Here is a 56,543-nt window from a genome sequence, read left to right as displayed (position 1 = left end):
CGCGACCGACAGCGCGGCGGTGAGCGCTGCCGGAGACCAGCCGGTGTCGCGGGCGATGGCCGGGACCAGCACGGGGAACGCGTAGAACAGCACGCCCCAGCTGGTGATCTCGGTGAGGCACAAGACGGCCAGCACCGCCGGCAGCTTGCACTCGGTCAACGGAGCTCGGCGAGCAGTTCCCGCACCCGCCGATCGATTTCGTCCCGGATCGGCCGGACGTCTTCGACGCCCTTGCCCGCGGGGTCCTCGAGCTGCCAGTCCAGGTACCGCTTGCCGGGGAAGACCGGGCAGGCGTCGCCGCAGCCCATCGTGATCACGACGTCGGCGGCCTCCACCGCGTCGGTCGTCAGCTTCTTGGGCACCTCGCGGGAGAGGTCGAGCCCGATCTCGGCCATCGCCTCCCGCACGGCGGGGTTGATGCTGTCGGCGGGCGCGGAGCCGGCCGAGCGGACGTCGACCGCGCCGTCGGCGTGGTGGGCGAGCAGCGCGGCGGCCATCTGGGACCGGCCGGCGTTGTGCACGCAGACGAAGAGGACTTCAGGCTTGCCGGTCACGGGTGTTCTCTCCTTCGACGTGCGGGACGGGCAGGGCAGTCGCGATGATCGCGGCGAACACGATCCCGCACACCGCCGCGACGGCCAAGCCGGTGAACGGCCACAGCACCAGCACCCAAACCACGCCGGCGAGCGCGCCGGCCGCTTGGCGGTGCCGGGTGATCCACATCCAGGCGCGTGTCATCGAGGACTCCTGGCGAAGCGGCGCCGTAGCGCGAGGGAGACGTACACGAGGGCGACGAGCACAGGGACTTCGATCAGCGGGCCGACGACCCCGGCGAGTGCCTGGCCGCTCGCGGCTCCAAAGGTCGCGATGGCCACGGCAATGGCGAGTTCGAAGTTGTTGCCCGCGGCGGTGAACGCCAGCGTGGTCGTCCGCTCGTAGTTCAGCCCCACGGCTCTGCCGAGCGCGTACGAGCCCGCCCACATTAGTCCGAAGTAGACCAACAGCGGAACTGCGATGCGCGCGACGTCCAGCGGACGGCTGGTGATCTGGTCACCCTGCAAGGCGAAGAGGATGACGATGGTGAACAGCAGCCCGTACAGCGCGACGGGCCCGACCTTCGGCAGGAAGTTCTTCTCGTACCAGTCACGGCCCTTGGCGCGTTCGCCGACACGGCGGCTCAGGTAGCCGGCGACCAGTGGGATGCCGAGGAAGATCAGCACGCTCTTGGCGATCTGCCATCCGGACACGGCGAGGTCGGCCTGCGCGAGGCCGAGCCAGCCCGGAAGGACCGAGAGGTAGAACCAGCCGAGCAGCCCGAAGGCGATCACCTGGAACACCGAGTTCAGCGCGACGAGCACGGCGGCGGCTTCGCGGTCGCCGCAGGCGAGGTCGTTCCAGATGATCACCATGGCGATGCAGCGGGCGAGCCCGACGATGATCAGCCCGGTCCGGTACTCCGGCAGGTCCGGCAGCAGCAGCCAGGCCAGCGCGAACATCAGCGCCGGGCCGACGAGCCAGTTCAGCACCAGAGATGGCCACAGCAGTCGCCGATCGCGGGTGACCGTGCCGAGCCGGTCGTAGCGCACCTTCGCCAGCACCGGATACATCATCACCAGCAGCCCGAGCGCGATCGGCAAGGAGATGCCGTCGACCTGCACCGCGGACAGCGCGGTGTTCAGGCCGGGCACCCAGCGCCCGGCCAGCAGCCCGGCGACCATCGCGGCCGCGATCCACACCGGCAGGAACTTGTCCAGGGTGGACAGGCGCGGCGGCGCCTCCGCCCGCGCGTCGATCGCGGTCACGCGGTGACCGTCTCGCCCGTGGTCGTGAGCACGGCCGACAGCCGCGCCAGCACCTCGGGGTGCACGCGGTAGTAGATCCAGGTGCCGCGCCGGTCGCCGGTGATCAGCCCGGACTCGCGCAGCACCTTCAGGTGGTGGGAGATGGTCGGGCCGGTCAGGTCGAAGGCGTCCGTCAGGTCGCAGACGCACGCTTCGCCACCGGCGTGGGAGGCGATCAGCGAGAGCAACCGCAGCCGGACGGGGTCGGCCATCGCCTTGAACAGGTGCGACAGCTCGACCGCCTGGTCCTGCGTCAGCGGTTCCCGGGCCAGGGGAGCGCAGCAGGCGTCCATCGCGACGAGCGGCAGTTGCTTCGACATGCCTCTATATTGACAGATTCACATATAGACGGCAATCTAAGTCTTGCTGCTTAGACAGTCATCTATTCAAGGAGGTAGCGGAGATGTCACGGGTACAGCTGGCCCTGCGGGTCGGGGACCTGGCCGGATCGATCGACTTCTACTCGAGGCTGTTCGGGACGGAGCCGGCGAAGCTCCGGCCGGGCTACGCGAACTTCGCGATCACCGAACCCGCGCTGAAGCTGGTGCTCCTGGAGGGCGAGCCGGGCCAGGAGACGGTGATGGACCACCTCGGCGTCGAGGTCGAGTCGACCGACCAGGTCAACGCCGCGACCCAGCGGCTGACCGGCGAAGGGCTCGAGACGCTGACCGAGGACGACACCACGTGCTGCTACGCGGTGCAGGACAAGGTGTGGGTGCACGGGCCCGGCAAGGAGCCGTGGGAGGTCTACACGGTCAAGGGCGACTCGACGACGTTCGGCACCGACAGCGCCGCACTGGTCACCCCGGCGACGTGCTGCACACCGGACGCCGAGACCAGCGCGACGACCAAGCCGGAAGGCTGCTGCAACTGAAGCCCCTGGAGCCGGTGCGCAATCGAGGGGCGCACCGGCTCCACTCTTCTAGGCGCCGATCCGCGAGCTGCGGCGTTCGATCATGACGACGTCCCACCACACACCGTGGTGCTGACCGACGCGGTCACGGACGCCGATCTCCCGGAACCCAGCTCGGCGGCGCAGTTCCCGGCTGGCGGTGTTCTCGGGGAACACGCCGCTCTGGATCGTCCAGATGCCCGCGTTCTCGGTGGAGGCGATCAGCGCGGCCAGCAGCGCCTGCCCGACTCACCGCCCCTGCGCCTCCGGATCGACGTAGACGCTGTGCTCGACGACCCCGGCGTACACGCACCGCGAGGACACCGCAGAGACCGCGGCCCAGCCGATGACCCGACCCGCCGGGTCGAGGGCGACCAGCCTGTGCTCCGGAAGGCGCGTCCCAGCTTTTCCACGTCGGCGCGCGGTCTCGAAGCTCGCCTGGCCGGTGTCCAACCCGGTCTGATAGATCGCCAGCACCTGGTCCGCGTGCTCAGCCGTCATCGCGACAACCTCGACCGGCTTGGTGGCCTGGATGATCGCGGAGTGGAGCTTGTCGCCGGTCTCGTGGGTGAGCTGGACGTCGACGCCGCTGAGCCCGGCGTCGTGCAGGAGCGCCCGGTAGCGGTCGGCGGTGAGCGCGCCGCCGAGGCATTCGACCGCACCGGCGCGGGCCGCGCGTTCGGCGTCGGTGAGGCTGTCGTCGGCGAGGATGTCGGTAATGCCGACCCGGCCGCCGGGCCGCAAGACGCGGGCGATCTCCCCGAACACGGCGGGCTTGTCCGCCGACAGGGCGATGATGCAGTTGGAGATGACGACGTCGACCGAAGCGTCCGGCAGCGGGATCTGCTCGATGGTGCCCTTGAGGAACTCGGCGTTGGTCACGCCGGCCTGCTCGGCATGACGCCGGGCGAGGGTCAGCATCTCGTCGGTCATGTCCAAGCCGATAGCCCGCCCACCTGGCCCGACGCGACGGGCGGAGAGCAGGACGTCCAGCCCGCCGCCGGAGCCGAGGTCGAGGACGGTTTCGCCGGGCTTGAGCTCGGCGACGGCGAGCGGGTTGCCGCAGCCGAGGCTGGTGGCGGTCATCTCGACCGAAAGCTCCGCGCCGGCGTAGTGCACGGCGCCGAGCCGATCGGCGTCCCCTTCGCCTGCCAGCAGGCCAGTCCCCTCACCGGCCAGAGCCCGCCGGGCGGCGGTGGCATAGCGGTCCTGGACGGCATCGCGATCGGGGTTCATCGGGCCTCCTCGTCGACGGTCTCGGCGAACGACCGGACCCCGCGCCCCATGACAACGTCCGCGGCACTCGGGAAGCAGGACACGCACTCTTCGTTCACGCGGTAGAGCCGAGCGGTCCCCCGCGGCTCGACCAGCACGAACCCGGTGTCGGCGAGGACCTTGAGGTGCGCAGAGACGGTGGACTGCCCGACGCTGACCTGCTCGACGATCTCGCCCACGTCATCGGCGCGCCAGCCTCGGCGAGCAGGTCGAGGATCTGCACCCGCGTCGGGTCGGCGAGCGTCCGGAACCACCCGGCGTACGTCTGATCGGCTCGTACGAGTTCCGTGCGGACCTAGACCCCGCCGGCTCTAGAAGAAGGGTCGGCGGGGTCGCGCCCTGTGACCCAGCAGGTGCGTGGTGGCGGGACTGGCTTGTTGAGTCTGCGCACGGCGGCAGCCAGCGCACCATGGTCATTGCTGTCGGCCAGAACCTCTTGCAGGTCCGCCAACCGCAGTATTCGGCCGACTTCGCCGCGAGCGTGACGGACTTGATAGTGGACACCGTGATCGATCGCGGAAGAATAGCCGGACAGCAAAGCGTGTATCCCAGCGCTGCTCAACGCCGTCAGCTCCGCCAAGTCGACCACCAGTCGGTCAGGGCGGGCGTCGGCGATCAGGCTCGTTATCCGAACCTGTAGCCGGAAAGGTGCGTTTCCGAGCATCTCGCCCATCAGCGCGAGCTCGAGTTGCTGGCCGGTGGTGGACCGAAGCCGCATCAGGAAAGTCATCGCCTGACTCCCGTCCGTTCGCGGCAACCCTGACCCTTCCGGAAATGGCCGCAGCACGGCAAAGCGTACGCCCACGGACCCCGCTTCACCGTGTGCATTCGGGGCAACTTCGACTGCGGACCCGGTGATAGCCGGACCAAAGCACGGCGGCGAAGTCAGTTCCTGCGTGGGTCATCCCGTGAATGGAACTGCGATGTGCTGAACCACGGCAGTAGAGCACGATCATTTCCGAGACCCGCCGGAGAAGCCGACCCGGTGACCGACAACGAGCAGCTACGCGAGGCTCGTCTGGGCGCGGGTCGAGTGCGTCGGGCCGGGCCCGGGCTACTGCGGAAGGTCGCCGCTGCTGGCGAAGTCGAGGCGCTTGGCGACCGAGACGGCTTGGTCGGCGAAACGTTCGTAGAACCGGGTGGTCAGCGCCGCGGTGACTGCGGCGCGCTGGTCGTGCTGCCACTTCCCGCCGGTGATGGTGGCCAGCAGGTCGGCGTGGAGGGCATCGACGGTCTCGTCGGCCTGCCGCAGCTCGGCGAAACCATCTGTACCCGTGCGGATCTGGGCGGCGACGCGTTCGGCCATCTCCGCGTCCAGCCGGCCCATCCGCTCGAAGGTCGGCGCAAGATCGGCCGGCACCGCTGGACCGGGGTGAGCGAATCGCGCGGTGTCGGCGATGTGCGCCGCCAGATCCCCCATGCGCTCGACCTTGTCGGCGCAGTAGACGACCGCCAGGACCCGGCGCAGATCGCCGGCGACCGGAGCCTGCAGCGCCAGCAGCGCGTAGGCGTCCTCTTCACACCGGGCGCGCTGCACATCGAGCGCGTCGTCGTCGGCGATGACCTGCTGGGCGAGCACCAGGTCCGCGTTCACCAGCGCCGCCGTGGCGTGCCGGACAGCGGACGCGGCCGCGTCGCACATCTCGGCCAGCTGCCCGGTGAGACGCTGCAAGTCGCTGCGGAAACCCTCGCGCATGGCCAACGAGCTTAGTGGGGCGCGGTCGTGTAGGCGTGGTTGCCCTCGTGGCCTGCCGGGCAGCAACAACCGCTCGGCCGGATGGCCTCGTCGAAGTCGGTCTCGCCGCACACCGGGAGGCGTTCCAGCACCCGCCGGCCCGGCCACCACCGCAGCCACCACTCATCGCCACCCACTTGGGCGGCGTGCTCGTGCCCGTGCTCGGCCGCCAGGACGCACTCCAGCACCCGATCCGCAGTACACCTGCAGAGTCCGCGGACGGCGTCCGCCTCGTGCGCGGACAACACGACCTGCTCTGAGCACAGTCCGGTACCCGTCATGGGTTCCAGCGTAGGCAGAGCACACAAAGCCGCCACTCGTCGGTGCACCCGTACGGTCGTCACGCTGACGAGGACACGGCCAGGATGGCGCTCTCCATCCTGCAGATCGCCGAGCAGGCTGGTGTGCTCGGTGAAGCGATCGCGCACCGACGTGGGAGGTACCGCCGTGGACGAGCAGTTCCCGATCGTGGTGCTGGCCTGCTCCGCCGGCGGCCTGGACGCCGTCACCCGAGTGCTCGCGCCGCTGCCCGCGGACCTGCCGGCCGCGCTCATCGTCGTCCAGCACCTGCCTCCCGACGTGCCCAGCGTGCTGCCACGGATCCTGGCCGACCGAACCGCTCTGCAGGTAGCGCCGGCCGTCGACGGCGCCCGGCTGCGGCCGGGTCAGGTCCTCGTCGTCCCGCCCGGGCAGCACCTGGTCGCCACCACCGACGGCACCGTCGCGGCCATCCTCGCCGACGGCGTGCCGCCCTACCGCCCCTCCGCCGACCTGCTGCTCGCCACCCTCGCCGTCGTCGCCGGCACCCGCGTCGTCGCGGTCGTACTCTCCGGCCGCGGCAACGACGCCGCCACCGGCGCCACCGCGGTCCGCCGCTTCGGCGGCACGGTCATCGCCGCCGACCCCGCCACCGCGACCGTCCCGGCGATGCCCGAAGCCACCATCGACCGCGACGACATCATCGACGCCGTCGTCGACGTCGACGACGACATCGCCGCCTTCCTCGTCGCTCTGGCCGCCACGCCGCTGCCTCATCACGGTTGACCGACGCCGTTTTCAACCCCGTTGTGGTCTCGCACCGCACCGACTTACCCTCGACGCATCGGTTGAGCCCCAGCCGCAGCGGTACCGGCCGCCCGGACGTGCGCGAGTGGGGGTGACGTCGATGGAACGGTGGTCCGACCAGCCGTCGAGCAACGGCAGGTTGCGGGTGTCGCGCTCGCACGGCGATCCGGTCGTCCTCGCCCTGGCCGGTGAACTGGACACAGCCACCCTGCTGTCCGCGGCGCGGCCGCTGGCCATGGTGCTCGCCGAAAGACCGCCGCCCCACGCTGTCGTCGTCGATCTCACCGAGCTGCGATTCCTGGCCGTGGCCGGCGCGCGGATGCTGCACGCCGCGGTCGACTACGCCGCCGGCAAGACCGCCGTCCGGATCGCGCTGGGCCCAAACCAGATGGTCGCCCGGGTGTTCGCTGTGACCGGTCTGGCGGCGATGCTCGACACCTACCCGGATCGGACCACCGCGCTGCAAGCCGGCCGGCGGGACCAGTTCGTGCAGTGGGCCCAACAGCTGTGGCACAGCTAGGAAAACAACTCCTGCCACGTAGCAGGGTTCACGGGCCGGCGTGCGGGTCGGCCGTCTCGTGCGACGTTGACCGCCGCTCAGCCGCGGGCGGCGGGTCGGATGACGTGACGACGCAGGCGTGATGGCCGAGTATTTCGGCGTGACGCGCAGCGAGTCGGCCGCCTCGGTCACCCCGACCTTCGCCGGCGCCCTCGACGCCGGCGCCGGTGTCCGGACGCTGTTTCGCGCCGTCGCCGCCGCGAAAGAGGCTCGCGTTCCGTCGCGCCCCTCCGAGAGAGCTGAGTCAGCCGCTCTCGACAGCCCCTTGCATCGCGTGGGTATCGTTCAGACGGAAGTTCGGACAGCCGACGCAAGGACGCTTCGTCGAACTCACGGACGGCTCCGTCAAGAAGCGGCTGAGCCTCGGCAAGGACCGGTGCAGGCGGTCGCCGATGGTGCTGCGAGCCGTAGGGGGAACCATGACGGGAGAGGCCACCCGCGCGTCGGTCGGTGTCGAGCGCACCTTGGTGCTGCGGCTCACCGGCACGCTCGACGCGAGCACCATCGCCGAGACACTCGCTCACCTGCACGACAGCACCGCGGCGGTGTCACCGCCGGCCGCCCTCGTCCTCGACCTGCGGGACGTGCGGACGCTGTCCGCCCGCGCGGCTCGCGAGCTCATCAAGTTCGTTACCGCTTACAGCCCCCATGTCCGATTGCTGATCGACCCCGACAGCGTGGCGGTCCGAGCGTTGCGGCTCATCGATCCGGCCGGAACCGTGCCGGCTTTCACCGACCCTGCCCAAGCGCTGAAGCCGTTCGGTCCGCCGTCTCCCGCAGAGACCGAAGCCGACGTGCCGTGGCTGACGGAGTTCGAATCACTGGCCCGCACCCTGCTGGGCGACACGACCGTCGCGGGTGCGCTGCGCCACGTCGTGGAAGCGGCTCAACGCGTCATCGAGGGCGCCGACCTGGTCAGCATCACCCTGCGGGCCCACGACGGCGGCTTCTCCACACCCGCGGCGACCGCCCCGGTGGGCGCCGTGCTCGATCAGGTCCAGTACCGCAGCGGCGACGGCCCGTGCGTCTCGGCCGCGCAGCCGGAGGGACCGGGGTACGTGCACAGCGACGACCTCCGGGACGAAGCCCGGTGGCCGTCGTTCACCGCCGCCTCGGCCGGCCACGGCTTCCGGGCGATCATCTCCACCGCGCTGCAACCGATCGAGGCATCGGAAAGCCTCTCGGGGGCGCTGAACGTGTACTCGCGCAAGCCGCACGGCCTCACCGCAGCCGACCGGCACGCAGCCCTGCTGCTGGCGACGCACGCGTCGTTGGCGCTGGCTCACGCGCAGACGGCCGAGCTGGCCGAACTGGAACGCGCACAGCTGCGGCAAGCGGTCAGTTCCCGCGACGTCATCGGACAAGCCAAGGGCATCCTGATGAACCGCCAGGGCATCACCGCCGACGAAGCGTTCGACCTGCTGCGCCGGACCTCCCAAGATCTGAACGTCAAGCTGGTCGACCTCGCTCGGACACTCGCCACCCGGCACACCGATCTCGACGAAAGCCGCTGAGCTACGCCGCGGAGACCCCACCGCCGGCCCGCTGAGGTGATCCGTTTCGCGGATCGCTTCCCGGGGTAGTCGCCTGGGGTCGTGGGAGGTGGACGGTGGGCATCTCGTTCGATCCGAAGCGCTTGGAGATCGTGCATTCGGAGACAAGTACCGGCATCGCGGCCTTGACGCTGTCAGGAGAACTTGACGCCGGTACGGTGCCGAAGCTCTCCAGCGCCGTAGTCCGGGTACTGGCAGAAGAGCGCGAAGTACTCATTCTGGATCTGTCCAGACTTTCGTTCATGTCCGTGGCCGGGGCACGTTCGATCCGGCTCACCCACGACGCGGCCGGAGCAACCCGCCTGCGGATCGTGACCGGCGGCAGCCGCGCGGTGGAGCGCGTGCTACAGGCGACCGGGTTCGCGGCCGTGCTGGACTGCTACCCCACCCGGTCAGCCGCACTGAGCGCGGGCAGCCGGACGTCGTTCGTGAGCCAGGCCAACGCCAGCTGGAACATCGACCACTGACCCGAACACGCACTGGAGCGGGTGCCGCCCCGGAGCAGGGCAGGGCCGGGCAGCGAGCAAGCCACCACAGGCAACACCCAGCAGAATCAGAGACAGCAGGATCCGCTTCGGCACCGAGCGGCCGACCACGACCAGGGACGGCGGGCTGAGCGCGAGCAACGTCAACAGCAACGCCTCAGCCGGCCCGCACCAGTCGAGGACTCGCGGGAATCCGAGCTGCCGGCCGACGAGCCATGAAGCCGCCGGCTCACCGCGTGACCCGTCCGTCCGGCGTTTGCCGGGCACAGCCTCGGGTAGCCGACCCCGCGTACTCGGACGAAGGGACAGGACGTGGGCCTGCTCGATGCGACGGACCGCTGGTCCGGCCGAATCTTCACCGGCGAATGGACACGCACCGGCGGCACGACCGCCGCGACCGAACCCGCCACCGGCGACGAGCTCGGCCAGGTCGGCACCGCAACCGCCGACGACCTCGCCCGCTCCGCGACCGCCGCGGCCGAAAGCGCACAGGACTGGGCACACGCCGGCTACCGGGAACGCGCCGCCGTCCTGCGCCGCGCCGCCGCCTTGTTCGAGCAGCACCGCGACGAGATCGCCGGCTGGCTCACCCGCGAAGCCGGCAAGACGGCCACCGCCGTCGAACTCGAGCTGAACCTCACCCTCGACGAGCTGCACGAGGCCGCGTCGCTGGCGAGCGCGCCGTGGGGCACGCTGCTGCCCACCACCCAGGACGGCCGCACCAGCATCGCCCGGCGCGTCCCGTTCGGCGTGGTCGCGGTGATCGCGCCGTGGAACTTCCCGCTCATCCTCGCCATGCGGTCGGTCGCGCCGGCCCTGGCGACCGGAAACGCCGTCGTGCTCAAACCCGCCAGCGACACCGCGATCTGCTGCGGCGTGGTCATCGCCCGGCTCTTCGAAGAGGCCGGCCTGCCCGCGGGCGTGCTGCACATGCTGCCCGGCAAGGGCAGCGAACTCGGCAACGCCGTCGCCGAAGACCCCCACATCGACATGATCTCCTTCACCGGCTCGACCCCGGTCGGGCGCGAACTCGCGAAGGCCGCAGCCGGCAGCTTCAAGAAGTTCGTCTCCGAACTCGGCGGCAACAACGCCTTCGTCGTCCTCGACGACGCCGACGTCCCGGCCGCCGCGGCCGCGGGCGCGTTCGGCAGCTTCGTCCACCAGGGCCAGGTCTGCATGGCCGTCGGCCGGCACCTGGTCGCCGAGAAGATCGCCGACGCCTACGTCGAAGAGCTCACCCGCATCGCCGACGGCCTGCGGGTCGGCGACCCCCGCGACGACGTCGACCTCGGCCCGGTCATCAACGCCAGTCAAGCCGACCACATCGAATCCGTCGTCCAGCGGTCGGCCGACGCGGGCGCGAAGGTCACCGCCGGCGGCCGCCACGACGGGCTGTTCTTCCGCCCGACCGTCCTCGCCGGCGTCGCCCCCGACATGCCGGCGTTCACTGAGGAAATCTTCGGGCCGGTCGCCGTCGTCACCACGGTCACCGACGACGACGAAGCCGTCCGCCTGGCCAACGCCACGCCATACGGGCTCGTCGCCGGGGTCCACAGTGGATCCGCCAGCCGCGCCCGCGCGGTCGGCGACCGCCTGCACGCCGGGATGGTGCACGTCAACGACCAGACCGTCAACGACGAAACCATCGCACCCTTCGGCGGCATCGGCGAATCCGGCGGCAGCAGCCGGTTCGGCTCGTTCGTCAACCTCGACGAGTTCACCCGCTGGCAATGGGTCACCGTCCGCGACGAACAAAGCAACCCACAACTGTGAGCCTTGGCGCTCACGAGGGAAGGAAAACCATGACGACACGCACTCCCACCAGTACCGGCCGCACCGCCACCCAGCTCACCGCGACCGTCGTCTCGGTCGTGTTCCTGCTGGTCGGCGTGCTCGGTTTCGTCCCGGGCATCACCACGAACTACGACCAGCTCAGCTTCGCCGGCCACAACTCCATGGCCATGTTGCTCGGCCTGTTCATGGTCTCGATCCTGCACAACATCGTCCACCTGCTCTTCGGAGTCGTCGGCCTGGCCGCGGCCCGCACCCCGCGCGGCGCGTTCGTGTTCCTGGTCGCCGGCGGCGTCGTCTACCTCGTGCTGTGGCTCTACGGACTGGTCATCGACCACGGCAGCTCCGCCAACTTCGTCCCGGTCAACAACGCCGACAACTGGCTGCACCTGGTTCTCGGTGTCGGCATGATCGCGCTCGGCCTGCTCACCGGCCGCGCGGCGCGCTCGGCCCCGACGACCCGCTGAGTGGTGAACCCCCATGACCGAATTCGAATGCGAACGACGTATCGCCGCCGACGCCGGCACGGTGTTCGACGCGGCGGCCAATCGATCCACTTTGGACCGATGGCTACCCGGCACCGTAACGGTGCACCCGTCGGAGCCACCCGGGGTGGACGTCGACGTGGCCGGCTCGACCGGCGAGCCCGGCCTCCTACGAGAACGCCGCGACCAGCTCCGGCTCGAATGGGGCCGGCGGGGCAGCCCGGACTACAGCGGCTGGCTCCAGGTCGCCTCCGCCGAGGGCGGTACCAGTTACGCGACCGTGCACCTGTCCTTCCTCGGCGACGACCCGCGCAACCACGGCGGAAAGCCGGCCGAAGACGTCGACCGGCAGCTGCGCGAGTCCCTCGACCGGCTGGCCGACCTGGTTGAGCATTGAGTAGTCCCGCACCACGCGGAGAGGAGCAACCCGTGACGCAGCGCCTTCCGGACCCGGACGAACACCGCGCCAGGGATGATTCACCAGACAACCGGCAGAACCCACCCCGGCGCGACGCCCCGCAAGGACCGCTCGAGGACGACCGAGCCCGCTCTCGGAAGGGGCATCCGTCCGGCAACGAGAACTTCCGCGGCGAGCCGTGACCTGCGCAGGTTTCTCCCTGGACCACCTGGGTACCGCGGAACCATGACCAAGACGGCAGCCGTGCTCGGCACGGGACTCATGGGCAGCGGCATGGCACGCAACCTCGCCAAGGCCGGATTCGACGTCATCGCCTGGAACCGCACCACCGAAAAAGCCCGCCCGCTGGCCGACGACGGCATCGCCGTCGCCGAGGAACCGGCTGAGGCCGTCGCGGGCGCCGATGTCGTGCTCACCATGCTGTTCGACGTCGACGCGGTCACCGACGTGATGAACAAGGCTCTGCCCGCGTTCGGGCCGGACACGATCTGGATCCAGTCGGGCACCGTCGGCCTGGCCGGTACTTCCCGCCTCGCCGAGCTGGCCCACGAGCACGGCACCGCGTTCGTCGACGCCCCCGTGCTGGGCACCAAGCAGCCGGCCGAAGAAGGCAAGCTCATCGTTCTTGCCGGAGGCCCCGCCGAGCTGAAGGACACCGTGGCCCCGGTCTTCGACGCCATCGGCGCCCGCACCGTGTGGGTCGGCGACCGGCCCGGCGACGGGCACCGGCTCAAGCTCGCCGCCAACGCGTGGGTCCTGTCGGTCACCGCGGCGACGGCGCAGAGCGTCGCGCTCGCCGATCGCCTCGGCATCGACCCCGGCGGGTTCCTCGACGTGATCGGCGGCGGCCCGCTGGACTGCGCGTACGCGCAGCTCAAAGGCAAGGCCATGATCTCCGACGAGCTCGAGCCGTCGTTCGGTCTCGGCGGGGCGGTCAAGGACAGCGCACTGATCCTCGACGCCATGCGCGACGCCGGCGTCGACGACCGGCTGATGGCCGCCATGCACGCCCAGTACGCCGCCGCCGAGGACGAGCACGGCGACGAGGACATGGCCGCGGTCGTCCACGTCGCCACCGGGTCGCACTGACGCGATGTGGCCGGCGATCGGCGACGCGCTCGCGATGACGGGCTCGATGGCCTGGCAAATCCTCTGGGCGCTGATCCTGGGCTTCGCGCTGTCCGCGGTCGTGCAGGCCGTCGTGCGCAAGGCGACCGTCGCGAAGCTGCTCGGCGACGACCGGCCGCGCACCCTCGCGGTCGCCGCCGGGCTGGGCGCGGCCTCGTCGTCGTGCTCCTACGCCGCGGTCGCGCTGGCCCGCTCGCTGTTCCGCAAGGGCGCGCACTTCACCGCGGCAATGGCGTTCGAGATCGGCTCGACCAACCTCGTCGCCGAACTCGGCGTCATCCTCGCGCTGCTGCTGGGCTGGCGGTTCACCGTCGCCGAGTTCCTCGGCGGGCCCATCATGATCGTGGCCCTGGCCGTGCTGTTCCGGCTGTTCGTCCGCGGCCGGCTCCTGGAGAAGGCCCGCGAACAGGCCGAACTCGGCCTGGCCGGATCGATGGAAGGCCACGCGGCCATGGACATGTCCGTCCAGCGCAAAGGGTCCTTCCTGTCCCGGCTGGGATCGGGCGAGGGCTTCACCGCGGTGGCGCACGTGTTCGTCATGGAGTGGGCGGCGATTCTGCGTGACCTGCTGGTGGGGTTGCTCATCGCCGGCGCGGTCGGGGCGTGGGTGCCGGATTCGTGGTGGCACGCCCTGTTCTTCGAAGGTCACCCCGTCCTCTCGGCGGTGTGGGGGCCGTTGATCGGACCGGTCGTGGCGATCCTGTCGTTCGTCTGCTCGGTAGGGAACGTCCCGCTGGCGGCAGTGCTGTGGAACGGCGGCATCAGCTTCGGCGGCGTGGTCTCGTTCCTGTTCGCCGACCTGCTCATCCTGCCGATCCTGAACATCTACCGGAAGTACTACGGCCTCCGCATGATGCTGGTGCTGCTCGGCACGTTCTACGCCGCGATGGTCGTCGCTGGCTACGCCGTCGAGCTGCTTTTCGGCGCCACCGGGCTCACCCCGACGGCGCGGGACGCCACCGTGCTGGAGCGCGGGATCTCCTGGAACTACACGACCTGGCTGAACATCGCCTTCCTCCTGCTCGCCGGGGCGCTGCTGGTCCGCTTCACCCGCACCGGCGGCTTGCCGATGCTCAAGATGATGAACGGCACGCCGGCCGGACAGAAGTAGTCAGAGCGCCGAGACCGCCGCCGTGGCGAGGGACAGCTCTTCCCGCGACCTAACGGCTAGCACCGGCACGCGCGCGCCGGACGAGCTGATCACCGCGTCCCGCTCCCGGTTGCGGCTCAGCCCACCGCGCAGGCCGAGCACGCCGAGGCCACCGGCGACGGCTTCGGCGACCTCGGGCTGGTCCCAGCCGATGTCACCGGTGAACACCAGCGCGTCGATCCGGTCCAAGCTCGCCGCGACCGCGGCGAGTTCGCGGCGGGCGCGGTGCTCGAACACCGCCATCGCGAACCGGGCCTTGACGCCGCCGGCGCGGCTGTCGCGGACCAGGTCGCGCGTGTCGTCCGACGTCCCGGACAGCCCCAGCAGCCCGGAGTGGTGGTACAGCCCGTCCTCCAGCTCTCCCGCTTCGAGGTGTCCCTCGCGCAGCAGCCACAGCAGCATTCCGGGATCCACCGTGCCGGAGCGTTTCGCCATCATCGTGCCCTCGAGCGGGGTGAACCCCATGGACGTGTCGACGCTGCGCCCACCCGCGACCGCGGCCACCGAGCAGCCGCCGGACAGGTGCGCCACGAGCAAGTTCAGCTCGCCGGCCGGGCGGTCGAGCAGCTCGGCGGCGCGGCGCACGGCCCAGGCGAACGACAGGCCGTGGAACCCGTACCGCCGCAGGTCCCACCGGGACCGCCAACGCGCGGGCAGCGGGTAGGTGCGGGCGATCTCCGGCAGGCCGCGGTGGAACGCGGTGTCCGGGCACACGACGTGCGGGACGTCCGGCAGCAGCTCGGTCAGCTGCTCCAGCAGGGCTTCGGTGTTCGGCACGTGCTCGGGCGCGAGGGACTTCGCGGTGGTGATCGCGGCCCGCACCTGGCCGTCCACCACGGTCGGCTCGGTGAGTTCGGCACCGCCGTGGACGAGCCGGTGCGCGACCGCGTCCACTGTCATTCCGTCTACAAAGGCTTTCACGTCGTCGGCCGCTTCGGCGGGCGGGCGGCCGATCTCGGCCGAATCGAGGACCTCGTCGTCGTCGACCACGTGCAGCCGCAGGCTCCCGGAGCCCGGGTTGACGGTGAGCACCCTCATCCGCCCCACCGCCAGCCGGTGATCTCTTCCGGGTCTTCACCGTCCCGATAGGACTGCACGAGCAGCGCGTCCCGTCGCTTGACCAGCTCGCGGGCGAGGTCGCCGCCGGCCGAGGCCCAGCCCCGGGCGCGGGTGACGGCGTCGGCGGCCAGGTCGTGGCGGGTCATCCGGTTGCTCGCCAGCAGATCGAACGGCGTGGTCGTCGTACCTTCCTCGCGGTAGCCGTGCACGTGGAACCGGCCGGTGCCGGGCCGGCCGTGCAGCACTTCGTGCACGGCCGAGGGGTAGCCGTGGAACGCGAAGACCACCGGCAGGTCGGCACCGAAGCAGGCGGCGAACGCCTCCTCGGCCAGCCCGTGCGGGTGCCGGTCGGGCGGGCACAGCGACAGCAGATCCACGACGTTGACCACCCGCACCCGCAGGTCCGGCGCAACCTCGCGCAGCAGCTCGGCGGCCGCGACCGTCTCCAGGGTCGGGGTGGTGCCCGCGCAGGCCAGCACGACGTCGGCGGCACCGCCGGTGCTCGCCCACTCCCACACCGACGCGCCGGCCCGGCAGTGCGCGCGGGCCTCATCCGGCGAGAGCCACTGGGGACTCTTCTGCTTGCCGGCGACGACGACGTTGATCAGGTCGGTCGAGGCGAGGCAGCGGTGCACGACCTCCAGCAGCGTGTTCGCGTCCGGCGGGAGGTAGATGCGCGCGGTGGTGGCTTTCTTCGTCAGCATCTGGTTGATGAACCCGGGGCCCTGGTGGCTGTAGCCGTTGTGCTCCTGGCGCCAGCCGTCGCTGGAGAGCAGGTAGTTCAGGCTCGCCACCGGCGCGCGCCACGGCACCTCGGCCGACATCTTGAGGAACTTGGCGTACTGGTTCACCATGCTGTCCACAATGGACACGAACGCTTCGTAGCAGGGAAACAGGCCGTGCCGGCCGGTGAGCAGGTAGCCCTGCAGCCAGCCCTGGCACAGGTGCTCCGAAAGCACCTCCTGCACCCGGCCGCGCGGCGCGAGGTGTTCGGAGTAGCCGGGCACCTCGGCGTCGAACTGCCGCGACGTCGCCTCCAGCAACCCGCCCAGTTTGTTGGACTCCAGTTCGTCGGGGCAGACGACCCGGAACGTCTCCGGGGCGAGGTGGACGATCTCGGCCAGCCAGCCGGCGAGGACTTCGGGCGCGCTCGCGTCCACACTCCCGGGCTTCTCGACGGCGACGGCGTACTTCCCGGTGTCCGGCAAGGGCAGGTCACGGCGCAGGCGCCCGCCGTTGGCCTGCGGGACCCGGCCCAGCCGCAGCTCGGGCGCGGGCAGGACGTCGAGCAGATCGGGCGCGGGCACGCCGTCGGAACCGAACAGCTCATCCGGCCGGTAGGAGCGCAGCCAGCGTTCGAGCGCGGCGAGTTCCTTGGGATCGTCAGCCGCCGAAGGCAGCGGGACCTGGTGAGCGTGGAACGTACCTGCCAGCGGCGTCCCGTCGGGTGAGGTGGCGGGCAGGCCGAGGCCTTTGGTGCTGCGCAGGACGATCATCGGCGGCGGCCCGGTCGTCTGCGCGTGCGCCCGGGCGAGCGCCTCGGCGAGCGGGGTGTCCGGGTCGTCGGCGCCGCGGACGTCGACCAGCAGCGGCGTCCAGCCGCAGCCGGTGAAGTAGGCGGTCAGCTCGCCGTCGGACATCGCTTCGTAGATCGTCGGTGACGCGATCTTGTAGCCGTTGAGGTGCAGGATCGGCAGCACCCGCCCGTCACCCGGGCCGGTGAACTTCGGGCTGTGCCACGCGGCCGCGGTCGGACCGGTCTCGGCTTCACCGTCGCCGACCACACACGCCACCAGCAGCCCGGGGTCGTCCAGCGCCGCTCCGAAGGCGGTGGCCAGTGCGTAGCCGAGTTCGCCACCCTCGTGGATCACGCCGGGCACCTCGGGTGAGAGGTGGCTGGGGAACCCGCCCGGCCAGGAGAAGCGCCGGACGAGTTCGGCCAGGCCGTGGCCGTCGAGGGCCAGTTTGTCGTCGTGGACGGCGTGCGTGCCCTCCAGCCAGAGGTTGGCGTGGATGGCCGGGGCGCCGTGGCCGGGCCCGGTGACCAGCAGCGTCCGCTGCCCGGTCTCGGCGACCAGCCGGTTCAACCCGGCGTAGACCAGGGTGAGGCCGGGGCAGGTGCCCCAGTGCCCGAGCGGACTCGGTTTGAGGTGCTCCGGGCGCAGCGGCTCGGTGAGCAGGACGTTGTCCTTCAGGTGGATCATCGCGGCGGCGAGGTAGTCGCACGCGCGCCGGTAGCGGCGCAGCGTCTCGGCCCGTGCAGGCAACGGTCGCTCCCTTCGCGGTCGGTCCGCGCCGGGTACCCGGGCCGGTCCGGGCCAACCGGCGGTTCGGGTTTGCGCGACCCCGCGGCCGGGGTAGGAATGCCAGATGGCCGACATCACCAGCCTCATCCTCGACGACCACGACTGGTTCCGGCGCCAGTTCGCCCGGCTCGACGACCTCACCGACGCCGCCGACCTCGCGGCGGTCTGGCAGCCCCTGGCCGACCTGCTCGACGTCCACGCCCGCGCCGAAGAGGAGATCTTCTACCCCCACCTGCTGCGCCGCGGCGAAGACGCCGAGGACGAGACGCTCGACGCCATCGGCGACCACAACGACATCCGCGACGGCGTGCACGAAGCCGCGCTGCACCCCGTCGGGAGCACCGCGTGGCAGGCCGCGGTGAACAAGGCCCGCTTCGCCAACAGCGAGCACATGGCCGAGGAAGAGGACGAAGGCCTCGCCGACTTCCGCCGGCACGCCGACCCCGGGCTGCGCGAGGAGCTCGGCCGGCGGTTCCTGGAGTTCAAGCGGCAGCACGAAGGCGCCCGCGACCTCGACGTCAGCGACCTCGACCCCCAGGAGTACGTCGAGGAGAAGCTCGGCGACCGTCCCGCCGACGCTTCGCTCGGCATCGGCAGCCTCAAGGAACAGGACTGACATGAACCACCTGATGCGTGACCTGGCCCCGATCACCGACGCGGGCTGGACGGAGGTCGACGCCGAGGCCAAGGAGCGCCTGCAGACCCACCTCGCGGCCCGCCGCCTGGTCGACGTGGCCGGCCCGCACGGCTGGCGCCACTCCGCCACCGACCTCGGCCGCACCGCGACGCTGGCCGCCGGCTCGCTGGCCGGGCTCGGCGAAGGCGCGGTCGTCCGGCAGCGCCGCGTCCTGCCGCTGACCGAGGTGCGCGTGCCGTTCACGGTGTCGCGCGAGGAGCTGGACGACGCCGAGCGCGGCGCCGACGACCTCGAATTCGACGACCTCGACCGCGCGGCGAAGCAGATCGCGATGATCGAAAACCGCGCCGTCTTCCACGGCTGGGCCGCGGCGGGCATCACGGGCATCACCGAAACCTGCCCGTACGACCGGCCGTCGCTCGGCGACGCCCCCGATGCCTACCCCGGCGTCGTCGCCCGCGCGGTGGACACGCTGCGCCAGGCCGGCATCAAGGGCCCCTACGGCCTCGCCATCGCCCCGGACGGCTACACCCGCATCGTGGAGAGCACCGAACACGGCGGCCACCTGCTGTTCGACCACCTCCGGCGCGTGCTGGGCGGCGGAAAGGTGGTCCGCGCGCCCGGGCTGGACGGCGCGCTGATCGTCAGCCTCGACGGTGGCGACTTCTCCCTCGAGCTCGGCCAGGACCTCGCGGTCGGGTACAGCCACCACGACGCCGACACCGTGACGCTCTACCTCGAAGAGAGCTTCAGCTTCCGGGTCGTCGAGCCCGACGCCGCCATCACCCTGACCCACTGACCTGCCGTTTGCCGGTGCCGGTACGGGGTACCAGCCCCGGGGTGCAGCAGCCGCACCCGAACCCCGAGGAGCCTCCGTGGCCATCGCGACCGTCAACCCCGCGACCGGGGAAACCCTGCGCACCTTCGACGAGCTCACCGACGACGAGGTCGACCGCAAGCTCACCCGCGCGGTGACCGCGTTCCACGAACACCGCCGCACCTCCTTCGCCGAACGGGCCGAGCGGCTACGGCGGGCCGCGGACATCCTCGAGGCCGAGACCGACGAGCTCGCGCGCCTGGCCACCCTCGAAATGGGCAAGACGCTCGCGTCGGCGAAAGCCGAGGTCGCCAAGAGCGCCAAGGGCTGCCGCTGGTTCGCCGAGCACACCGAGGCCCTGCTGGCCGACCAGCCGCACGACGTCGGCGACGACAGCGCGAACGTCTTCACCCGCTACGAGCCGCTGGGTCCGGTGCTCGCGGTCATGCCGTGGAACTTCCCCTACTGGCAGGTGTTCCGGTTCGCCTGCCCGGCGCTGATGGCCGGCAACGTCGGCCTGCTCAAGCACGCCTCCAACGTGCCGCAGGTGGCCCTGGCCATCGAAGACGTCCTGCGCCGCGCCGGGTTCCCCGAAGGGGTCTTCCAGACCCTGCTCGTCGGCTCCGGCAAGATCGAAGCCATCGTCGACGACGACCGCGTCCGCGCGGTCACCCTCACCGGCAGCGAGCCCGCCGGACGGCAGGTCGGCGCCCGCGCCGGGCAGAACGTCAAACCCAGCGTCCTGGAACTGGGCGGCAGCGACGCCTTCATCGTCATGCCCTCGGCCGACCTCGACGAGGCGGTGGACAACGCGGTCGCGTCTCGGATGCTCAACAACGCCCAGTCCTGCATCAACGCCAAGCGCTTCATCGTGCACAAAGAGGTCGCCGAGGAGTTCACCCGCCGTCTGGTGTCCGCAATGGAGGGACTGCGCATCGGCGACCCGATGGCCGACGACACCGACCTCGGCCCGCTGTCCTCACCGGACGCCGTCGAAACCCTGGCCAAGCAGGTGTCCGACACCGTCGCCGCCGGTGGCCGCCTGCTGACCGGCGGCCACCCGATCGACCGCCCTGGCAACTACTTCGAACCCACCGTGCTGGCCGGCATCCCCGACGGCTCCCCCGGCCACCGCGAGGAGTTCTTCGGGCCGGTCGCCCTGGTCTGGACGGCCCGCGACATAGACGACGCCATCCGCATCGCCAACGATTCCACGTTCGGGCTCGGCGGCAGCGCGTGGACCCGCGACGAAACCGAACAGCGGCGGTTCGTCACCGAAGTGGAGACCGGGATGATGTACATCAACAAGTTCACCGAGTCGACCCCGGAAGTCCCGTTCGGTGGCGTCAAGAACTCGGGGTACGGGCGCGAGCTCGCCGGGTTCGGCCCGCGTGCCTTCGTCAACGCCAAGACCGTGTGGATCGCCTGAGCGGACTACTCGTGCCCGGCACGTGGCTCCGGGCCGACGGTGGGCAGAGGCTCGATCTCCGCCGCCCGGCGCCGGTCGGCTTCCGCGTCCACGCGGTGGCGCGCCGCTGCCCTCCGGTGCTCCGCGGCACCCGCTCCACCGCCGTCGGCGGCCTCCTCATGGCGGTCCGCGGCTCGCTCATGAGCTGCGGCGGACCGCAGCAGGGCGTCGTGGACTCGCAGCCGAGCCGTGTCGGCGCCGCGCGGCGAAGATCGCGTCGGCTCCGGCGGCTCCTCCGGCCGGTGGCGGCCCACCGCGCTCATCGCCCCGGGCGCCGTCGGGGTTCGAGGTCCCGGCCGCCAGATTGGAGCGCCGCCAACGGGCGGACTCCGCGCGCCGGGCAGCACGACGAGCGGCTTCCGCCGCCGCCGCGGCGGGATCCATCCGCGAGAACACATCACCACGGTGGCACAACCGCTCCACCCGCAACACCGGTACCGCGACGATGACGTCCATCCCGCACGACGGGGTTGGCAGACAGCTCACCGGGTAGCCGGGATGGCACTGCCCGGACCGGCGTCGGAGGACCAGCATGTTGCCTGAACACGAGAGCCGTGCACTGCGCGAGATCGAGGAACGTCTCCAGGCCGAGGACCCCCGCTTCGCCGCGGTTGTCGCCCGTGGCGGCCAGGTGCACGCCCTGCGTTGGCGGATGATCCTCGTACTCGCCGAAATCACCGCCGTCGCGATGATCGTGACAGGCGTGTTCAGCGGCGACGGTTGGGTGTTCTTCTGGGGAGCGGTCGGTGGGGCCGTGCTGGCCAGGCTCCACACCACACAGTTCCGGACGCCCCGGCGGATTCCCCGCCCGGGGCGGGCCGGGCAGGCCCGGTGAGCCTCCCCCGCCTTCAGCTGAGGAGGATGACGTGGTCGGCATCGAGTCGTTCGGCCTGACGCTGCTGATCGCGGCCCTGGTGGTTTCGGTGGCGCTGCTGTCCAACCGGATCAGCGCCGTCCTCAAGGTGCCCGCGCCCGCGTTCTTCCTCGTCGCCGCGGCCGCGGCGTCGGACCTGGTGCCGTCCCTGCGGGACGTGTCACTCGGTGTGGTGGAGAACGTCGTCACCGTCGCCCTGGTGGTGATCCTCTTCGACGGCGGCATGACCATCGGTGTCCGCAAGCTGCGGTCGGTCCTCGGCTCGGTGCTCTCCACCGGGGTGTTCGGCACGTTCCTCACCGCCGGTGCGCTCGCCCTCGCCGCCCACCTGTTGTTCGGCCTGCCGTGGCTGCTGTCCCTGTTGCTCGGCGCCGCCCTCGCGCCCACCGATCCGGCCGTCGTGTTCTCCGTGCTCGGCAACCGCGAGATCACCGGCCGGGCGGGCACGGTGATCCAGGGTGAGTCCGGGGCGAACGACCCGGTGGGCATCGCCCTGCTGCTGAGCCTGGCCGGCATCGCCGCCGGCACCGGGTTCGGTGAGGCCACCCTCGGTGTGGTGGGCCAGTTCGCGCTCGAAATGGGCATCGGCGCGGCCATCGGCCTGGTGGGCGGTTGGGTGCTGGTGCAAGTGGTCCGCCGGGTCGAGATGCCGGCCGAAGGGCTCTACCCACTGCGCACCCTCGCGGTTTCCTTCGTGCTCTACGGCGCGGCCACCGTCGCCCACGGCTCCGGCTTTCTCGCGGTGTTCGTCGCGGGTGTGCTCGTCGGCGACGCCGCCGCGCCGTTCAAGCGCGAGATCGAACGGTTCCACTCCTCGCTGGCCAGCCTCGCCGAAATCACCACGTTCGTGGTCCTCGGCCTCACCGTCTCGCTGTCCGCGCTGGTCACCACCGACGCGTGGTGGATCGGCCTCGTGCTGGCCGTGCTGCTCACCTTCGTGGTCCGGCCGCTCGTGGTGGCACCGCTGCTGGTGGCCACCCGGATGTCTCGCGGCGAACGGGCGTTCGTCATGTGGTCCGGGCTCAAGGGCGCCGTCCCGATCCTCCTCGGCACGTACATCCTCGCCTCCGACCAGCCGCAGGACGTCTTGGCCTACGAGATCATCTTCGTGGTCGTGCTCTTCTCGGTCGTCGTCCAGGGCGGCCTGCTGCCCGTCGTCGCCGCCCGGTGCGGGATCACCATGCGCGAACTCCCGCCGCGGCCCTGGGCACTGGGGATCCGCACCGACCAGGAACCGGAGGGAGCCCGGCGGTTCCGGATCACCGCGGGAGCACCGGCGGCCGGGCGCACCGTCGAAGAGCTCCACCTGGGTGACGACATCTGGATCAGCCTGGTCGTCCGCGAGGGCAGGCAGCTGCGGGTCCGAGCCGGCCTGACCCTGGGCGAGGGCGACGAGGTGCTGGTGCTGACCGATCCGGATGCCGAAAAGGACCCCGCACTGCTCTTCACGGGACGTACCTAACGTGCTCAGGCCGGGACCAGGGCTTCACGCCGGATGCGCACACCGACGCGGAGTGGCAGGTGAGGGATTCGAACCCCCGAAGGCTGCGCCGTCTGATTTACAGTCAGATCCCTTTGGCCACTTGGGTAACCTGCCTTGCACACCCCCAGCACCTCCATCAAACCCGGCCGTGTGCCGCGACTCTGCGGCGTGCGACCACCGTAACCGCGACAACCGAGAAGATCGCAACCAAAATGCCCACGACCATGGCGTTCGTCTTCGCCGCGTCCCGGTATCCCTCGGACGGATAGCCCAGCGCAAACGGCGAGACGATCAGCCACAACCCGAGCCCCACGTTCACCAGCTCCAGCCAGCCGGCCGCGCGCGGTGCGATTAGCCGCGCGTCCTCTACCCGCTGGCCGGCACCCTCGCCGAGCAGGTCGGCGGGATCAAGCAGCAGAAACCCCACGCAACCGTCCAGCGCCACAGCGGCGGCACGGTCCGCTTCGACGGGATCGGCGACCTGAACCTCGCCACCACAGCAGCGGACCTGCGTGCCCGCGGCTACACCGACCACGGCAACCTCTACGAGACCACCAACCCCGCGTGCGTCAGCAACCAGAAGCCCGGTCAGCCGCTGACCTACAGCGTCGACCCGAACGGACGTGTGCTGGCCATCAGAGCCGGCGCTTCCGGAACGAAGCTCTCCACCGAGATCGGCGGCATCCACGCAGGGTCCACGCTCGCTCAGCTGCGCACCGCATTCCGCGGCCACCAGATCCACGAATACCTCGACCTCGACTTCGGGCAAGGCACCAACGGCGTCGTCGTCGACGGCCCAGGAGGCGCCATCGCCTTCAGCCTCGACGAAGCTGCCCCTGCCGAATACGGGTCCGGGCAAGCCGCCATCACCTACATCGACGGGGTCGGCGTCCCCGGTCACGCACCAACCGCCATGGAGATCGGCTGCTGAGCGGCGCCCAAATCAGCAGGCTGGCGGTGTAGCTGGATCGACGTCGTCGGCAGCGTGGCTGCAAAGGCTGTCGAGGCTTAGAGCGACTCGATGCAAGTACGCTGGGCAACCGGTATTCCTCTGCCCTGGTGGGGCTTCAGTCCCAGTCGGAGGACCGAGTTGATCTATAACCCCACGCTGAAGTTCGCTACTGACCTGCAGCTTGAGTGACCGGCCTACGCACGGCAGATTCCCGCATCTGCGTGTTCGGGCAGCTCGACCGCCTCGCGTCCTGGGTCTGGTCGCTCGCGGGATCACCTCCGAGCACTCCGGCTCCGGTCCCGGATCGGGGCGAATAAGTCAACCCCACCAGGTGCAAGTAGATCAGCCGAGTACTTATTCTCGGCAGCTCATAGCCTGCACGCGGCAGTCCTGCGCCCACCACAGCTCCCAGGGCGGCTGATAGTCACGCGGTCAGTCAAGAAGAGCCCGCCCCTCACCCATCTTCCTCAGCCCCATGACCGCACCGTTGACGTCCATATGGATCACTCCGCCCCACTCCGCGAGGATGTTCTGCTCTTGTTCGTGCCACTGCGCGCTGAGGTCGGGCAGCACGTGGTGGCGGCCCGTCAGATCGGGCTCGCCGCTGAGGAGATCGTGGAGGACATGGGGAATACCCGAGAAGACCTCCATGCGCTGCGACTGCAGTCGGAACACGTGGTCGGTGCCGACCAAGCGCATGCCAGCCAACTCGACGCCGGTGTCGAAGTCGACATGGGTGGGCCCGGTGTCATGATCGCTCCCAAGCCTGGCCCGTTGTCGCCGGGTCAGCAGGCTGCCAGCCGTGTCCCGATCCCCTGCGAAGGCCAACAGCCCGGCACTCGCTGTCCTGGCGAGCACCCGAGCGAACCACTGTGATCGATCCGGAGCGATATAGAACCCCGGTCGGCGGTCACGCTCATGCTCCCCGTCGCGCACGGGAATTCCGGGGACCTCGTGATATTCCTCAACAGGCCCATTGAGCCCAGAATCGCGGCCGTCTCCATCGCCCGACAGGACGAGCGTGCCGTCGCCGGGCGGGTCGAGGATTCGCATCTGGACGCCGCCGGCGTCGTTGAGCAACGTGGCCATCAGCAGCCCGGGCGGTGTCACGTCTCCCCGGTCAGGGTCTCCGATCACCACGGCATTCACTTGTGCGGCCGCCTTCGCCAACTGCCTGTGCTGAGCGCCAGCGTTCTGATGAGATCCTTTGCACTCCACCGTTATCACGCGCGCTGGCGCGCCGTCGCGGAAACCGAACAAGAAATAGTCGGGCCGAAGTCGAGTGTTCGACTTGCCCTTCACCTCGTTGCCGCGCAGCGCCCACCCTGCCTCCAGTGCGATGTCGGCGTCGACGATCTCGAACCGATAGGCCGGGTGACGTTGCTGCGCGATCCGGAGCGCCGAAGCAAGAGCGAAGGCGATGCCGAGATCCTCGGCTTGCACCGCAAGCCGGTGATACCGAGGGTCTTTGCCGCTCTCCGAGAGTTCCATCCGACCATGAACGTTCCGCTGAAGCGACGTGATGTACTTCAGACACCCCCAGTGCTGGGCCAACGCCCGTGACGAACCATGCCCGGACAGCACCGTTGCTCGCCCGAGCAGATGCAACAACTCCCACGGCACAATGCGCATGTTTCTGCCATGCTCCCGTTCAGGCACGGGAACCAGCTGAGGTTTGATCTCATCGATTTCCTGCTCTTTGTCCCGCCGCTCATCGGCAAGCTTCGCCGCCTTGCGCGCGACCTTGCCCGCCAACTGATCGCTCGACTCGATGGCTACATCACCCAACTGGAACAGTTTCTTGATCGCCTCATCGGCATCCATCGACAGCCCACCTCCCGTAACATCAACTCACGCATATGAAGAGGACCGTGTCAGCCATCGAACGAGTGGATCTGCAACGAAACCGCGATCTTGTACCCGAACGGAGCCGTCTCAGCGACGTGTCCATGTGCTTCTACCACATAGCTGCCCTCAAGTGGATCCGACCGTATTCGTGATCAACTCGCGCTTGGCCCAACGTTTGCCACTGAACGACGCATCCGGACTCGGCTGAACGAGTGGATCTCACGAAGACGAATTTTCGCAGCTCGGTGGCTATGTAGACTAAAACGTATGCCGAAGATGACAATCCAGACAGGGATGATCCTCGAGGAGATGATCAAAAGACCCGCCGAGGCCAGGTATGGCCTCGAGCTGATGAATGTCATCCACTTGAATTCCGGCACTGTTTATCAGATCCTGGCCCGCCTGGAGCGAGCTGGATGGCTGAGAAGTGAATGGGAAGACCCGGCTGTCCACGAAGCCGAGAAGCGCCCTCGGCGCCGGATGTACCACCTTACTTCCGACGGTGTCGAACACGCACGGCGTGTAGTGTCGCAAGACACTTTCCAGGAACACAGCAAGCGGGCGCGCCGACTGCTCATCCGGAGGCAGGTTCTTACGTGACTTCGAACTTGCCTGCGACGCTGGCCGCGGCGACCTCGGCCTATCTGCCTGCCGACGCTCTACGACTCCTTGGCGACGCGTACGAACTCGCCGTCGATTGCCACCGTGATCAGCTGCGCCTGAGCGGTGATCCCTATATCACCCACCCCGTGGCGGTCGCGACGATCCTCGCAACGCAGCGCGCCACCACAGAACTTGTCTGCGCAGGAATTCTCCACGACGTGAACTGGCCAGCGGAACTCCTGTGTGAACGGTTCGGCCCAGCAGTCGCCGATCTCGTAGGGGGCTTCAGAGAACTGGAGAAGACGCACGACGCCGAGGCCGCCTCCGACGACGTGCTTCGCCTGAAACTGGCCGACCGGCTCCACAACATGCGCACCATCAGCTACGTATCTCCGGCCAAGCAAACAAGCAAGTCAGCGCAAACATTGCAGATACTGGTGCCTGTCGCTGCACGCCTGCATCTGACCGACATCGGCCTGGAACTGTCCGCCTTATCGTCCGCGGTACTGCACGCCCCCACGCCTGGATGCAGGCGCCCGCAATCCCACACCACTCTCGGGATCGCGGCGCTGCTGCTGCCTCAAACCATGCGATCTCGGTGGCTCACCGAGTGGGCTGGCGAGCTGGCCATGCTTCCCACCGCACGACGACGCGCCGGGTTCGTAGCCGGCGTGATCCTAGCCATGCCTGCGATCGCCTGGGCACTGAGGAAACAACTGCCTCGGCAGCGACGACGCGGTTCCAGTACCAGCGCCGTTCTGTCCGGCGGCGCAGTCGCCGCCGCTGCACTGAACACCGGTCTCAACTGGCCGACCGTCGTTGTCGTCGTGGCCGCCCTCGCAGTGATGGCAGCAGTGCTCTTCGCCGAAACCGACGTCGCTGCACGGCGCTTGCAGGCGCTGATCAAAACGTGGCGCAACCCGCGACACCGCCGCTGAGCATTCAGCGGCGGCAGCGGCTACGAACGCCATCACACCGGCGGGCTTCGTGCCATCACCAGGATGCACGGATCAGGTGAGGCCTGGCTCTTGCTGACCACCGTCTCGACCTGCGGACGCGCGGCCGACGTCACGGTCGCGTGCGGTGCCCTGTTGCTCGGCGCTTCGCATCCAGTTCTGCCAGTTCCAGCCGTCACTAGCCTTGTAGTCGCGCAAGATCAGCAAAGCGAGCGCGTCGATCGGCAACGCCAGCGTCTCGGCTTTGTTGCGTGTCCAGGTCATCGTGACCTCACGTGTTCGCCGAGCAGGCCGTGCGCGCGAGGCGATCGCGGTCGACCCCCGCCGGAGGAGCGACCTTCGCTGGCCTGCCGTCCGCCGAGGTGGTGGTGAACTCGTATCCATCGACAGCGGCGGTCGACGTGTCGGCGGGAATGTTATCCGCGAGGCAGGGAACCGCCATGACGGCGACAGTGCCTTGCGGGGCGGTGAGCTCTCCGGCCGCGGTCGAGTAGGCCCACGAGACCGACTTTGTCCCCGACCGGCCGGTTTCCCCTGGGTTGTCTTCCGGTTTGCTTCCCGTGGTGTAGATCTGGCGGTACTCCTCGACCTCCGAAAACCCGGCACGACCGGGCACCCACAGCGCGAACCCCATGTTCACCGCGTGCGGCGCCGTTGCCTGCAGGCGCCCCTTCGCATCGAGCGCCTCCAGCGTCGACTTTCCGGGCAGCGGATACTTGTCGAAATCCTGGCACTGGCTATCGCCGTAGGGCAGCCGGTCGTACCGGGACTGGGGTGTCACGTAGGCGTCCGAGACGTAGCGATCCTCGCCGACCTCATGCGACAGGATGCGCGCCAGGGATGCTCCCGGGTCGGTTCGTTGCCTGGCAACGACCAGCCAGCGGCTCGTGTACCAGGTCGCCTCGTCGGTGGAGCCGGTCGAGTCCTTCACCGACTGGCCGATGCAGTAAAAGGAAAAGGCGACGGAACAGCCCTTCGGGAAGCGTCCGTTCGGTGTCGACGCGGACGACGGGCCCGAGCGGCTGTTGTTCCCTTCCGGTCCTGCGGTCAAGCCGAGGTAAGGCTCGCCGGCTTGACGAACCGGCGCACCTGGGCACGCCGCGGTCGAGATCTCCGGTGGCGTGGCCGGTTCGAACAGGTTCACCAGCGTGACGACCAGGGTGATCGCGCTGGCCAGCCCCGTGGCGCAGGCCAGACCGTCCGTCCAGCGCTGCATCGGTCGCCGGTCGTCCTTCGCCGGTTCGCCATGTTCGAGTGACCAACCGAGGACGGTCCAGGCACCGCCGAACGTCAGCGAGGCAGCCAGCACCCAGTCCGCTTGAGCGACCGCCGTTCCGTACAACACCCCGGATTTGACAAGGAGCAGGCGGGCCACGAAGCCGAGCAGTCCCAAGCCGAGCCCGATGGTTCCCAAAGCCCAAGCGACCGGGACCAGTTTCGATCGCTTGGGCTTCCGCTGGTCAGTGGCTTCGGCTTCGGGCAGGGGTTCATCGGCACCGTCAGGTGCGGGCTCTTCGGCCAGCGGACCTTTGGCAGCTTGGCCGTTGTCCGGCACGCCGTCTTCCTGCTCGCGATCCACCTGTGCGTCTCCTTGCCTCCGCCGCCGGACACGACCTATGAGCAACGCAGTCGCTGGACCTGCCGCACTCGTTACGGGTTCACGGCGGATCGCTTTTGTTTGTCCCGGAAGTGTCGACTTCGTCGGACCCGCAAGGACATCGTCCGGCTTGCCGAGGCGCCGGACGGCACAAGAGATTGACGCGTAGCGTCGCTGATGTCGCGACGCACCCGCATCGTTACACGGCTCCAGTACGAGTTTGCCGCCTTGCTGAGGGCATACGTGCCTATCCGCGAAGTTGTCGTTCCCATTGGTAAGCGTGGGAGAGGCCCTCGTGGAGCTGGTCGACGGTGGCGTCTCCAACTTTCGCCCGCATGGACCGGCGAAGCTGGATGTAGACCTGCCGACGGGTGCCGCCGCCCAGTTTCACGATCAAGCCCGCGGCATAATGCAACGCTTCCCGGAGTTCGTGCCGGTCCTGGTCGTCGTCGTAAACTTCCGATTCAGAAGACCAACAGCGGCCACACCAGCTGTACATGTACTCGACCGCCGCCCAACCACACCAGCAGATCGCCTCGTCACAGGAGTCACAGATATTGTCCGCCGAATCGGAATCGGAGGTGCCAGCCCTAGCTCGCGAGACGCACCGGCGACCCGCGCACCGCTCCCGAAGCCGTTCGGCCGTTTCCCAGCCACCAGCTTCTTCCTCGCAACGTTCACACCGCGCGAACGGCTCCGCCACCGGACGGCACCCGCATTCGACGCAGACTGACCCCGGGCAGCGACCGCAGGCGACCATCGACCCACCATCGCTCCCGGCTTCTCCGGCAAGCGAAAACTCGGACTGGCACCTACCGATACACGGCTGATCGTCCGCCGGCGGCATTACGAAGTGACGGGGCACGACCCTGCTCAGCGCGGTCTGCGCCTGTTGATATGTCTCGCCGGTCTCGGCCATGCGAGCCCGGACAGCGGTTTTGGGGATACGGCGACCATGCACAATGACTCTCGCTCCAGCAGGCGCCCACGCATCACCCGCCGACTCGAGACGACGGACAGATCTCACCATGCCCGGGTGCGCGAGAGCCTTCGGATCGGATAGCCCGGTGCGCCAGTCCGAGACCTTCGCCCCTCACCGATGAGCCTCGTGGGTGACTCCGGCGTGGACCGGCGGGCGCATCCGCCGAACAACGTCAAAGTATAGATCACGCTCGGTATCCGCAAGCGGATGCTGGACGGTGAACATCGCACCGGCATACCACTTACGTCTCGACACAAATGCCAGGAACGGCATCCGTTGTAGCCTACTGGCTTCTCGGAATCGTCACGCTGCTGGTTGTTACGAGCAGCCTGCGGACGGAGACAATCGACCCTCACTGTTCAAGTCCGCGCGCGGGAGCTTGTATATGATTTCTCCACGATGGCTGTTAGCCTCCCATACCTACGGCTGGATGCTTCCAGATGTTCCATATTCCTTCTAACCAACGGCTTAGATCGATTAAATTCCCCATCTTGCGCTCTTCCGCATAGCGGAAAAACTGGAACAGCTTCCCGTTTTGCAGCAAGTAATCCCGCGAAGAGATTTCGTCAATCTCCCATAGCTCGTGAATGGCCATAGCCACCAGTGTCCAGCCAGCAAAGGCTGCATCGTCGTAAGCAACGACCAGACCGCACGCCTTCTCCACGGCCTGCCGAGAAATTTGTTGAGCTTCACCACCAATCGGAAGATCATTATCAATTAGGTTCGAACGAGGGATCTGACGCAGCAACCTGGCCGCAGTTGCAGTAGGAAGACTGGCTCGAAACGGGGCTGACAAGCAGTCAACAATCCATTCAACAGTGGAGCGCGGGCCAAAACCGGGTATTGGACTATGGCAGCCTTCAAATAGTTCGACAAAGGATTTCGGGTCGTTCACCAGAAGATCTCCCCCCGCATGCAGACGAATGCTTTTCGTCAGGATCGATCTGCGATCAGCGGAGGTTTTTAGAACACTATCACCCATCATCTTTGCGCGTGCACCACAAAGTCTATCAAAATCGACATGATGCACGAGTGGTTGGCCAGCCATATATCCAAAATGAGTCGCAATCCATGCCCTTGCTAAGACTGCGACACCAGGGTTATTGACCAAATCAGCTATCGACAAAGAAAGCGTTTCGATCAGTTTTTCATATGCAGCATCAACATACTGATAGTCGGTATTGAGCAATGCGGCCAACCCATTGCTCCTACCTAATGCAAAATGGTCAACACTGATATCCATCAGGCGTCGCAATACAGCAGAAGCCATTGGCATCGTCTCAGACACGCGGAGCAGGAACTCAACTAACGAAACATCTTCATCATTCGATGATGGGACCGAGTGAATTATCGACCGTCGACGACGGTCTACAATGCTTTCTGCGCGCGCAAGGATCTGTTCCATTATGCGCGCTGCACCAAATTTCTTACCACGAAGCCGCAGCGAGATACAGACCTGAGCAAGGATTTCCCATCGCCCTGCTGAGATTTCCGGAGCGACTAGGTGAGCAATCTCTTCGGGCGTATCCATGGTTCGATCTACATAAAGTGCCGCGAAATACTCCATAAAGCTGGCATGGGTGAAACTGAACGTTTCTTCTTGTCGCGGGCCGTCGTCGACGTTAGCGAAAATCCACGCTCTTCCTCGACAGAGTTCCAGAAGCTCTTGCGCTACAGCAAAGGCACCCCTTCGATCCGGCACACCCTCTTCCAGCAAGGGATCGACGACGAGATCGAATACATCGCGTTCAGTTACACCTTCATGGTAATCTCGATCAGTCAATACAGCATATGCGACATAACTGAGAGCCACCTCTACCAGGTCCAAATTGCGCGGACGCGCACCGAACCTACGTTTACCGTCCCAACGGTATAGAAATAGATCGACACATTGACGGAAGATCTCAGCTCGCCTATGAGGTATAGTTCCATGCTCTTGGAATAAGATGCAAATGAAGGCCAACATGAGCGGGTTTGTTCGAAGATCCGCAATTGGCCTGCTCAACTCGAGAAACTTAGATACATTCGCCGAGGTCGGCATTGGGTCGGATTCGTGTGTCAAACTAAACCAGCGTCGCGCATACTCACGAACTTGATCCTGACTGAAGCTGCTGATGACAAATTCATCGAAGACGTCTTGATTCAGCCGCGCTATCGAGTAGCCAACACGTCTCGATGTCACCAGGACTCTAGTAAATGGGAACAAATCGGCAACTGCGTCGATGGTTTGCGCCGCAGCTTCTCTTGCCGTCGAGTCAATTAGTTCGTCGAGACCATCGAATACCAGAAATGCTTTTCCATCACTCAAAAGCCTTCGTACAGCACCAGCAGGCGCGCCCATTTGATAGCGATTGCGCAATACTTCCTCGATGACAGTCTCGACAGCGAATCCGTCGAGAGTTACGTCGATATTCCGCAACCGAACTATGAATGGAATCAAGCCGAAACTAAATGATTTTCGTGCCAGCAAAGTCGACGTCGTCGACTTTCCGGCACCAGGATCTCCGAGAATGACCGTCTTATTAATTAGATTGAAGAAATCCCCAAACTCCACATGGTCGGCGGAGGCTAGGTTCCGCGCGCTAGCGTTCCACGCTTGAAATGCACTCCGCACAAACAGCTCTTCATGCGAAACTAACCGCCGCTCAAGCTGAGGAAGTTGGATGGTTGAATGGCGCGAGTCGAAGACTTTCCGATAGTTGCGCTTCCACTCACGAAAATCTTCTTCAGCTGGCACCGTGTTTCGTGAGATTACCTCGAGATAGTGCTCTATTCCTTCGAGTTGACTTCGCATAAGAGTTGTAAAAGCCCAGTCAAGCGCGCGCCCTGGAGTGCGCAACGAGCGCACAAGTGCTTCTGCCCAAGATTTGCCGCGTTCAATCAGTAGTCCGATTAAATCTGCAGCATACGTGTCCAGTAGGTCGAATCGAATTTCATGCAGTTTTACTGCTTGGGGTTGATCGGTATCATATCGAGCTAACACCTGGTTACGAATTAGACTTACAAGCGCAGATTGAACCTTTGCGGCAATGTCTGGCTTGATTGTCGCCTCTTCCGCTCCTCCGATTCTACGTCCGCTTGAAGCTTCAAGGTGCAAAGCAATGATCCTCCGGAGTATCTCTACTCCGTTCGGCGACTCAAGCACAGCTTTTACGTCTCGTTGCGTGATTCCGATTGGAATCTGCGCAAGGATACTCAGCGTCGACGGATCTAACGTTAGCCGCCCCAGGGCTGTAAATTCATCCGTGCGCCCATAACCTCGTCGCGCCAACGCATGCCGCACTCCGTACAGGACAGGCTTCACAGCCTGACTGAGGAGTCGCCCCACGATTGCTTCTTCAAATCCGGGCATACCGCAACCTGCGCGATCGACTGAGTCGCGGGCTCGAAGCCTCTGAAGTTTGGGAGCAACGTCTTCTACCCAGGCACGACACTAGACCAACTTCTGCAGCGATGCGCCACCGCAAACACTGCGGAGCGACAGTGCAGGAAGACCCGAACAGACCCATGTGTATACCGTCGGGTTTGCCCCTGGTGCTGTTACGAGCTATCCGTCCGGCGCAGCGTAGCCATCCCGAACCGTCCTGTGACCTAACGCGACAATCAGCCATGTGGAGACTTGACCTCGCAGGGGCGGAATGGTAGCGCCAAGACTCCGCCGTCTCACAACGCGAGGATTTCGCTAGCCATACCTTAGACGGCGATCTCACCGACGCCGGCGACCGCGTTGCATTCGGGGTCGACCAGCTCCAGCGCCGCGCCGAACACCGGGATAACGATCGAGCCGAGACGCGGCTCACGGTCGGACCGTTGAATGTCGTTGCTGGCGAGATCTCGGAGAGGTCTTGGTCCTCCAGGACGGTCACGCCAGGGTCAACAGGCATGGTCGGGGCAGCTTGTTTCGCCCAGGCCTGCCGCTCGAACCGATCCAGCAGCGACGGTTTGTGTGCGGGCCATCAGTAGGCCGAACACCGACCCGATGTGCGCAGGGGGCGTGGTGCACCCCGACGACACTGCCCAGTTTCACCAACGAGCTAACGTCGATCCCGGTGTGCCCCTGCGCCTCGACGAAGGTCTCACCACCGGCATCAACGCCATGCTGTCGGTATCGATCATCGTTCGAAATTAGGCATCCCCACGTCGCTGCACCTCCGGTGCCTTCAACCCCGCCGCCAGCTGACCGTCGGCATCTCGGCGGTCGACTGCGGAAAAGTCCCTTGTCCGCCTCGTCTGCTTCGACCCGCCAACTCGATAGAACGTCCAGCCGGAACGGCGACGGTCCCTTCATCTGGACCCGTCCGCCCATCGTCGATCTTGCCAGCAAGCTCACGGAGCCGTTCAGAGCCCCGCGCCGGCCAATCGTTCGCCAGCGCCCAGGTGTATACGGCGTCGCGCGGCAGGCGATAGCCTCCCTTGTGCAGGATGCGGAGCACTGCGACCGCATCCCGATGGTCGAGCGCACCCGCCAATTGGTTCGCATGGTTGACCATCGCTGACAGGTGCTCCAAGGCGACCTTGACCACGGAATCCAGCGCAGCATCGGCAGCGTTATACACCGGCTCGGCGCCGGACAACCTTTCCGGATCAGCGGCAATCTGCCACGCATCGGTCTCATCATCCGCCCAGGGGATGACGCACAACGCACGTACGCGTGGATCGTCCGCGATCTCGGCCAGCTTCTTGCGACTGGGCCACGCTGCGAGCACGGGGCCGCCGGACCACGCACCCATACTTTGCCAGGAACCCACTACGGCGCCAGGCACCTTCGAGAGTTTCTCAATGTGGTGGTCTGCTCTCTTGATGTCACTCTTTTTGGGGACGTAGAGCAGAATCTGGCCACCGACCGCGTCAAGTTGCTCCACAGCCCAGCGGATCCCTGCCACTTGAGCACGTTCTGGATACTTGGAGCCACTACAGGTGACCGCCGACGGGTAATCGTGATGGTGCCGCAGGTTCACTTTCCCACTCCTCACGGACAGGCCCGTCGATTGTGCACCAGCGTCGACTAGATTGAAGCGATGCCACTCACACCGGCGCGTCAACGCAACGCTGTATCGGAGGGGACCGCACTCGGCCTGCTCACCTCGGGCCGTGATTCCCTACCATACGACAAAGTCAGGATCGACCTGGCATTCGCCGGCGCGTGGCGGTCGTGGTCGTACCGAACCCAGTTCCCGCAGGTCAACGGTGACCTGGCCAAGGGCCTGGACGGCGTGCATGTCATGACGCGGGCTGATGTCGACAAGCAGGTATGGGCCCTATACTGGGCTCGAGAAGGGATTTGGCTGTCGCTGGCGAACGACCGCGCAGTCCGGCCTGAGCACTGCTGCCCCTGTTACGTCGGGTGTCGGTCGACCGACACCTTCAGGCCCGATCGGCCAGCCGGCGGCGTGAGCTCGTCGCGCCGCCTACATCGCCTTCCTATGACAACTTCGCGACGTCCGTCCTCCTGGCGACCCGGTCGACCTGCATTGACCCCAGCCGCCCTCATGAAGTCGGTATCGGGAAGTCCCAAACCGCGGAATTCACTCAATAGTGTTACCTTCAGTCGCGAGTGTCGAATCTCGCGACCGCGCCGTATCCGATGCAGTCGATCAAGCGGTAGGTAAGCAGTTCGCCATCTGAACACAGTTGATACTATTCTTGATGAGTGTCGGCAACACAGGAAGGCGCGGCGATTCTTCGGCGACCACAACTGGAGATATCAATGCCGAACCAACCCCTCCGGGAAGGATTCTGGGTTCACGACCTGCAGAAGTACACGTTTCACCTGGTCAAAGCTCGTGCCGCACTTCCCTGACACGGAAGAGGTCACTGGTTCAATCCCAGTATCGCGCACCACATGTTTTCGCAGGTCAGAAGCCCTGTCCCTCCCCGGAGGGGCAGGGCTTCTTGCTGTCTGTCGGCGACGATCCGGCGATGGCCCCTGAACCCGGCCCGATCATCCGCCGATAACGCAGGTGCGGGAACCACGACACCAGTTTCGCGCGCTCCCCGGGGTACAGGGACGCCAGCGATCGCAGCCAGCGTTCCTCCAGTGCGTTCAGGATCTCGTTCACCATCGCCGGGGTCACGTGGTCGTAGACGCGGGCGATGCCCTTCATCTTCTGCCCCAGCCGCGCCCTCCGGGCGACCTCCGGGATTCCGTCCTCGGTCAGCCATGTGCTGTGGGTGTGGCGACCTTCGTGAAACGTGAACGTTGGGAGGATCGGCGGGCGCCGCTCCCCCGCGCCGGCGTCGTCCAGTTCAAGCCGTCCCCATGCCGGCCGCCAGAATCTGCTCCGGAATTTCGACCGCCGCCACGGGTGCCCTTCCGGCGTGCACATCACGAACGGCTCCCGGTGGCTGTCCATAAGCTCTTCGTAGAGCACCGCGGTCCCCGGGAACCTCGTGCCCGCAGGCGTCTTCGTGCGACCCTTCTTGGGCCGGGAGCTCCCGCGCCTTGTCGGCGGACGCTTCTGACCTTCCGAGTGTTGATCGTCACTCTTCCGGCCTCCTTTGTAGACCTTCCCGCCCACCTCCTTCAGCGGCGTCCGGATCTCGATGCCGCGCTTCTCGGAGTCATACTCGTGCCGCTGCTGACCAACGAGTTCACCCCACCGGGCGCCGGTATAGAAATCCATCAGGCACAGCACGAACCCCGACATGCCGAGACCAAGCTCGTACAGGCGCACGCAGCCCGCAGGGTCTGCGCCGGCGTAGCCACCAGGCGCTCGGCGTCATATTCGCCTTTGGACACGCGGACCCCGTTGCACGGGTTGGCCGGGATCCTCCGCGCCCGCACGGCAGCGTTGAGGATGGTGGAAAACAACGCGAAGTCCGACGACTCGGCATAGTCCTCATGCAGCTCCGAGAGCCACCGCTCGATCTCGACGTACCCGTTGAAGATCGCGACCAATGGCCACGCCTTCCACTGCGGGAGCAGCTGACTGTCGAGGAACGACCGATACTTGGCGACCGTGTTCAGCTCCAGCCGCGGAGCGACCGCGGCGAGCCACTCCTCGGCAAAGTCGTCGAACCGGGTCTCGCCGTCGCGCGGGTCGAGCCACAGGTTCCGCCGGATCAGCGCCTCCTGCTCCAGCCCCAGTCCTCGGCCGCCTTCTTGGTGGGAAACCCTGACCTGCTCCCCCACGTCCCGTCGGGACGCTTGTATCGGGCACGCCACTCACCCGTGCCGGGCTCTTCCTGGCCATGGGCCATCCTTCACTCCTCTTCTTTTCTTGCTCCGCCCGCCTCACGCGGCACGGAAGTCCTGGGCAACGTCGGAAACGGACACCCGCCGCCGCGGCAGCTTCACCGGCGTCGCGCTGAGCCGCACGATCTCCGCGACATCGGCCCGAGTGAACCGGTAGTGCTTGCCGAACCGGTGATGCGGCACGGCCCCAGCGGCGGCCTGGTCCTTCAACGTCCTCGGCGACAGCTGCAGCAGTTCCCCCACCTGCTCGGCGGTAAGCAGCGCGTCTGGGTCAGCCGCCGGTTCCGGTGCGGTCGCCCGCACCGCCTCGGCGAGTTCGCGGATCGCCGCCGCAACGCCGTCAATGCGCTCCAGATCCATCTCGGTTCCCATTACGCTTCTCCTGTTCCTCTACGACACTGTTACAACTCGGATTCAAGGGAAGTGTTCGCCGCCGCACACAACCATCCATATCCATACGGGCGCAAGCAGTCAACAGTCTCTCGAAACAGACACAAAGAGCCTCGTCGACAGATACACCCACCGATTGAATGTAATCACACGACGCTACTATTCGACGGACCCAGAAAGTGAACCCATCACTCGAAGAAGGGCATTGACATGGCCAAGCGAATCTCTATCGAGATATCCGACGACACAGACGGCGGCCGCGCCGACCAGACGGTCCCGTTCGGACTCGACGCGTGTCCTACCAGATCGACCCGTCCAGCACGAACGCCGGAGCCCTGCGCGCAGCGATGGAACCCTACGTGACAGCCGCTCGACGGACCGGCGGCCGCCGCATCAAGGTCGCTGTCGGCCAGTCGACTGAGAACACGAACGAAGAGCCGGAGGCAAGTACCGACTACGCGGCGGCCCACGATATCCGCGCATGGGCTCGACAAAACGGATACGAGGTAGCCGATCAAGGTCGCATCTCCAAGTCGGTCGTCGATGCATTCCACTCATCTCGTCAGCAGAGCGCCTCGAAGTCCACCCAAGTACCTCGAATCGCAACGAAGCCAAGCAACGAATTCGGCGAAGCAAATGAGACTCGCCCGGGACGAGTACGACCTTTCATGTTGCGCCTCGGACACGCTGACGCCTCTAACTCCGCCAGTCGGCTCGGTTGGAGACAAACGACTACACGTGCGTCCGGCTCCCATGTCGACCGCGCGCCTCCGGTCGCTTCGATGTCACCCTGCTTATGCTCAGCACATGCCGAAGCGGTCTACTCCCTTCCAGGCGATGGTGCACCTGGCTCGACAGCAGCTCGCGACGCAGGGAGTGACGGTCACGGAGTCCAAGTTCCTCGTCGACAAGGTGCTGGGCATCGAGCGCGAAGTCGACGTCGTCATCGAAGGCGAGCTCGACGGGGAACCCATCGTCATCTGCATCGAAGTGATCGAGCGCAGCCGACCCGCCGACGTGACCTGGGTTCAAGGCATGCTGCAAAAGCACCTCAACCTGCCGACCAACCGGCTACTGCTCGTCTCGAAGGCAGGCTTCAGCCGGTCGGCCATTACCGCCGTCGACCGCGCAGGCGACCGTGTCCAAGCATTGACGCCCAAGCTGGTCGAGGCTGACGGCGAGGCCGCGATCACGAACTTCTACATGGACTACGCGACGTACGGTGCCAGGGGCTGCCGTGTCCAGGTGTTCGAGGGTGGCGGCTTGATCACCGTCGAAGGACAGACCGACATCGACATCTACTCCGCCGATCGCGAACTCCTCGGTTCCCTGGGAGTTCTGGCTCACGAACTGATCCATCTCCAGCCGGTGGCTGATCATCTCAATAAGTCCGCCCACAACCATCCAGAGCGCGAAGACCTCACAGGCTTCTCGCTCGGCATCGCGCTGGAGGCGCTCGGCTACCAGCTCAGGAACACCGAATCGGGCGCCTTCCACCTGCTCAAGGCCATCGAGGTCTGGGGTTCCTTCGCCTGGAAGCAGACAGAGATAGCGCTCGCGCTCACAGACCTGGGAGGACGCGTCTTCGGTGCCGCAGAAGCACCGTTCGCCGATCGACCGGCGGTCTGGGTCGGCACGACCGACGTGCTTGATCGCACAACGACACTCTCGTGGCGAACTACCGACACGGTCGGGCCTCCCCAACGACCCGCCCCATTCCAACCGACGTACTTCACCGAGCTCACCGGACTCGTTGAGACGCTGGCTCTTCCGGAGGAATAGCACGGTCGCCGACCGCCTTGAAGCGAGGGCGCAGCGCTCGCCCAAATCAGCCCCGAAACACCTGATCTTGCTAGCCGGCACTGGTTGACATGTTCGCAACGACTCATCTCTTCGATGAAGGCCGTAAGAGTGGCGTAGCCGGACGGCTCGACCAGATCGTCGCGGGACGAGGTCATGCCCACGACGGTAGCCCGGGTGTCTAAGGTGCATACGTGAGCACGTCTCAAGAACCCGTGGTGCGTCAGTCCGAGCTCCCGATGTACTTGATCGAGAACCTCCGCGACGAGGCCGGTGCCGGCTCCCGGAACACGATCGGAGGCCATCCGGTCCTCCCCGCCGGCGAGAGCTGGCCTCTCTGCTACTGCGGCGAGCGGATGGTCTTGTTCTTCCAGCTCGACATCCCCGCGGACATCCCCGCCTTCGGTGGCGACCACCTGCTGGTCTTCCAGTGCCCCACGCACAACGACGCGGCCTGCCTCAAGGAGATGCAGGAGCAGCTGCCGGAGCGGTACTGGGAGGCGCCGCAGATCTGGCAGCACCCGGGTGCGTTCTGGCGGATCCTCCTGCACCGCGACGAAACCGGCCCGGCCGACGACGTCGAGCCGCACCTGCGTCCGTACCAGCTCGCATTGCTTCCGGACGCCGAGACTCTGACGATCTGGCGCCCGGCTGAAGTGTCCGACGATGCATTCGGCGAACACGGCATCGGCCGCCAGGAGTTCAAAGTCGGCGGGGCCCCGAGCTGGGCGCAAGACCCCGAGTCGTACCAGTGCGCTTGCGGCGCCCGACTGACGTTCTTGTGTCAGATTCCCGAGAACTTCGGCTTCGAGAAGCGTCCCGATCAGCCCGAACAACCGGACACGTTCAACTCCGACCAGTACGGGCTGTTCCTCGGCAACGAGGTCTACGTCCTCGCCTGCCCGGCACGTTGCCATCCGGCCGCGGCCTGGCCGGTCAACCAGAACTGACGCCCGGCAGCGTCAGTTCGCGGTCAGCAACGCCACGGCTTCGCGAAGTCTGGCCGGGCGCACTGCTCGTCCCTTCACCTGTGGCCAGTCAGGGCCGACCAAGACGACGCGGGACTTCGGATCCGGGGCGGCGCGCCGCCGATGACGTCGTCGTACGCCGGTTGCACGCCGGCCCAGCCGGGACCGCCGTCGAGTACATACCGACGCAACCGACACCGAGCCGATCGGCCAGCGGGTGCAGGGTGCTGGACACGTCGTTGACGATCGACGCACCCAACTGCACGGCTGCCTCGGGACCTCGGCATGCCGGGTGTCGACCGACACCCGCCCTCGACGAGCCAGCGCGGAGATGATCGGGCCGCCCCGGTACGTCGCGGATGATGGTGGTCGCGAGCCAACAGGCATCCTCATTCGGGCGCCGCACCTCAGGCAACTCGGTCGGCTCGACCGATGACCACGTCCAGATCGACACAGGCCAGACCGCTACGGGTCAGGGCACGACCGCATCGAGGTTGCAAGTTCGTCACGGCGCGAAACGGTAAACATTTGGTAAGCGACTTCCCGATCACCGTGTGCAAGGGAGGAACGGGTGATGAAACCAGGCTTCGTCGAAGTCAGCAGCACCAGCAGCACCACCGCCAACGTCACGCAGGTGGTTCTGCGTGAGGGCTCACGCAAACGTCTGGTCTTCTCACCCGAGCTCGTCGAAAATACCGGCGAACCCGCTGCTTCGGTACGCGGCGAGCTGGCCTACTTCTCGAAGAACGCAGCAGACGAATGGGAGCGGGATCAACCTTTTCACTCAACAAGCTGCCCGCAGGTGAGAGCATTCGTCTCAAGCTCAGCAGTGGCGAGTTGCTGAAGATGTTCAACTGCGTCGCGGCCTTGTACGAACTCATGGCCGACAGCGGCATCGAGTACGGAACGAAACGGCTTCTGCCCGTCGACGCCGGAACCGACCTGGCGGAGATCCTCGACTCGATCGCCGCGATCGGGGAGACCGCCCCGGTGAAACGCGTTCTCGGCTGGATGTCGAGCCGAGGCGCAGCGCAGCTGGCCGACGCGCTGCAAGAAGTTTCGCCAGAAGCCAGCACCCGGATCGCGATCGCGACCGGGCTCGCGAAGCTGCGCGGCTTCATCACCGAAGCCGAAGCCGAGCTGGAGAGCTCGGATGAGAAGCACTGGCAAGGCATCCTCGAGCGAAACTCATGGGCGATCGGTCAGATCTTCTCGCACCCCTTGGTCGTGGTGAAGCGTGAGGCCTACCTCGAGGGAAAGTCCGTGCACAACACCGGCGGCAATACAGCAGACTTCCTACTGCGCAACCAGATGACCGGAAACGCGCTGATCGTCGAGCTGAAGACTCCAGCGACACCACTGACCGCTCCGGGGCTATACCGAAACAACGCCCATCCACCAAGCAAAGAGCTCGCCGGCGCCGTCCAGCAGGTTCTGCAAGACCACCATACGTTGCGTCACCACTACTCTTCACTGACGGGCGAAGGTACTCCAGAATTCCGGGTTTTCAAACCGAAGCTGCTGTTGCTGGTCGGCAACCTGGGCCGCGAGAGCGACAGCGCCCGAGTCCGCAGCTTCGAGCTCTTCCGAGGAAGCATGCCGGAGATCGAGATCGTTACGTTCGACGAGCTCGTACAAAAAGCGAAGCTCCTGCTCGATCTCTTCGAAGATGCGGTCTGAGCTCGATACACGGTTTCACCTGACGCGAACGCGTTCTTCCCGAACTCTGCTCGGAAGCGACCGTCGCGCTCGCCCCGCGCATCCGAACGGCAACGCAACTCTGGAGCTAGCGGAGCGCACGAACGCCAGTGTTCGGCACCCAGCAGGAGCCGTCGGCCTGGCCGTCATCACACCAGAGCCGACCCGGTCACCAGCGATAGGGCGAGGATAGCCCTCCACAGCCGTGTCTATCAGGAGGGGCCGCCAACAGCCCAGCATGACTTCCCCACTCTTGTCCCGAGTCACGAAATCGAACCGGACAGTCCACGAGGATTGATCAGCACGTCAAGGGGTATTGAGGTCAGCCGGGTCCGCTCCATGGTGAGCGAAAAACCGGTCGCATGCCTCTTTCAACGCCGTAAACTCCGTGTCCCGCCTGTTGAGCTGGTCGAGCAGAGCTGCCATCTGTGTCCTATCCAACTGGCGATCCTCAGCTTTATCCCGAGCGGCGTCGGTCGCCTCGACGACACCCTTCGCGAAGGAGTTGAAGACGTCAATGGCCGCGAGAACCTCGCGCTCCGGTGGTTTGTCCACCCGGATCGCGTTGACCGCCTCGTCCCACTGCCGCTCGGCATGTGAATGGACGAGCGGCGGTAGGTCAATTGCGTAGGGGCTGATGTCCCGGTCCTGGCGCTCGGCCACTTCAATCACGTTGTCCGCGATTTCGTCGCGCAGCGCCTCTGCAGCGAGGAGCGCGTTGTGCACCATCGCGACGTACTTGTCGGCCTGCGCCTGCTGGCGACGGAGTTGCTCAGCCTCAAGCTCGTCTCGGGCGAGCTTGAGCTGCTGCTCGGTGATTTGATTTTGGCGCAACGCCTCGGCAGCTTGACGCTCGGCGGCCGCAGCCGCCTGTTTGGACACGGCGAGCGCCTCCTCGGCGACATCGGCACTCCGCCGGGCCGACAGCGATTGCTCCCACGCCGAGCCGGCCTGCTGGCGGGCCAGCACGGCTTGCCAAACTGCGATGCCCATCGTGATCAACGAAATCACTGCCGCGACGATCGCGACGATCGCCGCCGTCCATGCCGCTGAATCGCCAGCGTCCAACTCCGCTTCCCCGTTCTCCGTCTTGGTCAGTCGCGAGCCTGGAGCTTGCGAGTCGCCTACGACTGGATCGGTTAGCGTCCTACCAGACTGGCAGGCTCTCTGCGCGCGCCACGCCGACCGGATCATCTGGCGAATCCAGACTGCGGGATGACGAGCGACGACTCGCGCCGCGGCCGTCACCAGCGTCCGCGGCCAGCCCATCTCCCCGACCGCGTTGAACTTGGCGGCCGGGGATCAAGGGTTCAGTTGTTCCAGCGCCAGCATCGCCAGGTAGGCGGACAGCCGGTTGTCCGGCCCGTCGAGTCCGCGCTGGAGCACCTCCGACAACCATCGCACGCGCGCGTACGCGGACGGGCGGCTGGTGCCGATCCGGCGGGCGAACTCGGTCATCGCGCCGTCCGCTTCGACGTACGCGCGCAGCGTTTCCAAGGCCCGGACTCGCTTCTCCTCGTCCAGGCGCAGCACTGGTCCGAGCTGATCGTCCACATAGGCCAGTAGGTGCCGGTCTTCGCGCAGCCGCCAGAGCAGCCCGCGCGCTCCCAGGTCACGCGGGCGCCACACGCGTCTCGCGTCTGGGTCGGACATGCCGGCGGCGACGTCGGCGGTGTGCAGGACGGCCGACAGTACCTCGGCCAAGTCGTCGAACGAGGACACCGGATCCGTCGTGGCCACCACGGCGGTGCGATCGGTGCCGAGCGCTTGCAGAACCGCAGCTTCGCCATCACCGGAAACGAGCGCACCGACCCGGCCCTCCCGCAGCCGCCCGACCAGCGCTGGGCGGCCCAAGCGCAGGGTCAGGGCTTGCACCGCTTCGGAGGTCGCCTCCTCGCTCGCGGAGGTCGCGACCACGAAGGCGGCGAAGGGCCCGTTGCCGGTCAGGCCGAGGGCGCGCGCTCGTGTCCGTAGCGAGGTCTTCCGCGACGCCGAGCCGGTGAGAATTTCGGTCAGCAAGCCACTGTGGGCCTGCAGCGCGATGTCGGGGCCGCTCCGGCCGAGCAGGCCAGTACCGTGATCGCGTCGGCCGCCTGGACCAGCACCAGGCCGATCTCTTCGGCGTTCTGCCCTCGCCGGGGCGTGACGAGCCGGCCCCAGCGTTCGGCGCGTGGACCGACCGCCGCGCCGAACCAGCCTTCCGGGCCGGTCGGTGTGTTCGGTTTGACTACCGCGGCCTGGCGCGAACGGGTCACCCAATCGCGCAAGAGCGGCTCCGGTGTCTCTCCCGCGAACGCGAGCGCCCGGTGCCCGAGGTCTTCGAGCACCACCGGCAGGCCCAGCAAACTCGCGGCTTCCCGCAGGACGGTGTCCACCTCGGCCGCGTCGACCATCAACGCCCGGAACGTCTCCGTTACCTGCTGGGTGAAGCGCATCCGCGCGGATTGCTCGTCGAGGATGCGGGCGTGCACGACCTCGGTCACGTGCACGAACCGCACCGAGCTGCGCAGCTCGACCAGCGGGAACCGCAACGCCCGCGCTGCCTGCACGAGCGACGAAGGCAGCTCGGCGAAGTGCTGGCCGAGCTCGATCACCAGCCCGACCGCGCCCGCGTCGCGCAACGACGTCAGGTATTCGCGGTGCTCCGTTGCGGGGTCGGCCGCCGCCGCGCCGATGGACAGCACCAACTCGCCACCGCTGAGCGTGCCGGCCGGCACGGGCCGCGCTGATGGTCTTCCTCTCCGACGTGAAACGGTGGAACACTGCACAGCTGGAGGAAATTCACACCACGATCCGTCGCCGGCTCAATGTACTGATCCACTCCGGGGACGACTCGCAAGACCGTCCCGGCCGACGGCTGGTCCGGTCCCGCGTCCGACACCGCGACGTCCGCGCACCGGACGTTGATGGCCCGCATCGACAAGCTCGTCAAGGTTGAGCCCTAACGGCGTTGCGGCGACGACTACGTCGGCGCGACCAGGCCGGCCGCATCCAGTTGACCGCTGACGTCGGCACCGCGCACCTGCACGCCTACCGCGCGACCGACGACATCGACACGGCGTCGGCCGGCGCTACCCCGGTGCAGAAGGCCGCGCCCGGACCCGCGCGGACACCGGCTGGCCGTCGAGAACATCACCCGCGCGTATCGACGTCCTGCCCGCGAGGGGACTCAACCGCCGGCGGGCTTCGTGCGTGAAGGGAGCAGTCAGGCCGTCACGTGTTGATTGTCTGGTGAATTCTGATCCGTTCCGTTTGTCCGTGTTCCGTGTTACGTTCGGTTGGCGGGCCCGCGGTAGTGCTCCGGGCTCGGCGTGCCCGCCCGCCCGGAGTGCTTCGCCGTCCCCGCCAGGCCGGTGCGCGGTTCCGTGCGCGTCCGAAGGGGAGTCCGATGCGCCGTCTCTTCGTCCTAGTTTTCGCACTGTTGTGCACGATCGTTCCCGTGGTGCCGGCGGCCGACGCCGCCGTTGCCCCCAAGCCACCGCCGTTGTCCACGCCGTGGACCTCGCAGGTCAGCACCACGAACCCGCTGCCCGAGTACCCGCGGCCGCAGATGACGCGGCCCGACTGGCAGTCGCTCAACGGTGAGTGGGAGTTCCTCAACCCCGCTACCGGCGCGAACGGCAGCGTCGACCGCTACGCCGCGCCGCCGTTCGGGCAGACCTTGCCCGAGCGCATCCTGGTGCCCTACCCGGTCGAGTCGGCGTTGTCGGGCATCATGCGCAACGACAACCGCGACCTGATGTTCTACCGCCGCACCTTCACCGTGCCGGCGGCCTGGGCCGGGCGGCACGTGCAGCTGCACTTCGGCGCCGTCGACTACGAAGCCACCGTGTGGGTCAACGGCGTCCAGGTCGCTTCGCACAAGGGCGGCTACGACCGGTTCGAAGCCGACATCACCGCCCGGCTGAACGGCGGCGCGAACGAGATTGTCGTGCGCGTCTACGACCCGACCAACGCCCGCGACGAGAAGCAGCCGGTCGGCAAGCAGACCACCACCCCGTCGGACATCTTCTACACACCGACTTCGGGCATCTGGCAGACCGTCTGGCTCGAGCCGACCGCGCCGACGTCGATCTTCTCCGTCGACATCCGCCCGAACCTGGCCGACAACACCGCACGCGTGCGGGTGTTCGGCCGCGGAGACGTCAGCGGCTACTCCGTGCTCGCCGAGGCGGTGACCGGCGGCGCCGTCGCCGGCAGCGCGACCGGCGGCTTCACCGAGTTCTCGGTGCCGGTGCCGAACGCGCGGCGGTGGTCACCCGACGACCCGTTCCTCTACGACCTGCGCGTGTCACTGCGCGACGCCGCGGGCACGACGGTCGACCAGGTCGTCAGCTACTTCGGCATGCGCGAGGTCGGCACGAAGAACGTCAACGGCGTGCTGCGCCCGACGCTCAACGGCGAGTTCGTGTTCCAGGTCGGCGCGCTGGACCAGGGCTTCTGGCCCGACGGCCTGTACACCGCGCCGACCGACGCCGCACTGGCATCGGACCTGCAGAAGCACAAGGACCTGGGCTTCAACATGGTCCGCAAGCACATCAAGGTCGAGCCGGCCCGCTGGTACTACTGGGCCGACAAGCTGGGACTGCTGGTGTGGCAGGACATCCCGTCGACCACGAACGCGAACGCCGACCGCACGCCAGCGCAGATCGCCGAGTTCGAGACCGAAGCACGCGAGATCGTCGACGAGCACCGCTTCTCCCCCGCCGTCATCACCTACGTGCCGTTCAACGAAGGCTGGGGCGAGTGGAACCTCGCCGAGACCAGGCGTGTCACCACGAACATCAAGAACCAGGACCCGACGCGGCTGGTCGACGCGCACAGCGGGTTCAACTGCTGCGCGTCGAAGGGCGATCCGGGCACCGGGGACATCATCGACTGGCACGTGTACACCGGGCCCGACGCGCCCCGGCCGGCCGGGGCGCGGGTGTCGGTGCTGGGCGAGTTCGGCGGGCTCGGCCTGCGCAACCCGGGGCACGAGTACAGCCCCACCGGGAAGTTCTTCGCCTACGAGCAGATGGCGAGCGCGGCGCAGCTGAACGACCGCTACACCGGCATGGTCCGGGACGCGCGTCAGCTGATGACCACCAAGGGCCTCTCGGCGTTCGTCTACACCGAGATCACCGACGTCGAAGGCGAGTACAACGGGCTGCTCACCTACGACCGGCGGGTGCAGAAGGTCGACACCGCGCTGGTCCGCGCGGCACACACCGACCTGATCAACACATCGAAAAACCTGAACGCCGCGGTGCCGCTGACACTCGGGCACATCCGGTCGTTCCGGGTGACCACACCCGGGTACACCGACCGGTACCTGCGGCACGCGGACTCGTTCGCCCGCACCGACGTGCTGACCACGGGCAGCGCCGACGGACCCCGGCAGGACGGCTCATTCCGGACCGTCGCGGGCCTCGCGAACCCGCGGTGCTTCTCGTTCGAATCGGCCAACTTTCCCGGGAAGTTCCTACGGCACGCCGACAACCGCGTCCGGATCGACAGCGACACCGGCGGCACGTTCACCGCGGACGCCACCTGGTGCGACCGGCCAGGTCTCGCCGCCGGTGGGACTTCGTTCGAGTCGCTGAACCTGCCGGGCCGGTACCTTCGGCACTACGACGAAACCGTGTACCTGGCCGTGAGCGGCGGCCCGAACCCGTGGGACACCGCGACGAGCTTCGCCGCCGACGCGACCTGGGACGTCTCGGCGCCGGCGCTGTGGCGCAGTTCGGTGCCCCTGGCGGTGAACGCCCGGCAGTCGTTGCGGGTGACGACGTGGGGCTACACCGACCGCTACCTGCGGCACGCGGGCGGCCTCGCCTACACCGAGGTGGTCACCAGCGGCAGCAGCGCGTTGCTCAAGCAGGACGCGACGTACACGGTGCGGCGCGGGCTCGGCGAGTCGTCGTGCTACTCGTTCGAGTCGGTGAACTACCCCGGGCAGTTCCTGCGACACCAAGACGGGCGCGTCCGCAACTCCGTCAACGACGGATCGGCCCTGATGCACGCGGACGCGACGTTCTGCACGCGGCCAGGGCTGAGCGGAACCGGCGTGACGTTCGAGTCGCTCAACATCCCGGGCGCGTTCCTGCGCCACTTCGATTCCGCCGTCTACATCGCTTCCGGTGGTGGAACGGGTTCCGACCGTCCCCAGACGGTCACGGCGGACAGCAGCTGGATCGTCGCGCCCCCCTGGGCCCCGTAAGCAGAGCCGGTCCGGTGTGGACACTCCCACACCGGACCGGGCTCAGAGCCGCTCGGGCACTGCTTCGACCTCGGGCTCCGCGGGCGGCGCCCCGCGGCGCAGGTCCGCTTCGGTCCGCACCTGGATGCGGTTCGGGTTCGCGACGAGCCGGGGCGTGGGGTTCTCGTTCACGTCGGTCCTTTCGACTGCTTCCAGTCTCGCGAATACCCCGGCCCCGGCGCTTTGAACAGTGGCCAAGAGCACTCACGGCGGACGCCTCAGCCGGACTCCGATGATCACGCTGGACCACGCCACCGGATCGGCCGTATGCACCAGGAGCCCGACCGGACGGGGTCCTGAGGTCGCAACTCGAAGAAGTCGGCCGTGCTCACCGGACGGACGCCAGCGCCACCAGCGCCGACATCAGCGACCTGCCGTCGTCGTCGGGCTCACGGTCGCGATCCGCTCCGTGTTCGATCCGACGAGCTGGTGGACCCCTTTCACGCCAGCAGCCCTGCCTGTCGGCAGGCGGCTGCTGAGCGCGACCAGCGCCGAGGACTTCGACGACTCACTCGCCGAGCTGGTCGCCGCGTGGACCACAGCAAGCTACGGAGCCGCAAGGCTCCCGCCAGTGCGGGAAGCTCGGCCAGCACGCTGACCGTCGCAGCCTCGCACGCCAGGGCCGCGGAACGTTCGCCGAGCGAGGCCAGGCACAGCGCCGCCGAGAAGATCGCCGGCGCGGCCGGACCAGCTTAAGGGCATCCCGCTCCCGTTCTCGTCGACCGGTGGCAGGCAGTCCGGCCGGGGCCGAGCACGCCCCCCGCAGCGAGCCCACGGCCGCAGCTGCCAGCAGAACTGCTGAGACCAGACCCGCTCACGCATATCGGGTGATCGTGACACCGCTCTCCGCAAGCCAAAACCCGATCGGGTCGCAGCCCCCGCTCGTCAGCAGGGACCGATCGAGGATGCCGCCGCCTGCGCGGCATTCGACGCGATCGATCCGCTCCGGGACGCCGGGCCGGCGCCGCGCTCGGCGAGTGCGCGCTGGACGACATCGACGAGCCCAAGCCGAGCCTGTCGTCCGTAACACCCGCTGGGCCAACACCGCGGCTTGATACGGTCGCGACGCCCTCGAATCCGAGAGCCGCCTCCGCCAGGCTTGATCTGGCGATCATCCGGCGACGGCAACCTGAAGCAACGGCACTGAGCCAGGCCCTCAGGAGAGGAACAGAAGCCTGTGACCTGCCGCTGCAAATAATTCGCCTGGTCAAGTCATGTGTCACACTTCCCTGACACGGAAGGGGTCACTGGTTCAATCCCAGTATCGCGCACCACCTGAAACTACAGGTCAGAAGCCCTGTCCCTCCCCGGAGGGGCAGGGCTTCAGTCGTCAGATGGCGATGAAATGGCGATGGGCCCCCGACCGGGTCCAGCCCCCGCCGGGACCGCAGATGCGGGAACCAGGACACCAGCTTCGCCCGCTCCCTGCCCTAGCCGCGCGCGGCGCGCGACCTCCGGGATCCGGATAGGTGGACGCTTGCTGACTTCCGAGTGATGATCGTCATCTTCCACCCTCCTTTGTAGACCTCCCCGCCGACCTCCTTCAGCGGCGTGCGGATCTCGATGCCGCGCTTCTCGGAGTCGTACTCGTGCCGCTGCTGTTCCGTCATCCGTCCGCGCTGACCGGCGGCGCGAACCAGCCATCTGCTCGCGCACGACGGCGCGCCGCGATCAGCCGATGCGCGCCACCCAATCGGCGACATCGGAGACCACCGCGGCGTCCACATGACCGGGCCGGGCGTAGTCCGCGGGGGTCGAGGGGCCGTCGCCGGGCATGAAGAGGTGGTCGAGTCGCTCGTAGACCTCGATCGTCACGTTGGTGCGCCCGGCCAGCCCGGCACGCCATTGGGTGAGGTCGTCGGCGACCGTCACCTGGTAGTCGCGGCCGCCTTGTCCGAGGAAGACCGGCACCGGCAGGGCCGCGGTGACCGCGACGGGGTCGTAGTCCCGCAGATCGAGCCAATAGGACGCGGGCCAGCCGAAGGGCAGCTCCGCCACCGCGGTCTCCGGCGTCAGCCGGTCGCTGTCGACCAGCGCCGCCTGCCGTTCGAACGCCTCCACTGTGGACGGTTCGAGCCCCAGGTGGCGGGCGACGCGGACGGCGGCGTGGTGCATCGGCTGGGCGTCGCCGGCCAGGATCACCAGTCCGGCCACCGCCGGGTCCGCCTCGGCGACGCGCGGCGCGACCTTGCCGCCCATGCTGTGCCCGACGACGAAAGGCCGCTCGACACCCGGTTCCCGCCGCAGGACCTCGAGCGCCGCCAAGGCGGGCGGTACGTACTCGTCGGTCATCGTCGCGGCCGAGGCGGGTTTGTCGAAGCGCACGACCGTCACCCCGCGGGTCGCCAGGCCCCAGGCGAGGTCTTTGAGCGGCTTGTTCGGACCAGCGCTCTCGTCGCGGTCGAACGGCCCGCCGCCGGCGAGCAGCACCACGCCCGCTCCCCCGGCCTCGACCGGGGACGTGACGGTGGCACCCACGCTCCCGAGCGTGGTCTCCCGTTCGGCGAACGACTGCGGGTCCACATAGGACGGTTCTGTCCACTGTGGATCGGACGCGGGTGCGAACCGGAGGCCGTGCAGGACACCCTGGTCGTCGACGGACATCACGACGGTGAAGCCACCGACCGGGACGTGCACGCGCGTCAGCCCGGCCTGTCCCGGCTCGGTCACGGCGGGACCGGTGACGGTGACCGGCGCCGCGGCCACGGTGGTCCACGCGCTCCGCAACGCGTCCGGCGGGACCGCGGCGCGCAGCTCGGGCGCGAACCGGTTCGCCACCTCGTCGAAGCGGCCGTCGACCAGCAGCTCCACGATCGTCGCCGCGTGTTCTCGGCTCATCGGGCCTACCTTTCTCATGTTTTGCGAACGATAGCAGATCATGAGAACGTTGAGCGGTGGACACTTTGCGGCTTCTCGCGCACCCCGTCCGGGTGCGGATCGTGAACGCGCTTCGCGGCGACCGGATCCTGACGACGGCCGAGCTGGCGGCGCGGCTGCCGGACGTGTCGAAGGCGACCGTCTACCGGCACGTCGACCTCCTCGCCAAGGCCGAGGTGCTCGAAGTCGCCGAGGAGCAGCGAGTCCGCGGTGCCGTCGAACGCCACTACCGCCTGCGGCAGGACCGCGCGGCGATCGCCCTCGAAGCGGCCCGGAGGATGACGACCGAGGACCACCGCCGCGCGTTCGCGAGCGCCGTCGCCGCACTGGTCGCCGAGTTCGACGCCTACCTCGGCCGCGACGCCTCGGACCCGGTGGCCGACCTCGTCGGCTACCGGCAGCACGCGGTGTGGCTCGACCCCGCCGAGCTGGAAGCGATGATCGGCGAACTGCGGGCGGCGATCGCGCCTCGGCTGGCGAACGATTCGCGTCCTGGCCGGACGCGGTACCTGCTCAGCCCGGTCCTGTTCCCGAGCGAACCACCCACCGAGGAAGGCCCCGGCCAGCCTGGCCGGTGACGGTCGACCTGCCCACCACCTGACCCGCGGGGCGTGGCGTGCTTCACACGATCGGGTCGTGACGATCTTCCGAGCCGGGTGTCTGTCCTGTGTGGAGGAAACAATCGAAGCCGGTTCCTCTGCGAACACAAGACATCCGTCCGTGCGAAGGAGACACCATGACGACCGCCGCTGCCACCAAGGTTCCCGCGCAGACCACCTCGTCCGAGCCCGCCGCGAAGAGCGACGGCGCGCTGGTGACCACCCAGGGCTCGACGTCCATCTCCGAAGTCGTCGTCCAGAAGATCGCCGGACTGGCCACGCGTGAGATCCCCGGCGTGCACGCCCTCGGCGGCGGCGCCGCGCGGGCGTTCTCGGCCATCCGCGAGCGCATCCCGGGCGCGACCGCCTCGGCCGGCCAGGGCGTGTCGGTCGAGGTCGGCGAGAAGCAGGCCGCCGTCGACCTGCAGCTGGTCGTCGAATACGGCGTCTCCATCGCCGACCTCTCGCGCTCGGTGCGCCGCAACGTCATCACCGCCGTCGAGCAGATGACCGGCCTCGAGGTCGTCGAGGTCAACATCCAGGTCGGCGACCTGCACCTGCCCTCCGACGACGAGGGCGACAGCACCGACACCGGCCGGGTGCGGTGACCGCCGAGCCCGACGCCGCCCGGATCGCCGCCGCCGTGCTCGCCGTACCCGGGGTGGCCGGCCTGCACGGCGGCCGGTTCGGGGAGATCGCCACCCTCGTCCCGCCGCGGCGGGTCGTGGGCGTCCGGGTCCGCGACGACGACATCACCATCGCCCTCACCGCGCGGTACCCCCTGGTCGCCGCCGACGTCGCCGCGCAGGTACGCGCCGCGGCCGGCGTCCGCGGCCGCCCGGTGCACGTCGTGATCGCCGACCTCACCGACCAGCCGGCGCAAGACAAGGAGAAGGTTTCGTGACTTCCACCCACCTCGGCCTGTTCACCGGCCTCGTGCTCGGCCTGGCCGTCGCCTTCGGCGGGTTCGGGGCGTTCGCCGCCGTCGCCGTCCTCGGCGCGCTCGGCTTCCTCGTGGGCCGCGTCCTCGACGGCAAGCTCGACCTGTCCCAGCTCACCGGGCGCGACCGGGGCTGAGCGCCGTGACGACCACGCTGAGCGCCCCGGACCGCGGGACGCTGACCATCGCCGGCCAGGTGGTGCAACGCCTGGCCGCCCACGCGGTGCTCGAGGTCGACGACGTCGGCGGCGCGGCCGGCCGGATCCTCGGCGTCAGCCTCGGCGCCGAGGACCTCGACCGCCCCGCTCAGGTCACCGCGCACGTCGCCGACGGCGCCGTGACGCTCGACGTCCGGATCTCCATCGCCTACCCCGCCTCGGTCACGCGGACGACCGAACGGGCCCGCGAGCACCTCGTGCGCCGCGTCGAGGAGCTGACCGGGCTCACCGTCACCCGCGTCGACTTCACCGTCACCGCCCTGCATTCGTCCGGCATCCAGCATCGGAGGGTCGAGTGAAACGCCGACCTCGCCGCAGTGTCCCGGCTTTGCTGACCGCGCTCGTCCTGCTGGCCGGGTGCGTGCTCGTCACCGTCGTCACCGTGCAGCTGATCCTCGGCGAACGCCCGTGGATCAGTTACGACGCGGTCGCCGCCACCCTGCACGACCTGCACTGGACCGACCTCCTCCCGGCCGTCGCCGGAGGCGTTCTCGCGCTGCTCGGCCTGGTTCTGCTGCTCGCCGCAGTCCTGCCCGGAGCGGCCACCGTCCTGCCGCTGGACGGACTGTTCGACTCCGGCGCCGCCCGCGGCGGCTACCGCTCGACCCTGCGGGCCGCGGCAGCCGGCGTCGACGGCGTCTCCGCCGCCCGGGTCAAGCTGCGCACGCGACGGGTGAAAGTCCGGGTCGAGACCTCGCGGACCCAGCCCGACGGCCTCACCGACGCCGTCCGCGCGGCCGTCACCGACCGGCTCGACCGGATCGGCCCGGCCACCCGGCCCGCGGTGGCGGTGCGGGTCCGGGCCCCGAGGAGGACATCGTGACGAACCTCAACCGTCCCGCGCGGCTCAACCGCGTGGTGCTGGGGCTGCTGGGGCTGGTCCTGCTGGCCGCCGGCGGGTTCGCGGTGGCGACCCACTTCGGCCGGTTGCGCGTCGTCGACCCCGCGAGCGCCCTGGTGCCCGGCACGGCCGGACCGCCGACTTGGGTGCTGTACGCCGCCGCCGCGGTGGCCGTGCTGCTCGGGTTCCTGGCGCTGCGCTGGATCCTGGCCCAGCTGGCGCGCCGGCCGCCGACGCGGACGTGGCGCTTCGACACGGACCCGGCGCGCGGCCGGACCGAACTGGCCGCCGACGCGGCGGTCGCGCCGTTCGTGGCCGAGCTGCGGGAGTACCCGGGCGTGCACCAGGCCCGCGCCACTTTGACCGGGCACCGCGAAAACCCGGCGTTGGCTCTGGTGGTTTCGGTGGACCAAGACGGCGACCCGGTCGCGGTCCGCGAGCGGCTGGCGGCCGAAGGGCTCCCCCGGCTGCGGCAGGCGCTCGACCTGGACGAGCTGCCGGTGGCCATCGAATTCCGCTTCACGACCAGCACCGCCCCGCGGATCCGGTGAGGTTCGTCGGCCGAGGCGATCGAACACCGCGCAACGCTTCCACATCGCCGGCGGCGAAGCGCCGGCTGAGGCCATCGGCCGCCTCGCTCGTCACGGCGTCGTCGAGCCGGCGACCGATTCGACCTTCGACATCGGCGTTCTCCGCGAGGCGACGACGGCACCGACGAGCACGTCCGGTTCCGCGCATCCTGGACGCGGGACGTGCGCAATCGAGATCCGTCTGGCGTGGCGCATCGGTTTGTTAGCGAATTGGCCGGGTAGTCGGACAGTCCGGCACTCGACTCCGACGCCCCCGACCAGCCACCCGAAAGGTGCCTCCGTGACCAGCACCCGCGCCACCGCGACCCGTACTCCCGCCCAGCTCACCGCCGCCGTCGTCGCCGTGGTCTTCCTGCTCGTCGGCATCGCCGGGTTCATCCCCGGCCTCACCACCGACTTCGACCAGCTCAGCTTCGCCGGCCACGACTCGATGGCCATGCTGCTCGGCGTGTTCATGGTGTCGGTCCTGCACAACGTCGTGCACCTGCTCTTCGGCGTCGCCGGGCTCGCCCTGGCCCGCACTCCGGGCGGCGCACGCGGCTTCCTGATCGGCGGCGGGATCGTCTACCTCGTGCTGTGGCTTTACGGCTTGCTCATCGACCACGGCTCCGACGCCAACTTCGTACCCGTCAACACCGCCGACAACTGGCTGCACCTCGGCCTCGGCGTCGGCATGATCGCCCTCGGCCTCATCACGTCCGCGTCCGCGCGGACCCGGGTCCCGCCGCGCCCCTGAGCCACTTCAGGCGCGCCGGCCGCGAGGTCGTGCGGGCGCGGAGCCCACGAATCCCGCGCCCGCACGGCGGCCCCGCCAGTCCCCCTGCGACATCGGCCCAGGAGACATCCCCTTGGACACCACCGCCCGGCTCGTCCCGACCCGGACCCCGCCACGCCCGGACGGCGCCGTCATCGTGCTGCACGGCGGCGGCCGCGGCGGCGCCCGGCCGGTGAGCCCCGCACAGCTGTCGGTGCTGCGCATGATCCCCATCGCCCACCGGGTCGCCCACGCCGGCCGCGGCCGGCTCGCGGTGTGGCGGCTGCTGAACTCCGTGCGCGGCTGGAACGCCGCGCTCACCCCCGTGGACGACGTCCGCTGGGCGCTCGGGCAGCTCCGCGCCCAGCTGCCACCGGCGACCCCGATCGGGCTGGTCGGGCACTCGCTCGGCGGCCGCGCGGCGATCTTGAGCGCCGGCGAGCACGACGTCCGCAGCGTCGTGGCGTTGGCGTCCTATGTGTACCCGCACGACGGTGACGTCGACGCCACGGGCCGGCAGGTGGTGTTCGTGCACGGCACCGCGGATCGCGTCGCCGACCCGGAGAAGGCCTTCGCGGCCGCCCGCCGCTTGGCCCGGACCGCGCACGTCGGCGTCGTCCAGGTCCGCGACGGCGATCACGCGATGCTGCGCCGCCACCGGGTCTTCGCCGACCTGGCCGCCTCCTTCACCACCGCGGCCCTGCTCGGCCGCCCGCCCGCCGACCCCCACGGCCCCCTGGGCCGGATCCTGGACGGAGCGTCATGCACAGTCGCCTGAAACCGGCCCCACCGCGGGTCGTGCTGATCGTCGGCGCCACCAGCGGAATCGGGCTGGCCACCGCCGTCGCGTTCGCGGCCAGGGCCGACCGGCTCGTCCTGGTCTCGCGCAGCCCCGAAGCGCTCGACGCCGCCGAGGCAGCGTGTCGAGACGCGGGCGCCGACGTGGTCGACACCCACGCCGAGGACATCGGTGACCCCGCCGCGGCCGAGCGGATCGTCACCAGGACCCTCGACCGCCACGGCCGGCTGGACGTCGTGGTGCACACCGCGGCGGTCATGGGCTACGGCGGCGTCGAGGAGATGCCGGCGGACGTGTTCACGGCTGTCGTCGACACCGCCGTGCACGGGACCCTCCACCTCGCCCGCGCCGTACTTCCGGTCCTGCGCGCCCAGCACACCGGCACGTTCATCGGGGTCAACTCGTTGCTGGGTTCGGTCACCGTTCCGCGGATGGGCGCCTACGCCGTGTCGAAGTGGGGCCAACGCGCCCTGCTGCGCACCCTGCAGCAGGAGACCCGGGACGAGCCGCGGGTGTCGGTCTGCATCGTCAGCCCCGGCAGCATCAACACCCCCATCTACTACCAAGCGGCCAACTACACCGGCCACGCCACCCGGCCGCCGTGGCCGGTCCTCGCCCCGGAACGGGTCGCCGCGGCGATCACGCGGCTGGCCGACCGGCCCCGCCGGCACGTG

General features: G+C 67.9%; 61 protein-coding genes, 1 tRNA gene and 1 pseudogene (2 of these 63 only partly in view). 34 read left to right on the top strand and 29 right to left on the bottom strand.

All coding sequences use genetic code 11. The features are described 5' to 3' along the window. The 5 genes in view from ACIQWX_RS18100 to ACIQWX_RS18080 are tightly spaced (each overlapping or abutting the next) and all read right to left on the bottom strand, a layout consistent with a single transcriptional unit that may run on beyond the window. A protein-coding gene (locus ACIQWX_RS18100; protein WP_400871797.1) for an MFS transporter crosses the window boundary here: on the bottom strand, positions 1-159 show its 5' end (the start). Its footprint begins 1,041 nt before the window's first position; only the first 159 of its 1,200 coding nucleotides appear in the window; it begins with the start codon at positions 157-159; its stop codon lies beyond the left edge, outside the window. Continuing rightward, positions 156-554 carry an arsenate reductase ArsC gene (locus ACIQWX_RS18095; protein ID WP_400871794.1) on the bottom strand — a complete coding sequence of 133 codons (399 nt, stop codon included), beginning with the start codon at positions 552-554 and terminating at the stop codon, positions 156-158. Before ACIQWX_RS18095 ends, ACIQWX_RS18100 begins: the two co-directional genes overlap by 4 nt. Beyond that, positions 538-738 (bottom strand): hypothetical protein, encoded by a 201-nt coding sequence (locus ACIQWX_RS18090; protein WP_400871791.1) that lies wholly within the window; start codon positions 736-738, stop codon positions 538-540. The genes ACIQWX_RS18095 and ACIQWX_RS18090 overlap by 17 nt, the downstream gene beginning before the upstream one ends. Further along, positions 735-1,802 (bottom strand): ACR3 family arsenite efflux transporter, encoded by a 1,068-nt coding sequence (gene arsB, locus ACIQWX_RS18085; protein ID WP_400871788.1) that lies wholly within the window; start codon positions 1,800-1,802, stop codon positions 735-737. Before arsB ends, ACIQWX_RS18090 begins: the two co-directional genes overlap by 4 nt. Then, positions 1,799-2,161, bottom strand: a complete 363-nt coding sequence (locus ACIQWX_RS18080) for a metalloregulator ArsR/SmtB family transcription factor (protein ID WP_086674875.1) — start codon at positions 2,159-2,161, stop codon at positions 1,799-1,801. Before ACIQWX_RS18080 ends, arsB begins: the two co-directional genes overlap by 4 nt. A gap of 83 nt (positions 2,162-2,244) precedes the next feature. Here ACIQWX_RS18080 and ACIQWX_RS18075 point away from each other — a divergent pair, with 83 nt between their 5' ends. Then, complete coding sequence (locus ACIQWX_RS18075; RefSeq protein ID WP_400871784.1) at positions 2,245-2,715, top strand: ArsI/CadI family heavy metal resistance metalloenzyme; 471 nt, start codon at positions 2,245-2,247, stop codon at positions 2,713-2,715. Positions 2,716-2,763: 48 nt separating this feature from the next. On the opposite strand, the gene ACIQWX_RS18070 is transcribed toward ACIQWX_RS18075, so the two are convergent. From ACIQWX_RS18070 to ACIQWX_RS18045, 6 genes are all read right to left on the bottom strand, one after another. Beyond that, positions 2,764-2,910: a GNAT family N-acetyltransferase gene (locus tag ACIQWX_RS18070; RefSeq protein WP_400871781.1), complete on the bottom strand. Its 147-nt coding sequence runs from the start codon at positions 2,908-2,910 to the stop codon at positions 2,764-2,766. Positions 2,911-2,982: 72 nt separating this feature from the next. Continuing rightward, positions 2,983-3,969, bottom strand: a complete 987-nt coding sequence (locus ACIQWX_RS18065; protein WP_400871778.1) for a methyltransferase domain-containing protein — start codon at positions 3,967-3,969, stop codon at positions 2,983-2,985. Beyond that, positions 3,966-4,187 carry an ArsR/SmtB family transcription factor gene (locus ACIQWX_RS18060; protein ID WP_400871776.1) on the bottom strand — a complete coding sequence of 74 codons (222 nt, stop codon included), beginning with the start codon at positions 4,185-4,187 and terminating at the stop codon, positions 3,966-3,968. Before ACIQWX_RS18060 ends, ACIQWX_RS18065 begins: the two co-directional genes overlap by 4 nt. A 116-nt stretch (positions 4,188-4,303) precedes the next feature. Further along, a complete protein-coding gene (locus ACIQWX_RS18055) occupies positions 4,304-4,738 on the bottom strand; it encodes an STAS domain-containing protein (RefSeq protein ID WP_400871773.1) in 435 nt (144 codons plus the stop codon). Positions 4,739-5,062: 324 nt separating this feature from the next. Beyond that, positions 5,063-5,704: a phosphate signaling complex PhoU family protein gene (locus ACIQWX_RS18050; protein WP_400871770.1), complete on the bottom strand. Its 642-nt coding sequence runs from the start codon at positions 5,702-5,704 to the stop codon at positions 5,063-5,065. A gap of 11 nt (positions 5,705-5,715) precedes the next feature. Further along, complete coding sequence (locus ACIQWX_RS18045; RefSeq protein ID WP_400871767.1) at positions 5,716-5,931, bottom strand: hypothetical protein; 216 nt, start codon at positions 5,929-5,931, stop codon at positions 5,716-5,718. Positions 5,932-6,190: 259 nt separating this feature from the next. On the opposite strand from ACIQWX_RS18045, the gene ACIQWX_RS18040 reads away from it, so the two are divergent. The 9 genes from ACIQWX_RS18040 to ACIQWX_RS18000 all read left to right on the top strand — a co-directional run bounded on the left by ACIQWX_RS18040 (position 6,191) and on the right by ACIQWX_RS18000 (position 14,338). Beyond that, entirely contained in the window at positions 6,191-6,787 is a 597-nt protein-coding gene (locus ACIQWX_RS18040) for a chemotaxis protein CheB (RefSeq protein WP_400871764.1), read from the top strand. Positions 6,788-6,908: 121 nt separating this feature from the next. Next, positions 6,909-7,328 (top strand): STAS domain-containing protein, encoded by a 420-nt coding sequence (locus ACIQWX_RS18035; RefSeq protein WP_400871761.1) that lies wholly within the window; start codon positions 6,909-6,911, stop codon positions 7,326-7,328. A gap of 458 nt (positions 7,329-7,786) precedes the next feature. Next, a complete protein-coding gene (locus tag ACIQWX_RS18030; RefSeq protein ID WP_400871759.1) occupies positions 7,787-8,881 on the top strand; it encodes an ANTAR domain-containing protein in 1,095 nt (364 codons plus the stop codon). Positions 8,882-8,976: 95 nt separating this feature from the next. Then, entirely contained in the window at positions 8,977-9,387 is a 411-nt protein-coding gene (locus tag ACIQWX_RS18025; protein ID WP_400871756.1) for an STAS domain-containing protein, read from the top strand. 330 nt (positions 9,388-9,717) lie between these two features. After that, a complete protein-coding gene (locus tag ACIQWX_RS18020) occupies positions 9,718-11,178 on the top strand; it encodes an aldehyde dehydrogenase family protein (RefSeq protein ID WP_400871753.1) in 1,461 nt (486 codons plus the stop codon). Between the two features lie 29 nt (positions 11,179-11,207). Beyond that, the gene (locus ACIQWX_RS18015; protein ID WP_400871751.1) at positions 11,208-11,663 is read left to right on the top strand and encodes a DUF4383 domain-containing protein; all 456 of its coding nucleotides are present in this window, start codon (positions 11,208-11,210) and stop codon (positions 11,661-11,663) included. A gap of 13 nt (positions 11,664-11,676) precedes the next feature. Next, a complete protein-coding gene (locus tag ACIQWX_RS18010; protein ID WP_400871748.1) occupies positions 11,677-12,078 on the top strand; it encodes an SRPBCC family protein in 402 nt (133 codons plus the stop codon). Positions 12,079-12,324: 246 nt separating this feature from the next. Further along, positions 12,325-13,188, top strand: a complete 864-nt coding sequence (locus ACIQWX_RS18005; RefSeq protein ID WP_400871745.1) for an NAD(P)-dependent oxidoreductase — start codon at positions 12,325-12,327, stop codon at positions 13,186-13,188. A 4-nt stretch (positions 13,189-13,192) separates the two neighbouring features. Further along, positions 13,193-14,338: a permease gene (locus tag ACIQWX_RS18000; RefSeq protein ID WP_400871742.1), complete on the top strand. Its 1,146-nt coding sequence runs from the start codon at positions 13,193-13,195 to the stop codon at positions 14,336-14,338. On the opposite strand, the gene ACIQWX_RS17995 is transcribed toward ACIQWX_RS18000, so the two are convergent. After that, the gene (locus ACIQWX_RS17995; protein ID WP_400871739.1) at positions 14,339-15,424 is read right to left on the bottom strand and encodes an acetate/propionate family kinase; all 1,086 of its coding nucleotides are present in this window, start codon (positions 15,422-15,424) and stop codon (positions 14,339-14,341) included. Further along, positions 15,412-17,703 (bottom strand): phosphoketolase family protein, encoded by a 2,292-nt coding sequence (locus ACIQWX_RS17990; protein WP_400871736.1) that lies wholly within the window; start codon positions 17,701-17,703, stop codon positions 15,412-15,414. The genes ACIQWX_RS17995 and ACIQWX_RS17990 overlap by 13 nt, the downstream gene beginning before the upstream one ends. Before the next feature lie 103 nt (positions 17,704-17,806). Here ACIQWX_RS17990 and ACIQWX_RS17985 point away from each other — a divergent pair, with 103 nt between their 5' ends. The 5 genes from ACIQWX_RS17985 (at position 17,807) to ACIQWX_RS17965 (ending at position 23,000) form a co-directional block, all read left to right on the top strand. Continuing rightward, positions 17,807-18,358, top strand: coding sequence for a hemerythrin domain-containing protein (locus ACIQWX_RS17985; RefSeq protein WP_400871734.1), 552 nt, complete (start codon positions 17,807-17,809; stop codon positions 18,356-18,358). 1 nt (position 18,359) lies between these two features. Continuing rightward, entirely contained in the window at positions 18,360-19,178 is an 819-nt protein-coding gene (locus tag ACIQWX_RS17980) for a family 1 encapsulin nanocompartment shell protein (RefSeq protein WP_400871731.1), read from the top strand. A gap of 76 nt (positions 19,179-19,254) precedes the next feature. After that, entirely contained in the window at positions 19,255-20,625 is a 1,371-nt protein-coding gene (locus ACIQWX_RS17975) for an NAD-dependent succinate-semialdehyde dehydrogenase (RefSeq protein ID WP_400871728.1), read from the top strand. Between the two features lie 571 nt (positions 20,626-21,196). Further along, positions 21,197-21,499, top strand: a complete 303-nt coding sequence (locus tag ACIQWX_RS17970; RefSeq protein WP_400871725.1) for a DUF3040 domain-containing protein — start codon at positions 21,197-21,199, stop codon at positions 21,497-21,499. A gap of 31 nt (positions 21,500-21,530) precedes the next feature. Continuing rightward, on the top strand, positions 21,531-23,000 hold the full coding sequence (locus ACIQWX_RS17965; RefSeq protein ID WP_400871722.1) for a cation:proton antiporter: 1,470 nt from the start codon (positions 21,531-21,533) through the stop codon (positions 22,998-23,000). 53 nt (positions 23,001-23,053) lie between these two features. On the opposite strand, the gene ACIQWX_RS17960 is transcribed toward ACIQWX_RS17965, so the two are convergent. The 3 genes from ACIQWX_RS17960 to ACIQWX_RS17950 form a co-directional block, all read right to left on the bottom strand. Further along, a tRNA-Tyr gene (locus ACIQWX_RS17960) sits at positions 23,054-23,135 on the bottom strand. A gap of 22 nt (positions 23,136-23,157) precedes the next feature. Beyond that, the gene (locus ACIQWX_RS17955; RefSeq protein ID WP_400871719.1) at positions 23,158-23,922 is read right to left on the bottom strand and encodes an SPW repeat protein; all 765 of its coding nucleotides are present in this window, start codon (positions 23,920-23,922) and stop codon (positions 23,158-23,160) included. Between the two features lie 483 nt (positions 23,923-24,405). After that, on the bottom strand, positions 24,406-25,797 hold the full coding sequence (locus ACIQWX_RS17950) for a hypothetical protein (RefSeq protein WP_400871716.1): 1,392 nt from the start codon (positions 25,795-25,797) through the stop codon (positions 24,406-24,408). A 291-nt stretch (positions 25,798-26,088) separates the two neighbouring features. On the opposite strand from ACIQWX_RS17950, the gene ACIQWX_RS17945 reads away from it, so the two are divergent. After that, entirely contained in the window at positions 26,089-26,421 is a 333-nt protein-coding gene (locus tag ACIQWX_RS17945; RefSeq protein WP_400871713.1) for a PadR family transcriptional regulator, read from the top strand. Further along, positions 26,418-27,362, top strand: coding sequence for an HD domain-containing protein (locus tag ACIQWX_RS17940; protein WP_400871710.1), 945 nt, complete (start codon positions 26,418-26,420; stop codon positions 27,360-27,362). The genes ACIQWX_RS17945 and ACIQWX_RS17940 overlap by 4 nt, the downstream gene beginning before the upstream one ends. 72 nt (positions 27,363-27,434) lie before the next feature. Here the strand turns inward: ACIQWX_RS17940 and ACIQWX_RS17935 are convergent, their stop codons facing one another. The 3 genes from ACIQWX_RS17935 to ACIQWX_RS17925 all read right to left on the bottom strand — a co-directional run bounded on the left by ACIQWX_RS17935 (position 27,435) and on the right by ACIQWX_RS17925 (position 33,311). After that, complete coding sequence (locus ACIQWX_RS17935; RefSeq protein WP_400871707.1) at positions 27,435-27,644, bottom strand: hypothetical protein; 210 nt, start codon at positions 27,642-27,644, stop codon at positions 27,435-27,437. A gap of 7 nt (positions 27,645-27,651) precedes the next feature. After that, positions 27,652-28,959, bottom strand: coding sequence for a hypothetical protein (locus tag ACIQWX_RS17930; protein WP_400871704.1), 1,308 nt, complete (start codon positions 28,957-28,959; stop codon positions 27,652-27,654). A gap of 1,406 nt (positions 28,960-30,365) precedes the next feature. Next, on the bottom strand, positions 30,366-33,311 hold the full coding sequence (locus ACIQWX_RS17925) for an NACHT domain-containing protein (protein WP_400871701.1): 2,946 nt from the start codon (positions 33,309-33,311) through the stop codon (positions 30,366-30,368). Between the two features lie 645 nt (positions 33,312-33,956). Between ACIQWX_RS17925 and ACIQWX_RS17920 the strand changes: the two genes are divergently transcribed. Continuing rightward, positions 33,957-34,088 carry a hypothetical protein gene (locus ACIQWX_RS17920; protein WP_400871698.1) on the top strand — a complete coding sequence of 44 codons (132 nt, stop codon included), beginning with the start codon at positions 33,957-33,959 and terminating at the stop codon, positions 34,086-34,088. 31 nt (positions 34,089-34,119) lie between these two features. Here the strand turns inward: ACIQWX_RS17920 and ACIQWX_RS17915 are convergent, their stop codons facing one another. The 4 genes from ACIQWX_RS17915 to ACIQWX_RS17900 all read right to left on the bottom strand — a co-directional run bounded on the left by ACIQWX_RS17915 (position 34,120) and on the right by ACIQWX_RS17900 (position 37,526). Next, the gene (locus ACIQWX_RS17915) at positions 34,120-34,917 is read right to left on the bottom strand and encodes a hypothetical protein (RefSeq protein WP_400871695.1); all 798 of its coding nucleotides are present in this window, start codon (positions 34,915-34,917) and stop codon (positions 34,120-34,122) included. Between the two features lie 897 nt (positions 34,918-35,814). After that, a complete protein-coding gene (locus ACIQWX_RS17910; protein ID WP_400871692.1) occupies positions 35,815-36,633 on the bottom strand; it encodes an integrase in 819 nt (272 codons plus the stop codon). Then, a complete protein-coding gene (locus ACIQWX_RS17905) occupies positions 36,582-37,091 on the bottom strand; it encodes a hypothetical protein (protein ID WP_400871689.1) in 510 nt (169 codons plus the stop codon). The genes ACIQWX_RS17910 and ACIQWX_RS17905 overlap by 52 nt, the downstream gene beginning before the upstream one ends. 102 nt (positions 37,092-37,193) lie before the next feature. Continuing rightward, positions 37,194-37,526 (bottom strand): helix-turn-helix domain-containing protein, encoded by a 333-nt coding sequence (locus tag ACIQWX_RS17900; RefSeq protein ID WP_400871686.1) that lies wholly within the window; start codon positions 37,524-37,526, stop codon positions 37,194-37,196. Between the two features lie 311 nt (positions 37,527-37,837). Here ACIQWX_RS17900 and ACIQWX_RS17895 point away from each other — a divergent pair. The 5 genes and pseudogenes from ACIQWX_RS17895 to ACIQWX_RS17875 form a co-directional block, all read left to right on the top strand. After that, positions 37,838-38,089: pseudogene (locus ACIQWX_RS17895) on the top strand (histone-like nucleoid-structuring protein Lsr2); the annotation flags it as partial. Positions 38,090-38,351: 262 nt separating this feature from the next. After that, positions 38,352-39,326, top strand: coding sequence for a hypothetical protein (locus tag ACIQWX_RS17890; protein WP_400875919.1), 975 nt, complete (start codon positions 38,352-38,354; stop codon positions 39,324-39,326). 212 nt (positions 39,327-39,538) lie between these two features. Beyond that, entirely contained in the window at positions 39,539-40,294 is a 756-nt protein-coding gene (locus ACIQWX_RS17885; RefSeq protein ID WP_400871683.1) for a hypothetical protein, read from the top strand. 592 nt (positions 40,295-40,886) lie between these two features. Next, complete coding sequence (locus tag ACIQWX_RS17880; RefSeq protein WP_400871680.1) at positions 40,887-41,156, top strand: hypothetical protein; 270 nt, start codon at positions 40,887-40,889, stop codon at positions 41,154-41,156. A gap of 2 nt (positions 41,157-41,158) precedes the next feature. Beyond that, positions 41,159-41,992, top strand: coding sequence for a Shedu immune nuclease family protein (locus tag ACIQWX_RS17875; protein ID WP_400875797.1), 834 nt, complete (start codon positions 41,159-41,161; stop codon positions 41,990-41,992). A gap of 324 nt (positions 41,993-42,316) precedes the next feature. On the opposite strand, the gene ACIQWX_RS17870 is transcribed toward ACIQWX_RS17875, so the two are convergent. The 3 genes from ACIQWX_RS17870 to ACIQWX_RS17860 all read right to left on the bottom strand — a co-directional run bounded on the left by ACIQWX_RS17870 (position 42,317) and on the right by ACIQWX_RS17860 (position 44,727). Continuing rightward, positions 42,317-43,078 carry a hypothetical protein gene (locus tag ACIQWX_RS17870; protein ID WP_400871677.1) on the bottom strand — a complete coding sequence of 254 codons (762 nt, stop codon included), beginning with the start codon at positions 43,076-43,078 and terminating at the stop codon, positions 42,317-42,319. A 234-nt stretch (positions 43,079-43,312) separates the two neighbouring features. Continuing rightward, complete coding sequence (locus ACIQWX_RS17865) at positions 43,313-44,029, bottom strand: PucR family transcriptional regulator (protein ID WP_400871675.1); 717 nt, start codon at positions 44,027-44,029, stop codon at positions 43,313-43,315. Continuing rightward, complete coding sequence (locus ACIQWX_RS17860; protein WP_400871672.1) at positions 44,023-44,727, bottom strand: PucR family transcriptional regulator ligand-binding domain-containing protein; 705 nt, start codon at positions 44,725-44,727, stop codon at positions 44,023-44,025. Before ACIQWX_RS17860 ends, ACIQWX_RS17865 begins: the two co-directional genes overlap by 7 nt. A gap of 671 nt (positions 44,728-45,398) precedes the next feature. On the opposite strand from ACIQWX_RS17860, the gene ACIQWX_RS17855 reads away from it, so the two are divergent. Next, a complete protein-coding gene (locus tag ACIQWX_RS17855; protein WP_400871669.1) occupies positions 45,399-48,212 on the top strand; it encodes an AbfB domain-containing protein in 2,814 nt (937 codons plus the stop codon). 42 nt (positions 48,213-48,254) lie between these two features. Here ACIQWX_RS17855 and ACIQWX_RS17850 read toward each other — a convergent pair whose 3' ends face one another. From ACIQWX_RS17850 to ACIQWX_RS17840, 3 genes are all read right to left on the bottom strand, one after another. Next, a complete protein-coding gene (locus ACIQWX_RS17850) occupies positions 48,255-48,383 on the bottom strand; it encodes a hypothetical protein (protein ID WP_279627527.1) in 129 nt (42 codons plus the stop codon). A 1,298-nt stretch (positions 48,384-49,681) separates the two neighbouring features. Next, positions 49,682-49,861 (bottom strand): hypothetical protein, encoded by a 180-nt coding sequence (locus ACIQWX_RS17845; protein WP_400871666.1) that lies wholly within the window; start codon positions 49,859-49,861, stop codon positions 49,682-49,684. Positions 49,862-49,922: 61 nt separating this feature from the next. Then, the gene (locus ACIQWX_RS17840) at positions 49,923-51,089 is read right to left on the bottom strand and encodes a hypothetical protein (RefSeq protein WP_400871663.1); all 1,167 of its coding nucleotides are present in this window, start codon (positions 51,087-51,089) and stop codon (positions 49,923-49,925) included. A 56-nt stretch (positions 51,090-51,145) separates the two neighbouring features. On the opposite strand from ACIQWX_RS17840, the gene ACIQWX_RS17835 reads away from it, so the two are divergent. The 10 genes from ACIQWX_RS17835 to ACIQWX_RS17790 form a co-directional block, all read left to right on the top strand. Continuing rightward, the gene (locus ACIQWX_RS17835; protein ID WP_400871660.1) at positions 51,146-51,706 is read left to right on the top strand and encodes a helix-turn-helix domain-containing protein; all 561 of its coding nucleotides are present in this window, start codon (positions 51,146-51,148) and stop codon (positions 51,704-51,706) included. Positions 51,707-51,864: 158 nt separating this feature from the next. Next, positions 51,865-52,335 (top strand): Asp23/Gls24 family envelope stress response protein, encoded by a 471-nt coding sequence (locus tag ACIQWX_RS17830; protein WP_400871657.1) that lies wholly within the window; start codon positions 51,865-51,867, stop codon positions 52,333-52,335. Then, the gene (locus tag ACIQWX_RS17825) at positions 52,332-52,631 is read left to right on the top strand and encodes a hypothetical protein (RefSeq protein ID WP_400871654.1); all 300 of its coding nucleotides are present in this window, start codon (positions 52,332-52,334) and stop codon (positions 52,629-52,631) included. The genes ACIQWX_RS17830 and ACIQWX_RS17825 overlap by 4 nt, the downstream gene beginning before the upstream one ends. Next, a complete protein-coding gene (locus tag ACIQWX_RS17820; protein ID WP_400871651.1) occupies positions 52,628-52,804 on the top strand; it encodes a hypothetical protein in 177 nt (58 codons plus the stop codon). Before ACIQWX_RS17825 ends, ACIQWX_RS17820 begins: the two co-directional genes overlap by 4 nt. A gap of 5 nt (positions 52,805-52,809) precedes the next feature. Further along, positions 52,810-53,184, top strand: a complete 375-nt coding sequence (locus ACIQWX_RS17815) for an Asp23/Gls24 family envelope stress response protein (protein ID WP_400871648.1) — start codon at positions 52,810-52,812, stop codon at positions 53,182-53,184. Further along, positions 53,181-53,708, top strand: coding sequence for a DUF6286 domain-containing protein (locus ACIQWX_RS17810; protein WP_400871645.1), 528 nt, complete (start codon positions 53,181-53,183; stop codon positions 53,706-53,708). The genes ACIQWX_RS17815 and ACIQWX_RS17810 overlap by 4 nt, the downstream gene beginning before the upstream one ends. Then, positions 53,705-54,277, top strand: coding sequence for an alkaline shock response membrane anchor protein AmaP (locus ACIQWX_RS17805; RefSeq protein ID WP_400871642.1), 573 nt, complete (start codon positions 53,705-53,707; stop codon positions 54,275-54,277). Before ACIQWX_RS17810 ends, ACIQWX_RS17805 begins: the two co-directional genes overlap by 4 nt. A 319-nt stretch (positions 54,278-54,596) precedes the next feature. Then, the gene (locus tag ACIQWX_RS17800; RefSeq protein WP_400871639.1) at positions 54,597-55,052 is read left to right on the top strand and encodes a DUF4383 domain-containing protein; all 456 of its coding nucleotides are present in this window, start codon (positions 54,597-54,599) and stop codon (positions 55,050-55,052) included. A gap of 112 nt (positions 55,053-55,164) precedes the next feature. Next, entirely contained in the window at positions 55,165-55,848 is a 684-nt protein-coding gene (locus tag ACIQWX_RS17795; RefSeq protein ID WP_400871636.1) for an alpha/beta hydrolase, read from the top strand. Next, positions 55,833-56,543, top strand: the 5' portion of a protein-coding gene (locus ACIQWX_RS17790) for an SDR family NAD(P)-dependent oxidoreductase (protein ID WP_400871633.1). The gene runs 246 nt beyond the window's last position; only the first 711 of its 957 coding nucleotides appear in the window; it begins with the start codon at positions 55,833-55,835; the stop codon falls past the right edge of the window. The genes ACIQWX_RS17795 and ACIQWX_RS17790 overlap by 16 nt, the downstream gene beginning before the upstream one ends.

The organism is Amycolatopsis sp. NPDC098790 (assembly GCF_044759945.1).
GTDB lineage: Bacteria > Actinomycetota > Actinomycetes > Mycobacteriales > Pseudonocardiaceae > Amycolatopsis.
This window is presented reverse-complemented; position numbering and strand designations above follow the sequence as displayed.

Coding starts and splice junctions, on each gene's coding strand:
- ACIQWX_RS18090 (WP_400871791.1), bottom strand. CDS start 738: ATGACACGCGCCTGGATGTGGATCACCCGGCACCGCCAAGCGGCCGGC.
- ACIQWX_RS18080 (WP_086674875.1), bottom strand. CDS start 2,161: ATGTCGAAGCAACTGCCGCTCGTCGCGATGGACGCCTGCTGCGCTCCC.
- ACIQWX_RS18075 (WP_400871784.1), top strand. CDS start 2,245: ATGTCACGGGTACAGCTGGCCCTGCGGGTCGGGGACCTGGCCGGATCG.
- ACIQWX_RS18065 (WP_400871778.1), bottom strand. CDS start 3,969: ATGAACCCCGATCGCGATGCCGTCCAGGACCGCTATGCCACCGCCGCC.
- ACIQWX_RS18055 (WP_400871773.1), bottom strand. CDS start 4,738: ATGACTTTCCTGATGCGGCTTCGGTCCACCACCGGCCAGCAACTCGAG.
- ACIQWX_RS18050 (WP_400871770.1), bottom strand. CDS start 5,704: ATGCGCGAGGGTTTCCGCAGCGACTTGCAGCGTCTCACCGGGCAGCTG.
- ACIQWX_RS18035 (WP_400871761.1), top strand. CDS start 6,909: ATGGAACGGTGGTCCGACCAGCCGTCGAGCAACGGCAGGTTGCGGGTG.
- ACIQWX_RS18030 (WP_400871759.1), top strand. CDS start 7,787: ATGACGGGAGAGGCCACCCGCGCGTCGGTCGGTGTCGAGCGCACCTTG.
- ACIQWX_RS18015 (WP_400871751.1), top strand. CDS start 11,208: ATGACGACACGCACTCCCACCAGTACCGGCCGCACCGCCACCCAGCTC.
- ACIQWX_RS18010 (WP_400871748.1), top strand. CDS start 11,677: ATGACCGAATTCGAATGCGAACGACGTATCGCCGCCGACGCCGGCACG.
- ACIQWX_RS18005 (WP_400871745.1), top strand. CDS start 12,325: ATGACCAAGACGGCAGCCGTGCTCGGCACGGGACTCATGGGCAGCGGC.
- ACIQWX_RS18000 (WP_400871742.1), top strand. CDS start 13,193: ATGTGGCCGGCGATCGGCGACGCGCTCGCGATGACGGGCTCGATGGCC.
- ACIQWX_RS17985 (WP_400871734.1), top strand. CDS start 17,807: ATGGCCGACATCACCAGCCTCATCCTCGACGACCACGACTGGTTCCGG.
- ACIQWX_RS17980 (WP_400871731.1), top strand. CDS start 18,360: ATGAACCACCTGATGCGTGACCTGGCCCCGATCACCGACGCGGGCTGG.
- ACIQWX_RS17970 (WP_400871725.1), top strand. CDS start 21,197: ATGTTGCCTGAACACGAGAGCCGTGCACTGCGCGAGATCGAGGAACGT.
- ACIQWX_RS17950 (WP_400871716.1), bottom strand. CDS start 25,797: ATGGATGCCGATGAGGCGATCAAGAAACTGTTCCAGTTGGGTGATGTA.
- ACIQWX_RS17945 (WP_400871713.1), top strand. CDS start 26,089: ATGCCGAAGATGACAATCCAGACAGGGATGATCCTCGAGGAGATGATC.
- ACIQWX_RS17935 (WP_400871707.1), bottom strand. CDS start 27,644: ATGACCTGGACACGCAACAAAGCCGAGACGCTGGCGTTGCCGATCGAC.
- ACIQWX_RS17925 (WP_400871701.1), bottom strand. CDS start 33,311: ATGCCCGGATTTGAAGAAGCAATCGTGGGGCGACTCCTCAGTCAGGCT.
- ACIQWX_RS17900 (WP_400871686.1), bottom strand. CDS start 37,526: ATGGGAACCGAGATGGATCTGGAGCGCATTGACGGCGTTGCGGCGGCG.
- ACIQWX_RS17890 (WP_400875919.1), top strand. CDS start 38,352: ATGCCGAAGCGGTCTACTCCCTTCCAGGCGATGGTGCACCTGGCTCGA.
- ACIQWX_RS17880 (WP_400871680.1), top strand. CDS start 40,887: ATGAAACCAGGCTTCGTCGAAGTCAGCAGCACCAGCAGCACCACCGCC.
- ACIQWX_RS17875 (WP_400875797.1), top strand. CDS start 41,159: ATGTTCAACTGCGTCGCGGCCTTGTACGAACTCATGGCCGACAGCGGC.
- ACIQWX_RS17855 (WP_400871669.1), top strand. CDS start 45,399: ATGCGCCGTCTCTTCGTCCTAGTTTTCGCACTGTTGTGCACGATCGTT.
- ACIQWX_RS17845 (WP_400871666.1), bottom strand. CDS start 49,861: ATGACGGAACAGCAGCGGCACGAGTACGACTCCGAGAAGCGCGGCATC.
- ACIQWX_RS17840 (WP_400871663.1), bottom strand. CDS start 51,089: ATGAGCCGAGAACACGCGGCGACGATCGTGGAGCTGCTGGTCGACGGC.
- ACIQWX_RS17830 (WP_400871657.1), top strand. CDS start 51,865: ATGACGACCGCCGCTGCCACCAAGGTTCCCGCGCAGACCACCTCGTCC.